At 50.7% G+C, this 56,500-nt stretch carries 56 protein-coding genes, 1 other RNA gene and 2 pseudogenes (1 of these 59 running past the window's edge); 29 read left to right on the top strand and 30 right to left on the bottom strand.

The window, feature by feature from the left end; translation table 11 throughout:
• Positions 1–106 precede the first annotated feature (106 nt).
• The 3 genes from KNV97_RS14530 to xni all read left to right on the top strand — a co-directional run bounded on the left by KNV97_RS14530 (position 107) and on the right by xni (position 4,259).
• On the top strand, positions 107–1,672 hold the full coding sequence (locus KNV97_RS14530) for a GGDEF domain-containing protein (RefSeq protein ID WP_218562199.1): 1,566 nt from the start codon (positions 107–109) through the stop codon (positions 1,670–1,672).
• A gap of 312 nt (positions 1,673–1,984) precedes the next feature.
• Positions 1,985–3,346 (top strand): nucleotide 5'-monophosphate nucleosidase PpnN, encoded by a 1,362-nt coding sequence (ppnN, locus tag KNV97_RS14535; RefSeq protein WP_136483569.1) that lies wholly within the window; start codon positions 1,985–1,987, stop codon positions 3,344–3,346.
• Between the two features lie 121 nt (positions 3,347–3,467).
• Positions 3,468–4,259, top strand: coding sequence for a flap endonuclease Xni (gene xni / locus KNV97_RS14540; RefSeq protein ID WP_218562200.1), 792 nt, complete (start codon positions 3,468–3,470; stop codon positions 4,257–4,259).
• 78 nt (positions 4,260–4,337) lie between these two features.
• Here xni and rlmM read toward each other — a convergent pair whose 3' ends face one another.
• The 7 genes from rlmM to pomA form a co-directional block, all read right to left on the bottom strand.
• A complete protein-coding gene (gene rlmM, locus KNV97_RS14545) occupies positions 4,338–5,429 on the bottom strand; it encodes a 23S rRNA (cytidine(2498)-2'-O)-methyltransferase RlmM (RefSeq protein WP_218562201.1) in 1,092 nt (363 codons plus the stop codon).
• Positions 5,426–5,824, bottom strand: coding sequence for a DUF423 domain-containing protein (locus KNV97_RS14550; RefSeq protein ID WP_136483605.1), 399 nt, complete (start codon positions 5,822–5,824; stop codon positions 5,426–5,428). Before KNV97_RS14550 ends, rlmM begins: the two co-directional genes overlap by 4 nt.
• The gene (locus KNV97_RS14555; protein WP_136483566.1) at positions 5,814–6,437 is read right to left on the bottom strand and encodes an alpha/beta fold hydrolase; all 624 of its coding nucleotides are present in this window, start codon (positions 6,435–6,437) and stop codon (positions 5,814–5,816) included. The genes KNV97_RS14550 and KNV97_RS14555 overlap by 11 nt, the downstream gene beginning before the upstream one ends.
• Positions 6,418–7,338: a transcriptional regulator GcvA gene (locus KNV97_RS14560; protein WP_218562202.1), complete on the bottom strand. Its 921-nt coding sequence runs from the start codon at positions 7,336–7,338 to the stop codon at positions 6,418–6,420. The genes KNV97_RS14555 and KNV97_RS14560 overlap by 20 nt, the downstream gene beginning before the upstream one ends.
• A gap of 521 nt (positions 7,339–7,859) precedes the next feature.
• Positions 7,860–9,308: a tRNA uracil 4-sulfurtransferase ThiI gene (gene thiI / locus KNV97_RS14565; protein WP_136483564.1), complete on the bottom strand. Its 1,449-nt coding sequence runs from the start codon at positions 9,306–9,308 to the stop codon at positions 7,860–7,862.
• A gap of 231 nt (positions 9,309–9,539) precedes the next feature.
• Complete coding sequence (locus KNV97_RS14570; protein ID WP_136483563.1) at positions 9,540–10,508, bottom strand: flagellar motor protein MotB; 969 nt, start codon at positions 10,506–10,508, stop codon at positions 9,540–9,542.
• A gap of 11 nt (positions 10,509–10,519) precedes the next feature.
• Positions 10,520–11,284, bottom strand: coding sequence for a flagellar motor protein PomA (gene pomA, locus KNV97_RS14575; RefSeq protein WP_136483562.1), 765 nt, complete (start codon positions 11,282–11,284; stop codon positions 10,520–10,522).
• Positions 11,285–11,700: 416 nt separating this feature from the next.
• Between pomA and xseB the strand changes: the two genes are divergently transcribed.
• The 3 genes and pseudogenes from xseB to dxs all read left to right on the top strand — a co-directional run bounded on the left by xseB (position 11,701) and on the right by dxs (position 14,776).
• Positions 11,701–11,943 carry an exodeoxyribonuclease VII small subunit gene (gene xseB / locus KNV97_RS14580; protein WP_136483561.1) on the top strand — a complete coding sequence of 81 codons (243 nt, stop codon included), beginning with the start codon at positions 11,701–11,703 and terminating at the stop codon, positions 11,941–11,943.
• 45 nt (positions 11,944–11,988) lie between these two features.
• Positions 11,989–12,873, top strand: a complete 885-nt coding sequence (gene ispA / locus KNV97_RS14585) for a (2E,6E)-farnesyl diphosphate synthase (RefSeq protein WP_136483560.1) — start codon at positions 11,989–11,991, stop codon at positions 12,871–12,873.
• Between the two features lie 20 nt (positions 12,874–12,893).
• Positions 12,894–14,776 (top strand): annotated as a pseudogene (gene dxs / locus KNV97_RS14590) (1-deoxy-D-xylulose-5-phosphate synthase).
• A gap of 136 nt (positions 14,777–14,912) precedes the next feature.
• Here the strand turns inward: dxs and truC are convergent.
• Positions 14,913–15,656, bottom strand: coding sequence for a tRNA pseudouridine(65) synthase TruC (truC, locus tag KNV97_RS14595; protein WP_218562203.1), 744 nt, complete (start codon positions 15,654–15,656; stop codon positions 14,913–14,915).
• A complete protein-coding gene (locus KNV97_RS14600; protein WP_136483557.1) occupies positions 15,656–15,967 on the bottom strand; it encodes a YqcC family protein in 312 nt (103 codons plus the stop codon). Before KNV97_RS14600 ends, truC begins: the two co-directional genes overlap by 1 nt.
• An 80-nt stretch (positions 15,968–16,047) precedes the next feature.
• On the opposite strand from KNV97_RS14600, the gene KNV97_RS14605 reads away from it, so the two are divergent.
• Both KNV97_RS14605 and KNV97_RS14610 read left to right on the top strand, forming a co-directional pair.
• Positions 16,048–17,085 carry a DUF3549 family protein gene (locus KNV97_RS14605; RefSeq protein ID WP_136483556.1) on the top strand — a complete coding sequence of 346 codons (1,038 nt, stop codon included), beginning with the start codon at positions 16,048–16,050 and terminating at the stop codon, positions 17,083–17,085.
• Positions 17,086–17,089: 4 nt separating this feature from the next.
• Positions 17,090–17,392 (top strand): DUF3301 domain-containing protein, encoded by a 303-nt coding sequence (locus KNV97_RS14610; RefSeq protein WP_136483555.1) that lies wholly within the window; start codon positions 17,090–17,092, stop codon positions 17,390–17,392.
• Here the strand turns inward: KNV97_RS14610 and KNV97_RS14615 are convergent.
• Positions 17,349–17,894 carry a GNAT family N-acetyltransferase gene (locus tag KNV97_RS14615; protein ID WP_136483554.1) on the bottom strand — a complete coding sequence of 182 codons (546 nt, stop codon included), beginning with the start codon at positions 17,892–17,894 and terminating at the stop codon, positions 17,349–17,351. The two genes, KNV97_RS14610 and KNV97_RS14615, sit on opposite strands and share 44 nt — an antisense overlap.
• A gap of 883 nt (positions 17,895–18,777) precedes the next feature.
• Between KNV97_RS14615 and KNV97_RS14620 the strand changes: the two genes are divergently transcribed.
• Together KNV97_RS14620 and KNV97_RS14625 are read left to right on the top strand one after the other, a co-directional pair.
• Positions 18,778–19,068 (top strand): hypothetical protein, encoded by a 291-nt coding sequence (locus tag KNV97_RS14620; protein ID WP_136483553.1) that lies wholly within the window; start codon positions 18,778–18,780, stop codon positions 19,066–19,068.
• Positions 19,068–19,517 (top strand): YaiI/YqxD family protein, encoded by a 450-nt coding sequence (locus KNV97_RS14625; RefSeq protein ID WP_136483604.1) that lies wholly within the window; start codon positions 19,068–19,070, stop codon positions 19,515–19,517. The genes KNV97_RS14620 and KNV97_RS14625 overlap by 1 nt, the downstream gene beginning before the upstream one ends.
• 117 nt (positions 19,518–19,634) lie before the next feature.
• Here KNV97_RS14625 and ykgO read toward each other — a convergent pair whose 3' ends face one another.
• The gene (ykgO, locus tag KNV97_RS14630) at positions 19,635–19,760 is read right to left on the bottom strand and encodes a type B 50S ribosomal protein L36 (protein ID WP_136483552.1); all 126 of its coding nucleotides are present in this window, start codon (positions 19,758–19,760) and stop codon (positions 19,635–19,637) included.
• A gap of 274 nt (positions 19,761–20,034) precedes the next feature.
• Here ykgO and tsaA point away from each other — a divergent pair, with 274 nt between their 5' ends.
• The 5 genes from tsaA (at position 20,035) to KNV97_RS14655 (ending at position 23,890) form a co-directional block, all read left to right on the top strand.
• The gene (gene tsaA / locus KNV97_RS14635) at positions 20,035–20,730 is read left to right on the top strand and encodes a tRNA (N6-threonylcarbamoyladenosine(37)-N6)-methyltransferase TrmO (protein ID WP_218563437.1); all 696 of its coding nucleotides are present in this window, start codon (positions 20,035–20,037) and stop codon (positions 20,728–20,730) included.
• A 141-nt stretch (positions 20,731–20,871) separates the two neighbouring features.
• Entirely contained in the window at positions 20,872–22,587 is a 1,716-nt protein-coding gene (locus KNV97_RS14640) for a proline--tRNA ligase (RefSeq protein ID WP_218562204.1), read from the top strand.
• Between the two features lie 154 nt (positions 22,588–22,741).
• A complete protein-coding gene (locus KNV97_RS14645) occupies positions 22,742–23,389 on the top strand; it encodes a tellurite resistance TerB family protein (protein ID WP_218562205.1) in 648 nt (215 codons plus the stop codon).
• Positions 23,390–23,493: 104 nt separating this feature from the next.
• A complete protein-coding gene (locus KNV97_RS14650) occupies positions 23,494–23,697 on the top strand; it encodes a YaeP family protein (RefSeq protein WP_218562206.1) in 204 nt (67 codons plus the stop codon).
• A 1-nt stretch (position 23,698) separates the two neighbouring features.
• Complete coding sequence (locus KNV97_RS14655; RefSeq protein WP_136483548.1) at positions 23,699–23,890, top strand: DUF4250 domain-containing protein; 192 nt, start codon at positions 23,699–23,701, stop codon at positions 23,888–23,890.
• A gap of 229 nt (positions 23,891–24,119) precedes the next feature.
• Here KNV97_RS14655 and purL read toward each other — a convergent pair whose 3' ends face one another.
• Positions 24,120–28,013: a phosphoribosylformylglycinamidine synthase gene (purL, locus tag KNV97_RS14660; RefSeq protein WP_218562207.1), complete on the bottom strand. Its 3,894-nt coding sequence runs from the start codon at positions 28,011–28,013 to the stop codon at positions 24,120–24,122.
• A gap of 309 nt (positions 28,014–28,322) precedes the next feature.
• Between purL and mltF the strand changes: the two are divergent.
• Positions 28,323–29,778: pseudogene (mltF, locus tag KNV97_RS14665) on the top strand (membrane-bound lytic murein transglycosylase MltF); the annotation flags it as partial.
• A 400-nt stretch (positions 29,779–30,178) separates the two neighbouring features.
• Positions 30,179–30,310, top strand: coding sequence for a hypothetical protein (locus KNV97_RS22040; RefSeq protein ID WP_256612022.1), 132 nt, complete (start codon positions 30,179–30,181; stop codon positions 30,308–30,310).
• Positions 30,311–30,494: 184 nt separating this feature from the next.
• Here KNV97_RS22040 and tadA read toward each other — a convergent pair whose 3' ends face one another.
• Together tadA and KNV97_RS14675 are read right to left on the bottom strand one after the other, a co-directional pair.
• On the bottom strand, positions 30,495–31,028 hold the full coding sequence (tadA, locus tag KNV97_RS14670; RefSeq protein WP_136483544.1) for a tRNA adenosine(34) deaminase TadA: 534 nt from the start codon (positions 31,026–31,028) through the stop codon (positions 30,495–30,497).
• Between the two features lie 127 nt (positions 31,029–31,155).
• The gene (locus tag KNV97_RS14675; RefSeq protein ID WP_136483543.1) at positions 31,156–32,028 is read right to left on the bottom strand and encodes a LysR family transcriptional regulator; all 873 of its coding nucleotides are present in this window, start codon (positions 32,026–32,028) and stop codon (positions 31,156–31,158) included.
• Between the two features lie 265 nt (positions 32,029–32,293).
• Here KNV97_RS14675 and KNV97_RS14680 point away from each other — a divergent pair, with 265 nt between their 5' ends.
• Positions 32,294–33,427, top strand: coding sequence for an S-(hydroxymethyl)glutathione dehydrogenase/class III alcohol dehydrogenase (locus tag KNV97_RS14680; protein ID WP_136483542.1), 1,134 nt, complete (start codon positions 32,294–32,296; stop codon positions 33,425–33,427).
• A gap of 128 nt (positions 33,428–33,555) precedes the next feature.
• On the top strand, positions 33,556–34,401 hold the full coding sequence (gene fghA, locus KNV97_RS14685) for an S-formylglutathione hydrolase (protein WP_136483541.1): 846 nt from the start codon (positions 33,556–33,558) through the stop codon (positions 34,399–34,401).
• Between the two features lie 137 nt (positions 34,402–34,538).
• On the opposite strand, the gene KNV97_RS14690 is transcribed toward fghA, so the two are convergent.
• Genes KNV97_RS14690 through KNV97_RS14705 form a run of 4 tightly spaced genes read right to left on the bottom strand, consistent with a single transcriptional unit; the run spans position 34,539 to position 36,614 of the window.
• Complete coding sequence (locus KNV97_RS14690; RefSeq protein ID WP_218562208.1) at positions 34,539–34,985, bottom strand: type IV pilus modification PilV family protein; 447 nt, start codon at positions 34,983–34,985, stop codon at positions 34,539–34,541.
• 48 nt (positions 34,986–35,033) lie between these two features.
• Positions 35,034–35,489 (bottom strand): hypothetical protein, encoded by a 456-nt coding sequence (locus KNV97_RS14695; RefSeq protein WP_218562209.1) that lies wholly within the window; start codon positions 35,487–35,489, stop codon positions 35,034–35,036.
• A complete protein-coding gene (locus KNV97_RS14700) occupies positions 35,486–36,133 on the bottom strand; it encodes a PilW family protein (RefSeq protein WP_218562210.1) in 648 nt (215 codons plus the stop codon). Before KNV97_RS14700 ends, KNV97_RS14695 begins: the two co-directional genes overlap by 4 nt.
• Positions 36,111–36,614, bottom strand: a complete 504-nt coding sequence (locus KNV97_RS14705; protein ID WP_218562211.1) for a GspH/FimT family pseudopilin — start codon at positions 36,612–36,614, stop codon at positions 36,111–36,113. Before KNV97_RS14705 ends, KNV97_RS14700 begins: the two co-directional genes overlap by 23 nt.
• Positions 36,615–36,711: 97 nt before the next feature.
• Here KNV97_RS14705 and KNV97_RS14710 point away from each other — a divergent pair, with 97 nt between their 5' ends.
• Entirely contained in the window at positions 36,712–37,149 is a 438-nt protein-coding gene (locus KNV97_RS14710) for a type IV pilin protein (RefSeq protein ID WP_218562212.1), read from the top strand.
• 130 nt (positions 37,150–37,279) lie between these two features.
• Here KNV97_RS14710 and dnaJ read toward each other — a convergent pair whose 3' ends face one another.
• From dnaJ to grpE, 4 genes are all read right to left on the bottom strand, one after another.
• Complete coding sequence (gene dnaJ / locus KNV97_RS14715; protein WP_136483535.1) at positions 37,280–38,431, bottom strand: molecular chaperone DnaJ; 1,152 nt, start codon at positions 38,429–38,431, stop codon at positions 37,280–37,282.
• 225 nt (positions 38,432–38,656) lie between these two features.
• Positions 38,657–40,570, bottom strand: a complete 1,914-nt coding sequence (gene dnaK, locus KNV97_RS14720) for a molecular chaperone DnaK (RefSeq protein WP_136483534.1) — start codon at positions 40,568–40,570, stop codon at positions 38,657–38,659.
• 282 nt (positions 40,571–40,852) lie between these two features.
• Positions 40,853–42,124, bottom strand: coding sequence for a dicarboxylate/amino acid:cation symporter (locus KNV97_RS14725; protein WP_218562213.1), 1,272 nt, complete (start codon positions 42,122–42,124; stop codon positions 40,853–40,855).
• Between the two features lie 342 nt (positions 42,125–42,466).
• Positions 42,467–43,078, bottom strand: coding sequence for a nucleotide exchange factor GrpE (gene grpE / locus KNV97_RS14730; RefSeq protein ID WP_218562214.1), 612 nt, complete (start codon positions 43,076–43,078; stop codon positions 42,467–42,469).
• 227 nt (positions 43,079–43,305) lie between these two features.
• Between grpE and nadK the strand changes: the two genes are divergently transcribed.
• The 3 genes from nadK (at position 43,306) to bamE (ending at position 46,502) form a co-directional block, all read left to right on the top strand.
• Positions 43,306–44,190: an NAD(+) kinase gene (gene nadK / locus KNV97_RS14735; RefSeq protein WP_136483531.1), complete on the top strand. Its 885-nt coding sequence runs from the start codon at positions 43,306–43,308 to the stop codon at positions 44,188–44,190.
• A gap of 134 nt (positions 44,191–44,324) precedes the next feature.
• Positions 44,325–45,989 (top strand): DNA repair protein RecN, encoded by a 1,665-nt coding sequence (recN, locus tag KNV97_RS14740; protein ID WP_218562215.1) that lies wholly within the window; start codon positions 44,325–44,327, stop codon positions 45,987–45,989.
• A gap of 153 nt (positions 45,990–46,142) precedes the next feature.
• Positions 46,143–46,502, top strand: coding sequence for an outer membrane protein assembly factor BamE (gene bamE / locus KNV97_RS14745; RefSeq protein ID WP_136483529.1), 360 nt, complete (start codon positions 46,143–46,145; stop codon positions 46,500–46,502).
• Positions 46,503–46,670: 168 nt separating this feature from the next.
• Here the strand turns inward: bamE and KNV97_RS14750 are convergent, their stop codons facing one another.
• On the bottom strand, positions 46,671–47,030 hold the full coding sequence (locus tag KNV97_RS14750; protein WP_136483528.1) for an RnfH family protein: 360 nt from the start codon (positions 47,028–47,030) through the stop codon (positions 46,671–46,673).
• Between the two features lie 59 nt (positions 47,031–47,089).
• Positions 47,090–47,521 (bottom strand): SRPBCC family protein, encoded by a 432-nt coding sequence (locus KNV97_RS14755; protein ID WP_136483527.1) that lies wholly within the window; start codon positions 47,519–47,521, stop codon positions 47,090–47,092.
• Positions 47,522–47,759: 238 nt separating this feature from the next.
• Between KNV97_RS14755 and smpB the strand changes: the two genes are divergently transcribed.
• The 3 genes from smpB to KNV97_RS14770 all read left to right on the top strand — a co-directional run bounded on the left by smpB (position 47,760) and on the right by KNV97_RS14770 (position 50,091).
• A complete protein-coding gene (gene smpB / locus KNV97_RS14760; RefSeq protein WP_218562216.1) occupies positions 47,760–48,248 on the top strand; it encodes an SsrA-binding protein SmpB in 489 nt (162 codons plus the stop codon).
• 68 nt (positions 48,249–48,316) lie between these two features.
• Positions 48,317–48,684, top strand: a transfer-messenger RNA (tmRNA) gene (gene ssrA, locus KNV97_RS14765).
• A 165-nt stretch (positions 48,685–48,849) separates the two neighbouring features.
• Positions 48,850–50,091, top strand: a complete 1,242-nt coding sequence (locus KNV97_RS14770) for an integrase domain-containing protein (protein ID WP_218562217.1) — start codon at positions 48,850–48,852, stop codon at positions 50,089–50,091.
• Positions 50,092–50,329: 238 nt separating this feature from the next.
• Here the strand turns inward: KNV97_RS14770 and KNV97_RS14775 are convergent, their stop codons facing one another.
• The 6 genes from KNV97_RS14775 to KNV97_RS14800 form a co-directional block, all read right to left on the bottom strand.
• Positions 50,330–50,863 (bottom strand): hypothetical protein, encoded by a 534-nt coding sequence (locus tag KNV97_RS14775; protein ID WP_218562218.1) that lies wholly within the window; start codon positions 50,861–50,863, stop codon positions 50,330–50,332.
• A gap of 8 nt (positions 50,864–50,871) precedes the next feature.
• Entirely contained in the window at positions 50,872–51,192 is a 321-nt protein-coding gene (locus KNV97_RS14780; RefSeq protein WP_032477057.1) for an STAS-like domain-containing protein, read from the bottom strand.
• Between the two features lies 1 nt (position 51,193).
• Complete coding sequence (locus KNV97_RS14785) at positions 51,194–52,213, bottom strand: ATP-binding protein (RefSeq protein ID WP_032477056.1); 1,020 nt, start codon at positions 52,211–52,213, stop codon at positions 51,194–51,196.
• Between the two features lie 383 nt (positions 52,214–52,596).
• A complete protein-coding gene (locus tag KNV97_RS14790; protein ID WP_218562219.1) occupies positions 52,597–53,754 on the bottom strand; it encodes a beta family protein in 1,158 nt (385 codons plus the stop codon).
• 12 nt (positions 53,755–53,766) lie between these two features.
• Positions 53,767–54,996, bottom strand: a complete 1,230-nt coding sequence (locus KNV97_RS14795; RefSeq protein WP_218562220.1) for an ImmA/IrrE family metallo-endopeptidase — start codon at positions 54,994–54,996, stop codon at positions 53,767–53,769.
• A complete protein-coding gene (locus KNV97_RS14800) occupies positions 54,993–55,256 on the bottom strand; it encodes a hypothetical protein (RefSeq protein ID WP_032477054.1) in 264 nt (87 codons plus the stop codon). Before KNV97_RS14800 ends, KNV97_RS14795 begins: the two co-directional genes overlap by 4 nt.
• Positions 55,257–55,527: 271 nt before the next feature.
• Between KNV97_RS14800 and radC the strand changes: the two genes are divergently transcribed.
• The 3 genes in view from radC to KNV97_RS14815 are tightly spaced (at most 49 nt apart) and all read left to right on the top strand, a layout consistent with a single transcriptional unit that may run on beyond the window.
• Complete coding sequence (gene radC / locus KNV97_RS14805) at positions 55,528–56,001, top strand: RadC family protein (protein ID WP_218562221.1); 474 nt, start codon at positions 55,528–55,530, stop codon at positions 55,999–56,001.
• Entirely contained in the window at positions 55,998–56,435 is a 438-nt protein-coding gene (locus KNV97_RS14810) for a DUF2787 domain-containing protein (RefSeq protein ID WP_218562222.1), read from the top strand. Before radC ends, KNV97_RS14810 begins: the two co-directional genes overlap by 4 nt.
• 49 nt (positions 56,436–56,484) lie before the next feature.
• Positions 56,485–56,500: the 5' end (the start) of a DUF2787 domain-containing protein gene (locus tag KNV97_RS14815; protein ID WP_218562223.1), read on the top strand. The gene runs 428 nt beyond the window's last position; 16 of the gene's 444 nt are visible here — the first part of the coding sequence; the start codon lies at positions 56,485–56,487; its stop codon lies off the right edge, out of view.

The following is a 56,500-nucleotide window of genomic DNA, read 5'->3' on the forward strand; positions in this document are numbered from 1 at the left end:
CTACGCGGTTAAGGCACTGAATTCGTGACGAATTCAAAATATTTGCTATTATCGACAAATCAGTAAATAGGATCATACTGATCCCCTTTTTATTAGTTTGTTGTCGATGGGCATTCTTGAACAAGATATCCAAAATCAGTTAGACCAATTGCGTAGTAAATTGGAACAAACACGTTTGACACATCGGGATACTTCGTTCAAATTTAACCGAGAACAAAAAGTCCTGAAGCGCATCGTCGCATCGTTAAGTCAGGCTTGTCAGGGCGAGAATATCCAGTTAAACGGGTACCTTTCTGAGCTGCGTCAAGCCATCGAACAACAAACCGATATAAGCTCAATCATACCCCGACTGGCCGTACTGGAGCGCATGTTGAAGCAACAAACGTTGAACATGGATAAACAGAGTCACCACCTTGATGCTCAGATCAAAAGCAGTGGTGAAATTCTGTTACGCGTTCCCGGTCTGCCGGCAAAAATCAAACGTGACCTGCGTGATCTGCTCAGTTTTTCCGCCGCTCAGCCCCCCTCCAAAGTGGAACAGGCGATGCGACTGCTGGCGCTGTACGAACGCTCCGTCAAGATCATCTCCGCGAACCCGCAAGCATTGAATGCTGATTTGGCTGGCGGAGCTGACCAAGAGCTGTTGGCAAGTTTGAGTGAGGAACTGCAAAACCTGATCACCGAACTCGACTTCGACGGCGAATATGGTGACCTGCTGACCGACATCCGTGCCAAGCTGCTAAGCGGGGTGACCACCCAGTCGCTGCTGGAACTGACCATGGACGTACTCAAACTGGTCATCGCCGGCACCCACGCGGAACGTAAAGGCTCCGAGAAGTTTCTTGACCAAGTCAACACCTCCCTGTGTAACAACATCAAAAGCGTCAATCAGAACCTCGAGCAAAGCCAGAGCTACCAGGTGCACCGCGCGGAAATGCACGTGGAACTCAGCTCCCTGGTCGGACGCAGTCAAAGCACCCTGAAAGAAGGCACCGAACTGGCAGCCACCAAAGCCAGACTGGGGCCTATGCTGGATGAACTGGCTTCATTATCAGAACGTCTGACCCATGCCGAACAGCGTGAACAGGTTCTGATTGAACGCATGCAGTACACCCGCAGCCAGATGGAAGCGCTGTACGAAATGACTCAGGATTATCGCCGCCGCCTTGATGATCAGGCCCGGCGTATGCAGCAGGATACCCTGACCAACGTCTATAACCGCAGTGCATTCAATGACCGGCTGGAACACGAATACCATCGTTGGATTCGTACCCAGAACAACCTGCGTCTGGTGATGCTGGACATTGATAAATTCAAAGCGATTAATGATAGTTTCGGCTTTATGGCCGGTGATAAAGCACTGCGTATTATCGCCCGCACTATCAGCAAAGAAGTCAACGAGACCGCGACCGTGGCAAGATTTTCCGGCGAAGAGTTTGTTATCCTGCTACCTGACCACAGTGATAATGACAGCTACCAAATCATTCAGCAGATTCAGCGCAATGTATCCAAACTGCCGTTTAAATTCCGCGATAAAAGCATCACCATTACCCTGACCGCGGCCAGTACCTGTTTTAAAGAATCGGACACGCCGGAAATCGTACTCGAACGCGCCTATCGAGCGATGAGCGATGCGAAGAAATACGGCCCGAATCAGATAGCCTGGAAGTAAAGCAGCGCCGTTCTCCAACCACATTCCCCATCATCAATACGGCCACTTTTTGTACAACTCCACACGATTTTAGTGACCGCCTTCACATCTGCTGCGGCATAATATTTCCCAAAACTGTAGATCCGAACAAGATTGAAAGCGTAATATCAATTAGTTAAGTTATTAACTGCGGCTCAGTTTTCCCCATAACCAAAGTCACAATAAAATGCGCCGTCAGTGTTCCCATCCGGTGTAACGAGCAAAGTAATCACTACGCATTCCAACCCGCTCGCCAGGTGGACTCTCATTAACCTCTCAGCAAAGGAGGTCAGCATGATCACCCAAGTCAGCCCTGCGGGCAGTATGGATCTGTTGTCGCAACTTGAAGTAGAACGACTCAAAAAAACCGCGTCGAGCGGCGACCTGTACCAGCTCTACCGCAACTGTACCCTGGCGGTACTCAACTCAGGCAGCCACACCGACAACTCGAAAGAGCTGCTGGATAAATACAGCAATTTCGACGTCAACGTCCTGCGCCGCGAGCGCGGGATTAAACTGGAACTGACCAACCCGCCTGAGCACGCGTTCGTCGATGGACACATCATCAAAGGGATTCAGGAACACCTGTTTTCAGTGCTGCGCGATATCGTGTATGTCAATATGCACCTCGCCGACAGCCAGCGCCTCAACCTGACCAATTCGACCCATATCACCAACCTGGTGTTTGGGATCCTGCGTAATGCCGGTACTCTGATCCCGGGTATCATTCCCAATCTGGTGGTGTGCTGGGGCGGACATTCAATTAACGCGACCGAGTATCAGTACACCCGTGAAGTCGGTAATGAACTCGGCCTGCGCGAATTAAACATCTGTACCGGTTGTGGTCCGGGTGCCATGGAAGGGCCGATGAAAGGTGCTGCAATTGGCCATGCCAAACAGCGCTACCAGGAAAAGCGCTATCTTGGCCTGACCGAGCCTTCAATCATCGCCGCCGAGCCGCCAAACCCGATTGTCAATGAACTGGTGATCATGCCGGACATTGAGAAACGTCTTGAAGCCTTTGTACGTCTGGCGCACGGCATCATCATCTTCCCGGGCGGCCCGGGTACAGCTGAAGAACTGCTGTATATCCTTGGCATCATGATGCATCCGGAAAACACTCATCAGCCGATGCCTATCGTGCTGACCGGTCCGAAAGAGAGTGAAGAGTATTTCCGTTCGATTGATGAGTTTATTGCCGAAACTCTCGGTGATGACGCGCGTAAACACTACCGCATCGTGATCGACGATCCGGCTGAAGCGGCGCGCATTATGCGCAATGCGATGCCGACCGTGCGCCAGCACCGCAAAGATCACGAAGATGCCTACAGCTTTAACTGGTCGTTGAAAATCGAGCCGGAGTTCCAGTTACCGTTTGAGCCCAATCACGACAACATGGCCAACCTGGATCTGCACCTCGATCAGGCACCGGAAGTGCTGGCCGCCAATCTGCGCCGCGCTTTCTCCGGCATTGTGGCCGGTAACGTCAAAGCGGAGGGAATTCGTGAAATCGAGCAGCATGGACCGTTTGAAATCCACGGCGACCCGATATTAATGAAGAAAATGGACAAACTGCTGAAAGATTTCGTGGCTCAGAACCGGATGAAACTCCCCGGCGGCAGTGCCTACGAGCCTTGTTACCGCATTGTCTCTTAAAGCACTGGCTACCCGCCCGTGCGGGTAGCAATCTCGAACAAACTCATTACAATAAGGGCCTTATCGCCCTTATTTTTTATCTTGTCCCACGCCGGGCAGACAACCCAGGTAATCAACCCTTATGTCTCTTCATCTTGTCATCATCGATGCGTTAAATCTGATCCGCCGCGTCCACTCCGTACAACCCGATGAAAGTGACATTGCCCGTACTATCGACACCACGACCCGCACCCTGCAGCGCATCATTAATGAAGCGCAGCCGACCCACATTATCGCGGTGTTTGATCACCACTTACAACACCGCGGCTGGCGGGCAGAGATCCTGCCGGAGTACAAAGCCAACCGTAAACCAATGCCGGAGCCTCTGGCACAAGGGCTGGACGCGATTCAGCAAGCCTGGTGGCAACTGGGCATCGATTCGCTGCTCTCTGACGGTGACGAAGCGGACGACCTGGTCGCGACGCTGGCGGTTAAAGTGGCCTCGCATCAGGAAAAAGTCACCATCATCTCCACCGACAAAGGCTATTGCCAGTTACTGTCACCGACGCTGCAGATCCGGGATTATTTCCAGCACCGCTGGCTGGATGCACCGTTTATCGCCAAAGAATTTGGCGTCAAACCCGAGCAACTGGCCGACTATTGGGGACTGGCGGGTGTCAGCTCAAGCCAGGTACCGGGCGTCCTGGGCGTCGGTCCGAAAGCCGCCAAAGAGATCCTGACCCAGTTTGCTGATATAGAAAGTGCCTACGCCAGTGAAGAACTGGCACCGAAGTACCGCAAAAAGCTCGACCAGCACATCGAACTGGCCCGGGTATGTAAACAGGTCGCCGGGCTCAAAACCGACATCGAACTGGGTTTTAATCTGCAGGACATCCGCTACGTTGTGCCGGGTAGTGAAGAATCTCAGAGCTAAAGCATCGCGCATAAGATCAGCCGATAAAAAACGCTCCCCGGGGAGCGTTTTTAGTCTGAGCAGCGAGCGATGAATGGATTAATACGGCGAAATCGTTTTCAGCACCTGAACATGCACCGTGATCTCTTCCCGGTCATGATAAAGATGTTTCGCCTGCAGGCGGAATTTCACCTCGTTATCACGCAGGAACAGCTTGAGGTTCTCAATATCTTCCAGCACCTCATCATAGCGCCCCTTCATCGGCAGCTTGAGGTTGAAAATCGCTTCTTTGGCCAATCCTCGGATCAGCCACTCGCCCATCAACTGTGCAACGCGTGACGGCTTTTCGATCATGTCACACACCAGCCAGGTAACGTTTTTACGCGGCGGTTCGAACTTAAAGCCATCCACCATGTGATGAGTCACCTGACCGGTTTCCATCAGACTGTCTGCCATCATGCCGTTATCAATCGCATGCACGAACATCGAACGCTTCACCAATTGGTAGGTCCAGCCACCCGGACAAGCACCGAGGTCAACCGCCCACATCCCAGAGGCCAGACGGGTCTCCCATTCTTCACGCGGAATAAAGACGTGAAACGCCTCTTCCAGCTTGAGGGTGGAACGGCTCGGAGCATCCGCCGGGAATTTCAGGCGCGGAATGCCCATAAAGAACTGCGAGTTGTTCGAGCTGTAAGAGAAACCGGCATAGCAATGGCCAGGCGCCACAAAACAGACATGCAGCACCGGCTTTTTCGGATGCTCTTTTGCCATCAGTAAGCCTTTGCCACGTAACGCCTGACGCAGCGGAACCGTAAACTTGCGGCAGAACTTGAGCAGTTCTTTGGCTTCATTGGTGTCCGGCGTTTCGACACGCAGATCGCCGCAACGCGGAAAATCTTCTAACTCACCCAACCGGGACAAAATCGGTGAAATACGGTCATCTTTCGGCAGATCTTCAAACTCGGCCGCCACAGCAAACATCTGGCGGGCAAAAATCAGCGTCTGGAAATCAATCTCTTTGATCAGTTTCTGCGCATCACCTTCCTGGTAACACTCAAACATCACGAAACCACTATTGGTTTTCATGCGCGGAAATCCATACACTTCCAGTTGCGTGGCCTTGTCCTGAATCTCGCCGGCGCACTCTTTTTCAAAGCCCGCACGGCAATAGAGCATGACTTGTTTCACTGCTTCACCTCTTTAATACTCATCGCTGCCAAGGCAAACAGTCCCCAGCCGATCATAAACAGCAGCCCGCCAAACGGTGTCACCGGACCAAACCACTTGATTCCGGTCAGTGCCAGTGCGTACAGACTGCCGCTAAAACAAAAGATGCCGATAATAAAGCAAATCGCCGCGCGGCTAAAACAGTTTCGCGCTTTTTGTGCCAGTGGCAACTGCAACAGGATGCCGCACGCAATCAGCGCCGCCGCATGGATGAACTGGTACTGCACGCCAGTTTGAAACACTTCCAGCAGATAAGGGCTCAGGATAGCTTTCAGACCGTGCGCCGCAAACGCCCCCAGGGCAACGGCAATGCCTGAAAACAGACCGCCAAATGTAAGTAAATACTTACTTTGCATCATACACCTCTTTAATAAACTGACTTAACCGCTCTACCGCCAGAGCAATATTGCCGGCTTCAGTGTGGCCGGACGCTTTGCGCGGTTTAAAGCTGTGGTCACCATCGGGCAAAAAACTGACCTCAATCTGGTCACTGAAGGTAAAATCGGCAAACTCATCCCGCGGACCAAAGGTATCGCGCTCACCCTGTAAAATCAGGCACGGTTTGGGCATGGTTGCCAGGTGGTCACCTTTGAACTTTTCCGGTTTACCGGGCGGATGGAACGGAAAGCCAAGACAGGCAATCCCGGCCACATGTGAGTGCTCACTCAGCAGCGAAGCCATACGCCCGCCCATCGACTTACCGCCAATCACCACGGGACCGGTGGCGTATTCGGCCAACACAGCTTGATAAGCATCGAGCAGCTTCGGTGCCCGATCCGGCGGACGGCGCTTGCCATCTTCACTGCGTTTGACCATATAAGGAAAGTTAAACCGCACCACCTTGATGCCGCGCTGCGCCAGTCCGGCTGCGACGGCAGCCATAAATTCATGATCCATATCTGCCCCGGCACCGTGGGCAAAAATAAATGTCAGTGGATGGCTGTCGCCATCAACGCGCACCTGCGTCATCGAGTAATTCCTCTTGTTCTCTGCGAGCTTTTTTCAGCATCCAGTCACGGAAAGTGGCGATACGCCCCATGTCCGCTTGTTTTTCATGGCACACCACATAGAAGGCGTTGTTGGTCATCAGCACCTGATCAAACGGAGCCACCAGCCGTCCGGCATCCAGCTCCGGCTGCGCCAGTACATTGTTACCCAGCGCGACCCCCTGCCCGTGTACGGCCGCCTGCAATACCATAGTCGAATGACTGAAAATCGGCCCGTGGTTGACGTTAACGCCATCCAGGTTGTTCTCTTTGGCGAACTGCTTCCACTCTTTGCGTGACGTATCATGCAGCAGGGTGTGCTGACCAAGGTCACTCAGGTTAGCGAGCGGCTTACTGCCAATCAACAGGGACGGCGCACAAAGCGGGATCAGAAACTCCTGATACAACTTATCGGCGCGTAATCCCGCCCAATGGCCGCGGCCGTAATAGATCGCGACATCAACATCGTCGGTCAGCGATCCCTCTTCCATATCGACCGCTTTGATCCGCACATCGATATCCGGCTCCTGCTGATTAAAGTCCGCCAGACGTGGCACCAGCCACTGAATGGCAAAACTTGGCGGCAGACTGATGGTCAGCGCGCCTTTCTCGCTGCGTTCCAGCAGTTTGTCTGTTGCCTCTTGCAGGGAGACAAAGATGTCTTTGATATCAAGAAAGTAACCCTGGCCCTCTTCCGTCAGCAACAGCGAACGGTTGCGGCGCCGGAACAGCTTAAGACCGAGAAATTCTTCCAGCGCTTTAATCTGATGACTAACCGCTGCCTGGGTGACAAACAGCTCTTCCGCCGCGCGAGTAAAACTCAGATGGCGGGCCGCTGCTTCAAACACTTTCAGCGAGTTTAATGGTGGTAATCTTCTCGACATGAGTACACTCTGTAACAGATTAGTTTTTTTAATCTGAAACATTATAAATTGTCCGTTGCTAACCAGCCAGAGAAAATCTATATTGCACCCCGCAACGCTGACCTGAACGGCTTGATTCTGTTTAGAATCAATGGGCTTAGTTGTTGCGATGTTGTGTTTGCAAACTCGGTTTTCGAGTTCGGTAGGTTTCTACCACCCTGTTTTGTGCAGTTATCCCCTGCTACAAAATATACTTCCTGTATTTATTTTTTGACCTGTCTGTCAAATTTTTAGCACCGCCTATATGGCGGTGTTTTTTTATCTGCCCCGCACAATAACCTGCTGATACTTACCTCAACAACTGTAACAATTCGTTAATAATACTAATTCGAAACTGTGATTTTGTGTCCGAAACGGCGCGCTTTTAGCCACGATTGAACCATTAACCAGCGGCCAAAAAAAAACGCAAACCCGGCTGAGTTTACGCTTTTCATTATTCCAAACTGTTGCGGCTATGCCGCTGTCTGGTCGTCAGGCCAACCTTATGGGCGGTAGACCTTGATATTTTTAAAGCCCTGCTCTTGCAGATACAGCGCCTGCAGACGGCTCATCACACCACGTTCACAGTACAGCAGATAAGTCTTCGACTGATCCAGATCACCGAACTGAGTCGCCAGTTTGTAGAACGGCAGGTGCTGAACTTCAACCCCATCCAGTTCCAGCGGCTTATCATCTTCTTCATCCGGGCTGCGGATATCCAGTACCACGGCGTGCTCCTGCACGGCGGTGACCAGTTCCACTTCCGGAGCCTGCTGCTGCGACTCTTTCTCAATGTCACGAATGTCCATCTGGCGGGCATCGTAAACCACTTTTTCCAGAATAGAGAAGTCGAATTTGGCTTCTTCCGCTTCCAGCTTACCCTTCACCGCTTTCACTGTCGGGCTCTTCGAGATCACACCACAATATTCCGGCATGGTCTTGGCAAAATCTTCGGTACCGATCTCGCGCGCCAGAGTAATGATGTCATCTTTATCCCAGTTGATCAGCGGGCGCAGAATCAGGGTATCCGTCACGTTATCGATATGACGCAGGTTGGTCAGGGTCTGGCTTGATACCTGCCCCAGCGCTTCACCGGTCACCAGAGCCTGGATACCGAACTTCTCAGCCACCATACCAGCAGCACGCATAAACATCCGCTTAAGGATCACGCCCATCTGGCCGTCATCAACTTTTTCCAGGATTTCAGCCACCACCGGCTCAAAATCAATCGAGATAAAGCGCACTTTGGCCGATGAGCCGTACTTATTCCACAAGTAGTGAGCGACCTGTTTAACACCAATCTCGTGCGCCGGACCACCCAGGTTGAAGAAACAGTAGTGAACTTTAGAGCCACGTTTGATGTGCAGGTAGCTCGAAACACCAGAATCGAAACCACCGGAAATCAGGCTCAGTACGTCTTCCTGCGTGCCCAGCGGGAAACCGCCCAGACCTTTGTGGCGGGCAATGATTTGGTTCAGCAGACCATCAACCACTTCAATACGAATGGTCACATCCGGTTTTTGCAGCTTAACGCGCGCGCTTTCCACCGCCTGATTCAAGCCGCCGCCAACATAGCGCTCAAGCTCAATTGATTTAAATTCGTGCTTACCACGACGTTTGGCACGCACTACGAACGTTTTGCCTTCGATCAGATCGCGGCTCTGTTCCAGTACCTGCTCATAAATATTGTGCAGGTCGGTAAACTCACTCTGCTTCACTTCCAGTACTTGCTGGATGCCAGGTGTGGTGGTCAGAATTTCCAGTGTCTCGGCGAAAAATTCATCGCTGTTGCCCGACACTTCAATATGATCACGACGGTTAAATACCGCGACACCTGTGGTACGGTTCTTGACGATATTGCGAATATTACCCTCAAGAATTTTAGTGAAACGCTTACGTACTGATTCACTTTTAACAAAAATTTCCGGATGTGGTTTAACTATAAATTTCATAAGGCTATTCGCAATTTAATGTGGACATTCTCTGGCTGACACTTCGGGTGGCGCTCAGTACTTCCGGGTCTGGCCGTTCATCATCGTGCTCTCACCAAACATAGTGATGATATCACCAAGCATTCGGCAGACTCTAAGGGGGCCGGATTATACACGATCTCGGCCAAGAGAGGAAAGGTTAGAAAAAGGCAAGCCGCCTGGCTTGCCTTTGTGACTAATACTACAGAGTTTTTACTGGTTCTGAGTCTGACCGTCGCCCTGAGGGGCGGAAGGCACCTCATCGCTGTAGAGCGGTTCGCCCTGCATGATACTGATTTCAACCCGGCGGTTGCGCGCGCGCTGCGCTTCGGTATCGTTCGGGCCCAGTGGATCGGTATCGGCCATACCACGTACTTGCAGACGTTGGTGGTCAAAGCCTTTGACACTTTCCATCTCCTGTGCCACCGAGACGGCACGCTGGGCAGACAAGTCCCAGTTAGAGCGATACAGCTCTGAATCTAGACGCTGGTTGTCGGTATGGCCAGAAACACGCACGATGCCCGGTACATCTTTCACCAGTTCCGCTATCTGGCGCACCAGAGGCCGGAACTTAGGCTGCAAGAAAGCGGATCCTTCCGGAAATGCCCCTTTCTCACGAATACGAATCACGATTTGCTGACCGAGGTTTTCCACTTCAATCGCACCCTGATCAATCTCTCGCTCCAGGGCCTTTTTAATGCTTTCGAGTATGGTTTCCATCTCTTCCGACATCGCCTGCGACTGCTGTTGCTGCATTTCAGATTCAGTGTTCTGATTGGTCTGAGTCGATGTCTCCGGTGACTGACCACCGGTCATCTGGCCCGCATCACGCTGGGTACCGCCGGCGCGATCCGATTCACCTTCGTGGAATTCGAGTGTCTGCTGCGTGACATCAATCGTCTGCTGCATAATGACATCGATTGGCGTCGGTTCCGGGCGGCCGGGACGAAACTCCTGAGCGATAATACTGGTCCCTTTCGGGATATCTTTAACCTCCAGGCGGTTTTGTACCCCGAAGGCAAACTTCATCGAACCGGCGATCTGCTTAAACTTGAGTACGTCCATCTCTGAAAACGACAACAAAAGTACGAAGAAGCACATCAGCAGCGACATCAGGTCAGCAAAGGTCCCCATCCACAGCGGCAGACCGGGTGGCGGGCAATTTGGCTTTTCCTCATCCATTATAAGCTCCGCTATTCGTTATCCACATCAAGGGCGCGCTTACCTTCGTTGAGATAGTTTTTCAGGTAGCTGTCGATGACACGTGGGTTCTGACCATCCTGAATCGCCAGCACGCCATCCATAATCAGGCGACGGTTAAGCGTTTCCTGTTCGCGGCGCAGTGAAAGTTTGTCGGCAATCGGGAAAAACACCATGTTGGACAACACCGCACCATACAGCGTCGTCAACAGGGCGACCGCCATCGCAGGGCCGATTGACTTCGGGTCATCCATGTTGGACAGCATGGCAACCAGACCAACCAGAGTACCGATCATGCCCATCGCCGGAGACACATCACCAAATGCGCGGAACACGCTGGTGCCGGCCTGGTGGCGTTCATCGGTCAGAACAATATCTTTTTGCAGCGTGGCACGGACTACGTCGGCATCGTGACCGTCCACTAACAGGTCGATCCCTTTTTGCATAAATGAGTTGGAAATTTCCATCTCTTCCAGAGCCAGAAAGCCGCCTTTACGCGCAGCGTCGGCCATTTCAACCACCTTAGCAATCAGGTCTTCCGGCTCATCGGCTTTGAACATGAAGGCTTTACCGGCAATTTTGGCCGCTCCGAAGAACTGACCCATGGTAAATTTCATCAGCACAACAAACAGTGAACCACCGACTACGATTAGAATCGAGGTGACATCGACGAACATCATCAGGCTGCCGCCCAAGATCATCGCCATAATAACGAAAGCTAAGCCACCAATCAGACCTATTAGCGTTGCTAAATCCACGAAGCGCTCCTCATGCTATTCATTCGCGTCTAAGACATTACTCTCGTTATCGGCAAGAGAATGCATTCTTTAACTTTTTTATCAGCTTGCGCTGCTCGATATGCTAGCTGGCGCGCTTCGCGACCAGATGACACTGAGCGCAAAAAGAAAAACGGGGCCAAGTGAATAAGCGCCAGCCTATGCAACACATCCCCCTGCGGCGAACCACGTGTCTCAGTGTATACTTAAACCCAAAGAATATGCACCCGCCAGCGGCACAGAAATGCAGGATAACGATAAGACTTTGGTGCCAATATGATCTTTCTTTCGACTGCCGGGTAAAAAACGTTGTATTTCTGACAAAATTGCTTGGTTAAATTTGACCATCACCACGCCCTGCGGTAACGTTCGTGCATCTTTCCAAAGGCAATATAATTATGGCGAGCAAGAAACCTGAAAACATGTCCTTCGAAGCGACCATTCAAGAGCTGGATCAACTGGTCGACCAACTGGAGAACGGGGATTTGGCATTAGACGACGCCCTGAAAAAATTTGAGCGTGGTATTGCCCTTGCCCGGTCCGGACAGAGTAAACTGGATGAAGCGGAACAACGCGTGAGCATTCTGCTCAGCAACAGTGATGACGCGCCGCTGACCGAATTTACCGATTTGCCTGAATAATTCTGAATTATTCTAAAATAACACTGAATTGCTAATGAGTGCCCTATGATTGAGGCCCTATCCTCTTTCCAACAAAGAAATAACCAACAACTTGATGTGTGGTTAAACCGTCTGCCTTATCAGAACCTGTCGCTGACTCAGGCGATGCGTTATGGCCTGCTGCTGGGCGGCAAACGCGCGCGCCCTTACCTGGTCTACATCACCGGCCAGATGCTGGGCTGTGAACTGGCAGCGCTTGATACTCCGGCCTCTGCGATCGAGTGTATTCACGCCTACTCGCTGATACACGATGATCTGCCGGCGATGGACGATGACGAACTGCGTCGCGGTCAGGCAACCTGTCACATCAAGTTTGATGAAGCCACCGCCATCCTGACCGGCGATGCGCTGCAGACGCTGGCCTTTACCATTCTGGCCGAAGGTGAGCTGTCGGCTGACGGAGAGTCCAACCGGATAAAAATGGTCCAGGCACTGGCTGAAGCCTCTGGCGCGCAGGGCATGTGTCTGGGGCAATCCCTTGATCTGGCGGCCGAGAACCGCCTGGTCACGCTGGAAGAACTGGAAAATATCCACCGCAATAAAACCGGCGCCCTGATGCGCTGTGCGATTCGGATGGGCGCGATGGCGGCCGGCCAGGCTGGTCTGGATATTCTTCCGCAACTTAACCGCTATGCTGACGCCATCGGCCTCGCATTTCAGGTTCAGGATGATATTTTAGATATCATCAGCGATACAGAAACCTTAGGCAAACCTCAGGGCTCTGACCAACTCTTACACAAAAGCACCTACCCGGCTCTGCTTGGGCTCGAAGGTGCGATGAAAAAAGCTCAGTCACTGCTTAGCGAAGCGCTGCAGGCACTGGAAGATATTCCGTATAACACTGAGCATTTAGAACAGTTCGCCCGATATGTCATCGAGCGCAAAAATTAACACTATAAGCGCGCATTACTATGACTCTTGATATTTCAAAATATCCAACACTGGCTCTGGCAAGCAAACCAGATGAATTACGCAGCATGCCAAAAGAGGTGCTGCCTAAGCTTTGTGACGAACTGAGAACCTACCTGCTCAACTCCGTCAGTCAGTCAAGCGGCCACCTGGCCTCAGGTCTGGGTGCCGTAGAACTGACTGTAGCTTTGCATTACGTCTATAACACACCGTTTGATCACCTGATCTGGGACGTGGGCCATCAGGCCTACCCGCATAAGATTCTGACCGGCCGCCGTGAGCAGCTGCCGACCATTCGTCAGAAAGGCGGTCTGCACCCATTCCCGTGGCGTGGCGAAAGCAAATACGACACCTTATCCGTCGGTCACTCATCGACTTCCATCAGCGCCGCACTGGGCATGGCTATCTGTGCCGGTAAAGAAGGCCAGGATCGTAAAGTGGTCAGCGTGATTGGCGATGGTGCCATCACCGCGGGTATGGCGTTTGAAGCCATGAACCACGCCGGTGATGTCAAACCGGACATGCTGGTGATTCTCAACGACAACGAAATGTCGATTTCCGAAAACGTCGGTGCACTGAACAATCACCTGGCGCAGCTGCTGTCAGGCAACCTGTACACCTCCATTCGCGAGGGCGGGAAAAAAGTCCTGTCCGGCGTGCCGCCAATCAAGGAACTGGTGCGCCGCACCGAAGAGCACCTCAAAGGCATGGTGGTACCGGGCACTCTGTTTGAAGAGTTTGGTTTTAACTACATCGGTCCGATTGACGGCCATGATGTACTGGAACTTATCAAAACCCTGAAGAATATGCGTGAGCTGAAAGGCCCGCAATTTCTGCATGTGATGACCAAAAAGGCAAAGGCTACGAGCCGGCAGAGAAAGATCCGATCGGTTATCACGGCGTGCCTAAGTTTGACCCGTCCCATAGTAGCCTGCCAAAGAGCACCAACAACAAACCGACCTTCTCCAAGATCTTCGGTGATTTTCTGTGTGACATGGCCGCTCAGGATCCTAAACTGATGGCGATTACTCCGGCGATGCGTGAAGGCTCAGGCATGGTGCGCTTTTCCAAACAGTATCCAGATCAGTATTTTGATGTGGCGATTGCCGAGCAACACGCGGTGACACTGGCGACCGGTATGGCGATTGGTGGTTATCATCCGATTGTGGCGATTTACTCCACTTTCTTGCAACGTGGCTACGACCAGCTCATTCACGATGTTGCCATCATGGATTTGCCGGTGATGTTTGCCATTGACCGCGCAGGCTTAGTCGGTGCCGATGGTCAGACCCACCAGGGTGCGTTTGATCTCAGCTTTATGCGCTGCATCCCGAACATGGTGATTATGGCGCCGGCCGATGAAAACGAATGCCGTCAGATGCTCTACACCGGCCACCAGCATCAGGGACCCAGTGCCGTGCGCTACCCGCGTGGTAACGGTATGGGCACCGAACTGGCAGCGACATTCAGCGCGCTGCAAATCGGTAAAGGCCGCATTGTGCGTCAGGCACAACCTGCGGGCGAAGACGCCAAAGTGGCGATTCTCAGCTTTGGTACTCTGCTACCGGGCGCTTTGCAGGCAGCCGAAGCACTCAATGCGACGGTGGCCGATATGCGCTTTGTGAAACCGCTTGATGAAGCCCTCATCACAGAGCTGGCTAACAGCCATGATGTGCTGGTCACGCTGGAAGAAAACGTAGTCGCCGGTGGCGCTGGTGCCGGAGTGGTGGAATTCATGATGAGCAACAAACTGATTAAACCTGTGCTCAATCTGGGTCTGCCGGATCAGTTTGTCGCCCAGGGTACGCAGGAAGAAATGCACGCCGAGCTTGGCCTGGACGGTGCAGGAATTGAGCGCGCTATTCGCGCTTATCTGGCCAAATAATCCGCGCATCGCTTAGCCGATAAGCGTCTGAGAGCAGACAAAAAAAGCCTTCTCATTGAGAAGGCTTTTTACTAGGCAATGCTCGACGAAGTAATGCTTTACTTGGCAATATTTGCCGCGCTGTTGCGGGCAGATGCTATTTGGCCACTGTCTCGCACGGCTGAGGATTGTCCCAGCCAAAAGTGGCAAACAGACGCTGCCAGGTGTGGTCAAACCCGGCACGCAGCACCAAAGGCTGCTTAGTATACGGGTGAATAAAACTCAGCTCGCTGGCATGCAGCATCAGACGATGGCTGTCATACACCTCGCGATACAGACGGTTATGCTTGCCATCACCATGCGTCGTATCACCGACAATCGGGTGGCGCAGGTGTGCCATATGGCGACGCAGCTGATGTTTACGCCCGGTTTTCGGCTGCATTTCCATCAGACAGTAACGTGTGGTGGGAAATTGACCGGTTGAATGCGGCACTTCCACCTTGGCCAGCGGCTGATAGGCCGTCACGGCATCCTGAGCTTCTTTGTCCTGACGGGCAAACTTATCCGCAATCTTATCCAGCTCTTCTTTAAGCGGATAATCCAGCACATCAGCCTGCTCAATCCAGCCACGTACAATCGCATGATACGTCTTTTGCATCTCATGCTGCGCGAACATCGGCATCATATTCGCGGCGATCTCACTCGACAGGGCAAACACCAACACACCGGACGTCGGCCGGTCGAGACGATGGAGCGGAAACACATGCTGACCAATCTGATCACGCAGGGTCTGCATCACAAACTGAGTTTCGTGCTTATCAAGCCAGGAGCGGTGCACCAGCATACCGGCTGGCTTGTTCACCGCCACCATGTACTCGTCCTGATAAATAATTTCCAGCATTAGCGGCATGCCTCATCAATCTGGTAAAGAATCGTCATTACAGGGCCGAACTGTGTCTGTTCCAGCCAGACCTGCTCAAAATAAGGCGTGATGGCAAAACCACGCGGCAGCGATTGCCCGGATGCGATCATCTGCTGCAAACGCGGCACAAAGATCCACTGTAGCCATTCGTGCGGCGCCAGGCTATCCAGCGCAAACGGTTGGCTGCTCTGCAGTGCCATCTCGTCTGGCGCCTGGCTCTGCCATACACCGCATGCTCTGAGTTCGGCTTCCAGCTGCTGCAATAAGGAAAAAAGTGTCGGAGCGGTCATTAATCTATACACTCTGGCCTTGAATTAGCCGCGAATGATACCATCTATTCAACACAGAAAGTTAGGACCAATTTGATCCCATGCAATCCATTCATACTCTGAGCGAACTGCTCAACAACAGTGGCTGCCAGTACCAGGTATTTGACCTGGGTCGTCGCATTCAGCCCATCGATAACGCGCAATTTGCCCAAGTCGAAAAAGGCGCGCAGCCGTACCCTTTTCCGCTGCAGCGTAAAGCTCATCTGGCGATTGCCTACTGGAACGAGAGTCAGCAACCCTGGATCTGGTTTCTGAAGTTCAGCCTCGACGAGCGCGGCCTGTTGGCCCAGGCCGATATCGGCCAGTTTATCAAGTATGTGATTGAAGCTATGGGCACACGCCTGAATCAGGAACTGAGCGAAGAGCAGCAACAGAAACTGGCCAATAACCCTTACACCTTCAAACCATCCGATGACAAAATGGCGGTGTTCCACAGCCAGATCCGTGCCCGCCTTAATCTGTCGTGCAGCCAGTATTACGAACATGCCCAGCATTATTTCGATGGTGGCCTGGGTTGGGATAACTGGCAGACCGTCGGCCTGCAGGGGATTACCGATATCTGTGCCCGCCTTGGCAAACAACAAAACGGGGTGCTAGTGCGTAAAGCCATCGCCCATCTGCCAGCGCAACCGCTGTATGCTCTGCTTGGGGCGCTGGAACACACGGCTCTGCCGGATAAACTGGCCCAGCGCCTGGTTGAATTTGCCGACAGTGAAATCCACAGCCAGGATCCGGATTTGTTCCTGCTGTCAGCGTTAGTACGTGCCTTGTCCGGCGCTCCGGCTGAGCACCAGGTCACGGTAATCGATGCGATTCTTGCCAGTGCGCGTTTAAGCCATCAGGAAATATTGATTGCTATCGCCGGACGCAACTGGTCAATGTTGAACGACAGCGGCCGCGCGCAGCGCTTTTTAGTGCGCCTGGCTCAGACCGGTAACCAGACCCTGTTTAACCAGCTGTTTGCCGATCTGGTGATGCTGCCTGAACTGCGTATGGTGTTATTGCCATTGATCCACACCAGCCCGTCGCCGGAGCTGGCGGACGCGCTGCTTAAATTGCAGCAGTCAGCAAAAGGATAACGTGATGATCGGTGACCTGCTCAGCATCTTGCTGTTTTGTCTGGCCTGTTTTGCGTTCTGGCAGCAGCGTCGCCAATCCGAAATCGCCAAGACTCGCATCAGCCGCAAGTGTGATGAACTGGAACTGCAGTTACTCAGTGTCTCGTTCGGCCAGCACAAATGGAAAACGCCAGACAATCGCTGGCGTTGGCATACGGTGTATTATTTTGAATTTTCAGCCCTGGGTGATGATTGTTACCAGGGCCATCTGGTGATGCAGGGTTTCAGGCCGCAGGCATTCCACCTGCCGCCGCACCGAATGCTATAAAGTCGTGCTCTGCCCCTGAAGGCTCGGTCTGTTGCCATTCAAACGCATAGTAAGAGCCGAAGGCATCCTGGCGGGTAGCACTAAGCTGAAAGCCCAGTTTGTGTAAGATAGCGATGGCGGCATAATTGCTCAGACTGGTACGTGCCGTTACCGCCGTCAGATTAAGCCGTGCGCACGCCTTAGCAAAGAACGCCTGCAGAGCTTCGCTCGCCAGTCCCTGTCCCCAGTAGGCTTTATCAAAAATAAAACCCAGTTCTGCCCGGCCGTCTTCGGCCTGCACAAACACATGGCCCATAAACTCACGGTTATAGTTATCGAGCACTGCCATCGCGTACAGACTGTCATCATGCAGCACACGTTTAAACTGCTCTCGGGCGGCAGAGACCGTTTGCGGACCGTTAAGTTGGGCGCGGTTTTTCGCACAGCAATTGAGGATGAGAAATTCAGACTCAAACGATTCTGTGTAAGGAATAACAAGCGTTCTGCGAGTTACTATCGTCACGGACAATCCTTGTTAGCAGCAATTCCGAATAGACAAACCGATCCTTCTCCGCCACCAAGCGCATGCTCGCGGGCGGGAAAATCGAAAAAGAGAACCAAATAAGACGAAGTAATATTGATTTAGGTGGCGACCTTAGTTGTTTTAGAGCTGAGCCAATTTATGTTTTTGATTTTGTGCTCAATGATTGATCGCGCCACGCGAATGTCATCGTCATCAGGATCAGACGACAGTGGTTGAAAAAATATTAAGAAAAGCCCCGACACACTAGGTATCGGGGCTTAAGTCTTACTCGCAGCATTCCGGCTACTGATGTTGCTCCATGCATCATCCATAATAGCGACAGAATCCTTCTGCCTTGTCCTCGCATCGCCGTCCTAGCGGTGTCCTTAAATCCTTTATGCTGATAATCCCATCAGCGCACTTCACTTGTTCCCTGAGCGGTGTCCTTGCCATCGTCTTGATGGTATTCCGACCTCGTCCCGAGGTGTCCTTCGCATTCCGTGCCAGTTTACTCCGTGTAAACTGTCGAATCCGTTCGAAGTCCTGTCTTCCGTGCTGGCGACTATCCGTCATCGCCAATTTCATCCTGAAGCCACCGTCCAGTGGTGAATCCAAATCCGTGTCAGTTCCCTTCCGACAGGGTTCAATTTACCCCTTTGGACTTTTTGTGCAATGCCCGCAGAACGTTTTTTTTATACCAAAAACACCACAAACAACAAAACCAGTTTAATATCAACAATTTAAATCAATTACAGCGCATATTTCTCTGCTGAAAAATCCAATATCCTACACTGTTTGTAAGCGATCTCGCACAAGCCCCTCCCTCTTTTGCTCGTGGGGAATTCGCAGTATGATCGGGCTAACTCAAGCATAAGGACAAATCATGCTCACAAAAGATGTATCACAGGAGCTGGAAGCTATTCTGACCAGCCTGCAGCAAGAAGGAAAAGAGCCCACTGTCGCTCTGGTTAAATCCCGTCTCTCCACCCCGGTTCCTATGCCGGCGCTGATCACTACCATAAAAAGCTGGAAGAGTGCCAACCGGGTACCGAAAGTCGAAGTGGCCGCACCGGTCGCGAGCGAAACGGATCGTATCACGCAGCTTGAGCAGCAAGTCGCCGACCTGACCTCGCGCCTGCAGGCCCTGGAGCAGAAGCTGGCGGGTGAAGAATGATGAAACTATGGGTGGATGCGGACGCCTGTCCGAAAGTGATTCGTGAAACCCTGTTTCGCGCCGCGGAACGCACTGGCATTGAATGTACTTTTGTCGCCAACCACCAAATTCCGCTGCCCAAGCGCGACAATATCCGCAGCCTGCAGGTCGCCAGTGGTTTCGATGTCGCCGACAACGAAATCGTGCAAAGAGTCGAGAGCGGCGATCTGGTGATTACCGCCGATATTCCGCTCGCCGATGAAGTGATCAGCAAAGGTGGCCAGGCACTGAGTCCGCGTGGCGAGTTGTACACCCTGGAAACCATCAAAGCACGCCTCAATATCCGTGACTTTATGGATACCATGCGCGCCAGCGGTATTCAGACCGGCGGCCCGGCCGCTCTTTCCCAGACTGAGCGACGTGAATTTGCCAATCATCTGGACCGCATTCTCGCCAAAGCCAAGCGCTGATCGAAACGCGGTTCCCGGCAGCAAAAAACCTGCGTCTGTCGCAGGTTTTTTAGTGAGCGCTCAACACCGCCCGGAGTAAGCAGCGGTTGTCAGCGCTGATCAGTCCGCCTTTGTCTGCTAGCGCTGCACCGCTTTAAATCTCGGATTGGTTTTACAAATCACATACAGGCGTCCGCGACGTTTAACGATCTGGCAGTCCGGGTGACGTTGTTTGGCGCTTTTCAGCGAGCTGAGCACTTTCATCGATAATTCCTGTTCGTTACTGCACGGTTCTTAATGGCTGTATCAGCATTCATCACCGGGCAGAGGTTGATTAAATGAATCTGAATCAATAACAACAATTGTTATGTTATAACATAAACAAATAATAATCCGATTGCGCCGCTTTGCAAGTACTATTGCATCCAACCACGATAAATGACGCGATTGAGCGCAGATGACTGAGCGCGCGCCCGACAGCGCTTTGTCGGCCAAAATGTGTTATTTTGCCGCCATGTTCTCTACTTTGACTCCTGCCATGCATTCGATTGAACCGATAGCGATTATAGAAAGCCCGTATAAAGAGAAGTTTGCCGTTCCACGTCAGCCACGCCTGGTGCCCAGCGCCACTGCACGTGCCCGCTTAACTGGTGAGATTAACTGCCAGGAAGCGGTACGCGGCATCGAGCAGTTCAGCCATTTATGGCTGCTGTTTCTGTTTGACCAGAATCTGGCAGCTGGCTGGAAGCCGACCGTACGCCCGCCGCGCCTTGGCGGCAATGAGCGGATTGGCGTGCTGGCCTCACGTTCCACCTTCCGCCCCAACGGCATTGGTATGTCGGCGGTCGAACTGCGCGGCGTCAGCAAACAGGACGAGCAGATCTATCTCGATCTCGGCAGTGTCGATCTGGTCGATGGCACCCCGATCATCGACATCAAACCCTACATCCCCTACTCGGATGCGATCAGCGATGCTACCGGCGGTTATGCCGATGCTGAACCTGAACGAGCCGAAGTACAGTTTGCGCCCGCTGCCGCTGCCTGCCTGGTTGGCCTGCCCGACGCCACAAGCAAACAGGCCGTGATCGAAGAAGTGCTGAGCCAGGATCCACGTCCGGCGTACAAGAAAAACAAGCCAGACAACAAAGAGTACGCGGTGAATTTGTACGATATGAACGTAAAATTCATCGTCAATGACAACTTAGTGACCGTCACCGCAATAGAACGCTTTTGACGAGAGCATTTGGCTGATATTATTAGCGGCTAAATAAATTTATCACCGGTCAGCACTTACCAATACTGCGCCAGCGATAGCGGCAGCAGAGTGAATGACACGAGCGGTGATCCCATCAACTTTTGATAAACGGATACATAAATGCGTACCAGTAAATATCTTCTTTCTACGCTGAAGGAGACTCCAAACGACGCAGAAGTTGTGAGCCACCAGCTCATGCTACGTGCGGGCATGATCCGTAAGCTAGCTTCAGGTCTGTACACCTGGCTACCTACCGGTCTGCGCGTAATGCGTAAAGTAGAAAACATCGTTCGTCAAGAAATCGATAATGCAGGTGCAATCGAAACTTTGATGCCCGTTGTTCAGCCGTTTGAACTTTGGGAAGAGACAGGACGCAGCGAAAAAATGGGTCCTGAGCTACTGCGCTTTACTGACCGACACGAGCGTCCGTTTGTCCTGAGCCCGACTGCAGAAGAAGTGATCACCAGTCTGGTGCGTAACGAAGTCAACTCTTACAAGCAACTGCCACTCAACCTGTATCAGATCCAGACTAAATTCCGTGACGAACGTCGCCCGCGTTTTGGTGTCATGCGTGCACGTGAGTTTTCGATGATGGACGCGTACAGCTTCGACATCGACAAAGACGGCCTGCAAAAAACGTACGATGCCATGCACGATGCGTACTGCAAAGCATTTGACCGTATGGGCCTGGACTACCGTCCTGTGCTGGCAGACAGTGGTGCTATCGGTGGTAACGGCTCTCAAGAGTTCCACGTACTGGCAGAAAGCGGCGAAGACCTGATTGCGTTCTCAACCGAATCTGACTACGCAGCGAACCTGGAAAAAGCTGAAGCGCTGGCGCCTGCGGATGCGGCGGATGCACCCACTTTGGAAATGACTCTGGTTGACACCCCGAACGCAAAAACCATCGCGGAGCTGGTGAACCAGCACGGTCTGCCAATCGAAAAAACCATCAAGACGCTGTTCTTCAAAGCATCCGATGTTGTTGATGCGCCAATCGTTGCCCTTCTGGTTCGTGGTGACCATGAGCTGAACGAAATCAAAGCGGAAAATCTGCCAGAAGTGGCTGCGCCGCTGGAAATGGCGACCGAAGAAGAGATCCGTGCCCTGGTTGGCGCAGGTCCTGGCTCACTGGGTCCGGTTGGCCTGAAACTGCCATGCATCGTTGACCGCAGCGTGGCTGTGATGAGTGACTTCGCCGGTGGTGCCAACATCGACGGTAAACACTACTTCGGTATTAACTGGGGTCGTGACGTAGAACTGGGTCGTGTAGAAGACCTGCGTAACGTGGTAGAAGGTGATCCAAGCCCATGTGGTAAGGGGACCATCCAGCTGAAACGCGGTATCGAAGTAGGTCACATCTTCCAGCTTGGCACCAACTATTCAGAGAAAATGAACTGTAACGTGCTGGGTCCTGACGGCAAAGCTGTGACTCTGGAAATGGGCTGTTACGGTATCGGTGTATCACGTGTGGTCGCTGCAGCTATCGAGCAGAACAACGACAAATACGGCATCATCTGGCCGGATGCGATTGCGCCATTCCAGGTTGCTATCGTGCCAATGAACATGCACAAGTCTGAGCGTGTTCAGGAAGCGGCTGAGAAACTGTACGCTGAGCTGACTGCAGCTGGCATTGAAGTATTGTTTGATGACCGTAAAGAGCGTCCGGGCGTGATGTTCTCTGATATGGAACTGATCGGCATACCACACACAGTGATCATCGGCGATCGCAGCATGGACGAAGGCAACTTCGAATACAAAAATCGTCGCAGCGGTGAGAAATCTCCGGTTGCGATGGAACAAATCATCGAGCACATCAAAGCGAAACTGGCCTAACACCAGACGGTTGATGGCAACATCGATGACGGAAAAGCTGCCTGTGGGCAGCTTTTTTTTATGCCCATTAATCTGCCATTCATCTTGCCTGTCTTACACTAATCCGCAATCTGGTGAGTTAATGCCAGCCCTGAGACAAGCAAGGAGAACAGGAATGGATCTGAAATCACTACTTAATCAGGCACTCAATTCTGATCTGGTGCGCAAAGGCACACAGCAGGCTAAAGCCGCGACGCAAAATAAAAGCCAGCTCGCCACCTTTGGTGCTGGTGCACTCGGCGGCGGTCTGCTTGGTGTACTGATGGGCTCGAAAAAGAGCAAGAAGATGGGTAAAACTGCGCTCAAAGTCGGTGGGGCGGCCGCACTCGGAGCCCTGGCCTATAAAGTGTATAACGACTGGCAGGCCAATCAGCCCGCTTCCGCTCCGCCGGCAGACAGTTTCGATGAAAACAACCCGCGCCATGAGCTCTTGATCGTCAAAGCCATGATTGCGGCCGCCAAAGCCGACGGGCATGTTGATAACGCCGAAATGGACAAGATCAACCAGGCCGTCACTGAACTCGGCGCCGATGCCGGTGTGGCGCAGCTGATTGATCAAGAGCTGAAAAAACCGCTCGATCCGGCCGAAATCGCTCTGCTGGCCCAGACACCGGCCCAGGCCTCCGAGATCTACCTTGCCTCTCTGCTAGTGGCCGATGAACAGAATTTTATGGAAAAAGCCTATCTGGATGAGCTGGCCAAACAGCTGCGCCTTGACGACGAACTGGTCGCACGCCTGAATCAGCAGGTCAGTGGTGAATAAACCACCACTTTCACCTAAGCCTTGCGCCAGAACAAACCTCAGGTTTTGTCTTCATACCCGGCTCTGTGTATATTGAGAACAGATACCATTTAGAGGGCAAAACCATGCAAGTGTATACCTGTTGTGACCTGGTGCGAGAGCTCTATGCCCAGATTGGCAGTGGCGATCAGGCTTATGTGCCAAAAGCCATTTCCTGCGCGGTACGGGCGTTGAACGACGTGGCGGCAGATACCTCCCTGCCACTGGCAACGCGCGAGAACGCGGCCTTTGCAGCGGCGAACTTACTGATTTCAGACTTTGAGGACTAACATGAACCTGGCCAATTTCGAAACCATGGATCCTGTCATGCTGATGAGCATTGTCAACATGAAACTGCGCGATGATTTCTCCGGCGATCTGGACCAACTGGTGGCGTATTTTGATATCGATCGCGCGGCGCTGGAAGCTCGTCTGGCAAGCGCCGGCTTTGATTACCTGCCTGAAGCGGGCCAGTTCCGTTAACAACAGCGCTTTATCAACCACCCGACACTCACAATCAGCGGCCGGCCACGGCCGCTTTTTTATGCTCGTTAACCAAATATGTCGCAAAAACCAACCGACCGTAAACGCAAAACCGTAGCAAACCGCCTGCTCATACGGCGGTTTGGGTTTCACAATGACAATAAAAAAGCGCAGACCGAAGTCTGCGCTTTTCATCAATCCGTCAGGCGTTTGCCTGCACAGACAGGGATTAACCCAGGTTCTTACGCGCGTTCTGGAACATACGCATCCAGGCGCCGTTTTCACCCCAGCTGTCCGGGTGCCATGAGTTCGCTACGGTACGGAATACACGTTCCGGGTGCGGCATCATGATGGTCACACGGCCGTCTGCTGTTGTCAGGCCGGTAATCGCGTTTGGCGAGCCGTTCGGGTTGTTCGGGTACTGCTGCGTCGGGTTACCGAAGTTGTCCACGAAGCGCACCGCTACCGTACCAGACTGTTCAAGCGCATTCAGGTGTGCTTCATCGCGCACTTCAACACGACCTTCACCGTGCGATACTGCGATAGGCATACGAGATCCCGCCATGCCATCGAAGAATACAGAATCCGATTTCTGTACTTCAACCAGGCTGAAGCGAGCTTCAAAACGCTCAGATTCGTTACGCACGAAACGTGGCCACAGGTCAGCGCCCGGGATCAGCTCTTTCAGGTTAGACAGCATCTGACAGCCGTTACACACACCCAGAGAGAAAGTGTCCTGACGGTTGAAGAACTGCTGGAACTGTTCACGTGCCTGAGCATTAAACAACACTGACTTGGCCCAACCTTCACCGGCACCCAGTACGTCACCGTATGAGAAGCCGCCACAAGCAACCAGACCCTGGTACTCGTCCAGTGCCGCCTGACCAGTCAGGATGTCGCTCATGTGAACATCGACCGCATCGAAACCGGCACGGTCAAACGCCGCGGCCATTTCAACGTGTGAGTTTACGCCCTGCTCGCGCAGAATTGCCATCTTAGGCTTAGCCCCTTTCGCAATGTAAGGCGCTGCCACATCCTGGTTGACATCGAAGCTCAGTGCCACGTTCAGACCCGGGTCAGTGTTGTCTTGCTTAGCAACAAATTCCTGATCAGCACATGCCGGGTTATCGCGCATCGCCTGCATCTTATGCGTGGTTTCTGCCCAGATAGTACGCAGTTCGGTACGCGAGCGATCCAGCAGTACGTCTGCACCAGAAGCCACCACAAAGCGGTCTGACGCTTGTACCGAACCGATAACGTGTGAACACTGTGCCAGACCATTGTCTGCCAGCGTTGCCAGTACAGCGTCCAGTTCAGCGTTCTTAACCTGAACCACAGCACCCAGCTCTTCGTTAAACAGCGCCGCCAGAGCGTCGTCGCCCAGTGCTGCGATATCGGCCTGCACACCACAGTGGCCGGCAAACGCCATTTCCGCCAGAGTCACCAGCAGACCGCCGTCACCTTTATCGTGGTAAGCCACCAGCTTGTCTGCGCGAACCAGAGTCTGCATCGCATCAAAGAAGCCTTTCAGCTGCTGTGCGTTGTCAACGTCAGCAGGCTTGTCGCCCAGCTGCTTGTAAACCTGAGTCAGTGCGGTTGCACCCAGACGGTTCTGACCGTTACCCAGGTCAACCAGTACCAGAGACGTATCGCCCTGGTCAGTGCGCAGTTGAGGTGTCACTGTCTTGCGTACATCTTCAACACGGCCAAATGCAGTGATAACCAGTGACAGTGGCGAAGTCACTTCTTTGCTTTCGCCGTTCTCTTCCCACTTGGTCTTCATCGACATTGAGTCTTTACCCACCGGAATGGTCAGGCCCAGCGCAGGACACAGCTCTTCGCCGACTGCTTTCACTGCTTCGTACAGACCCGCATCTTCACCCGGGTGACCGGCCGGAGACATCCAGTTTGCGGACAGTTTAATGTGTTTGATATCGCCGATATCGGTCGCCGCGATGTTAGTCAGAGACTCACCGACTGCCAGACGCGCTGACGCGCCGAAGTCAAGCAGAGCAACCGGAGTACGCTCACCCATCGACATCGCTTCGCCGTGGTAAGTATCGTAGCTCGCTGCTGTTACCGCACAGTTCGCCACTGGCACCTGCCAAGGACCAACCATCTGGTCACGCGCAACCAGACCCGTTACGGTACGGTCACCAATGGTGATCAGGAAGGTTTTTTCAGCGACAGCTGGCAGACGCAGTACGCGCTCTAGCGCATCATTCAGTTCGATGCCGTTGCGATCCAGCGCCGGGCTGTTGACTTTCAGTGTCGTCGCTTCGCGGTGCATCTTCGGCGCCTTACCAAGCAGGATATCCATTGGCATATCGATTGGCGTGTTATCGAAGTGGCTGTCTTCCAGCGTCAGGTGACGCTCTTCAGTCGCTTCGCCCACAACGGCGTAAGGTGCACGTTCACGCTTACAAATCGCGTCGAACTGGGCCATGTTTTCTGCCGCTACCGCCAGAACATAACGCTCTTGCGATTCGTTACACCAGATTTCCAGCGGGCTCATGCCCGGTTCATCGTTTGGTACGTCACGCAGCTGGAATTTACCGCCGCGGTTACCGTCATCCACCAGCTCAGGCAATGCGTTCGAGATACCGCCCGCGCCCACATCGTGGATAAACGCGATTGGGTTGGCATCGCCCAACTGCCAGCAGCGGTCGATCACTTCCTGACAACGGCGTTCCATCTCCGGGTTTTCACGCTGTACCGAAGCGAAATCCAGATCTTCAGCCGACTGACCAGACGCCATAGAAGAAGCGGCACCGCCACCCAGGCCTATGTTCATCGCCGGGCCACCCAGTACAATCAGCTTAGCGCCGACCGGGATCTCTTTCTTCTGCACGTGCTCGTCACGGATGTTACCCATACCGCCGGCAATCATAATTGGCTTGTGGTAACCACGAATTTCTTCACCCGCGTGAGAAGTGACTTTTTCTTCGTAAGTACGGAAGTAACCCAGCAGGTTCGGACGACCGAATTCGTTGTTGAATGCCGCGCCACCCAGAGGGCCTTCCAGCATGATATCCAGCGCGCTGACGATACGGCCAGGTTTGCCGAAATCGCTTTCCCATGGCTGGACAAATTCAGGAATACGCAGGTTAGAGACGGTAAAACCAACCAGACCCGCTTTTGGCTTACCACCGATACCGGTTGCGCCTTCGTCACGGATTTCGCCACCGCTGCCGGTTGACGCGCCTGGCCAAGGTGAAATCGCGGTTGGGTGGTTGTGAGTTTCCACCTTCATCAGGATGTGCGCATCTTCGTGATGGTAGCCATACTGACGAGAATCCGGGTTCGGGAAGAAACGACCGACTTTAGAACCTGTCATTACCGCCGCGTTGTCTTTATAAGCAGACAGCACGTGATCCGGCGTGGTTTCAAAGGTGTTTTTGATCATCTTGAACAGAGATTTATCCTGCGCAACACCATCGATGGTCCAGTCTGCGTTGAAAATCTTGTGACGACAGTGCTCTGAGTTAGCCTGAGCAAACATCATCAGTTCGATGTCGTTTGGATTGCGACCCAGTTTGGTGAAGTTTTCCACCAGGTAATCAATTTCATCTTCTGCGAGAGCCAGACCCAGAGCAACGTTCGCCTCTTCCAGAGCTTTACGGCCACCCGCCAGAATATCCACTTCAGTGTGAGGAGCGGGTTCTGCCACGGTAAACAGCGCCTGTGCCGCTTCCAGTTCGCTGAACGTCACTTCCATCATGCGGTCATGCAGCAGCGCTTTCAGCGCCGCAACCTGCTCTTCGCTCAGAGCCTGTTCGCTTTCGATGTAGTAAGCCGTGCCACGCTCAAGACGCTTCACCTGAGACAGACCACAGTTTTGCGCGATGTCGGTCGCCTTTGAAGACCAAGGCGAAATCGTACCCGGACGAGGGGTGACTAACAGCAGTAATCCCTGCGGTTCATGTTCTTGAATGGTTGGACCGTAAGTCAGCAGCTTCTCTAACTTTTCGAGTTCCGCACCATCGAGATCGGCTTTGAGATCAGCAAAGTGCATAAACTCAGCATAGATGCCGGTCACTGGCAGGTTTTGTTCACGACAAGTTTCCAGTAGTTTGTTAACTCGAAACTCGGAAAGCGCTGGGGAGCCACGCAAAATTCTCATGTGCTTAGGTCTCTTATATGCAAGTGATTAAGATGTAATTGGAATGAATTCATATAAATAACAGCAGATTAGGCCATTTTTCACTGAACTCATACCGATTTCATCTGTCGTTTGCGTGCGCATTATAGAGGATTTTTTTTTGTGACGTAACATCAAAAGCAACCGTTTGCGTCATTTTTTTTCTTAAATTTGAATTTCCACTCATTTGCTCAAATGTTAGACGCAAATTCCAGCCATCACCTGCAAAACTTTGCCAAGTGGATGGGGTTTGGTATAAAGGCAACACTAGACGTAAGAGATTTCGAATTCATGACCAAGCTTTCCTTCGCCTCACTGAGTCGCATCGTATTGCTGGCCGCCTTTACTTTACTGGCCTCCGGCTGCCAGATAGACTCCGAACCTAAAAGTGAGCTCGACCATATTCTGGAACGCGGCGTATTGCGTGTCGGGACCCTCAACAATCAGCTCTCCTACTATATCGGTCCCGATGGTCCGGCTGGTCTGGATTACGAACTGGCGCGTGAGTTTGCCCGCGAACTGGGCGTGAAGCTGGAAATGAAACCGGCTTACCGCCTGGCGAGCCTGTTTCCGGCCCTGAAAAATGGTGAGATAGACATCATCGCCGCCGGTTTGAGTCAGTCCGAGCAACGGCTGAAAAATTACCGGGCCGGCCCTGCTTATTACTACGTTTCGCAACAGATCGTGTATAAGAAAGGCGAATGGCGGCCACGTAATATTGAGCAGTTGCTGGCAAAACAGAACGAACTGTACGAAAACAACGGCGAACAGCCCATTCTGAGTGTGGTGGATGATTCACACTTCGAAAGCACCCTCAACAGCCTCAGAGCGACCTATCCGGAATTTCACTATCACGTCGATAATAACGCCGACGTGAATGATCTGCTCAAGCAGGTTTCTGTGGGGGATCTGCCATTTACCATGGCCGATTCGGTCGAGATTTCACTGTCCCAACGTATCTATCCCGATATTGCGACGGCATTTGAGCTGACCGAAGATCAACCAATTTCCTGGTTTATGCGCCGCTCGGATGACGAAAGCCTGTACGCCATGATGATTGAGTTCTTCGGTAACCTGAAACAGTCCGGTAGTCTGGCCTCTCTGGAAGAGAAATACATCGGTCATATCGGCAGCTTTGACTATGTCGATACCCGTGCCTTTATCCGTGCTCTGGATAGCCGCTTGCCGAAATGGATGCCGCTGTTCCAGAAATATTCGGAAGAGTTCGACTGGCGTCTGATTGCCGCGCTGGCCTATCAGGAATCACACTGGAACCCGAATGCCAAATCACCGACCGGGGTACGCGGCATGATGATGCTGACCCTGCCGACCGCGCGTAGTGTCGACGTCACCAACCGCCTCAATCCGGAACAGTCGGTACGTGGCGGGGTGGAATACCTGCGCCGGATGATAGAGCGGGTGCCGGATTCAATTCCCGATCATGAGAAAATCTGGTTTGCCCTTGCCTCGTACAACGTTGGCTACGGCCACATGATGGACGCGCGTCGCCTGACCAAACTGCAGGGCGGTTCACCGGATTCCTGGGCGGATGTGAAAGATCGCCTGCCGCAACTGCGTCAGAAACGTTACTTTACCCAGACTCGTTATGGTTATGCGCGCGGGGACGAAGCACTGAGTTATGTGGAGAACATCCGCCGTTACTACCAGAGCATCATCGGCCACGTCGAGCAGAAACAGCTTGAGAACGATGACTCAGGTACCGACGACCTGGCAGTCATCAGCGTTGAAGAGCCTGACGATACCGAAGATGACATGCTGGAAGAGAGTGAGGACGAGCTGGCACCGATCCAGAGCGCAGCCACGCCTGCGCAGCCAACCAGCGCCGCGCCAACAGCCGGTTCGCAATAATTACTTGATTTTTGTCCTTAAAAACCATACATAGGAAAGGGTCAGCACACGCAATGCCGTTGGCTGACCCTTGGTGTGATCCCGGATGATAACGCCGCTGCAAACGCGGGGTAGCATGACATGGCGGTGTCACACCAACACATTAAGCTGTTATTTTTGGGTTTCCTGCTCACCTCTCCCCTTGTTCTCAGCCCCCAGCGGTGTTAAGCCGCGGACTTTGCTGCGCGGATGAGAGTGGCAGGGTTTCTTGTTTATAGTCAGTTGTAGGAGGGTGTTTTATGCTGCGACGTAAACGTCACACAAAACTCCTGAATAAAGCCAGTTCGGCCAGCCGCCGACGCCGCATGATGGCCAACAGCAAACGCAAAGTGCTGGCCCGTCATCGCGCGTATGTTCAGTTATCAGGATAGTGCTCAGTTTCCGGACAAGGTCACGTTCTGCAGATAAGATAACCTTGTCCGGATGAGCTCCGGAATGCAAACATCTGCTGCCAGTGGATGTTTGCCAATAGCCCGTCCTCTGCCATTGAACCCAAGCTTCCGGTCATTAAACCCATTCTGCCAGCTCGCAAACCAGTTCTTGGTGTGACACCACTTATTCATTACCCGCTTGCTGCTGCGCTTGTTTCTCCGCCTCTTTACGAGCTTTAATTTCCTTACGACGACGTTGAAAAAATGCCTGCAACTGAGCGCGGCACTCCTGCTCCAGTAAGCCTTTTTCGACTGTGGCGTAATGATAGGCCGCCTGACTGCTGAACAGATCCAGTACGGTACCGGCGGCGCCCGCTTTGAGATCCGGCGCGCCAAACACAATCCGTTTTACCCGGCTGTGCAGCAAAGCGCCGGCGCACATCGGGCAGGGCTCGAGCGTGACATACAAGGTGGTATCAAGCAGACGATAGTTGCCCAACACCGCTCCCGCTTTGCGCAGCACCTGAATTTCCGCATGCGCGGTCGCATCACAGGCAGTGATCGAACGGTTCCAGCCTTCAGCGATCACCGCGCCGTCTTTAACCAGTACCGCACCGACCGGCACTTCACCTTGCGCTTCCGCCGCCGCAGCCAGTTCCATCGCGCGGCGCATAAAGAGTTCATCCTGGGGAGTAAAAGAGAATGTGCTGTCTGTCATGAGGGCCTCAATAGTCAGTGAAGCGCGATTATAGCAAGCTCACAGGCCGGATATTCAAATTAAATTTCCTGTGCCGCTTAATTCACTGTACCGGCGACGTCGCTGCGCGGTGAAATTCCCGACGGCTTCAGCCCGGCAAATGCTGGGCGAGATAATCCACCAGCAAACGTACTTTAGGCGACAAATGACGGTTTTGTGGATACAGCGCCCATACCCCTTCGCGGTCATCCCGATAGCTGGGCAGTACTTCAACCAGACGCCCGGATTCCAGATGCTCGGAGACGTAATAATCTGGCAACTGCGCCAGACCCATACTTTTCAACACCGCATCGAGTAACACCACTCCGCTGCTGCAACTGATGCGTCCTTTGACCCGGATCGAGCGCGACTGATGATTTTCTTTAAAACGCCAGTGATCATACGTCCCAATCAGACAATAGTGCTGGTTGAGCTCCGACAAGGTATGTGGCGTGCCATACTGAGCGAGATATTCCGGCGTGGCACACACGTACAGATGGCGGTTACTCAGACGACGGGCAATAAAACTCGAATCATCAAGCTGGCCGAGCCGCACCGCAACGTCAACACCCTGTTCAATCAAGTCCAGCTTCTGGTTGCTGAGCACCAGATCCAACTCCAGCTGCGGGTAGAGCTGCAAAAAATCGTGCAGCAGCGGCGCGATTTTCTGCTCGCCGTAAGTGACCGGTGCGGTCACTTTGACCTTACCTTTCGGTGTCTGCTGCATCTGGGTCACGGCCAGCTCGGCCTGTTCCAGCCCCTCAAGCAATGCGCGGCACTGCAGATAATACACCTGCCCGGCTTCGGTCAGTGACACTTTACGCGTGGTGCGCAGCAGCAGCTTGACGCCCAGACGCTCTTCCAGCACCGCCACCCGGCGGCTGACGTTGGCAACCGAGGTCGTCATACGCAGCGCGGCCTGAGTAAAACTGCCGGTTTCGGCCACCGCAACAAATTCATTGACCCCTTCCCAGCTTGCCATAGCCCCTCACTTAGCCTGATGATCTCGATAAGCTTATCGTAATTACAATTACTTACCGTTTGATTATTACAAATTCGTAAAAGTCATTCTCACTTTACCCCGATTATAACAAGCTGAGAAGCGTCTATACTGATTATCTTAGTTCGCGCTCCGGCGTCGCTTTCCCGAGCGATAACGCTCTGACCCGGATGCAGACAATTGAATCAGTTTGATGGTGTCACGCACTCCGTCTTTCACCTTTAATGTTATGAAAAGGAATCACTCCATGTCACAAGACAAATTTATCAAATCTCGTGCAGCGGTAGCCTGGGGACCAAAAGAGCCACTGAAAATCGAAGAAGTGGACGTAATGCTGCCGCGTAAAGGCGAAGTACTCGTGCGTATCGTGGCAACCGGTGTTTGTCACACTGACGCATTCACTCTGTCTGGTGACGATCCGGAAGGCGTGTTCCCGTCAATCCTGGGTCACGAAGGTGGCGGTATTGTGGAAATGGTCGGCGAAGGCGTAACCAGCGTAGAAGTCGGCGATCACGTTATCCCGCTTTACACTGCAGAGTGTGGCGAGTGTAAATTCTGTAAATCTGGCAAAACCAACCTGTGTAGCGCGGTGCGTGAAACCCAGGGTAAAGGTCTGATGCCAGACGGCACTACCCGTTTCTACAAAGACGGTCAGCCAATCTACCACTACATGGGTTGCTCCACTTTCTCTGAATACACTGTACTGCCAGAAATTTCACTGGCGAAAGTGAACAAAGAAGCACCACTGGAAGAAGTGTGTCTGCTGGGCTGTGGGGTAACCACAGGTATGGGCGCCGTAATGAACACTGCGAAAGTGAAAGAAGGCGACACTGTGGCTATCTTCGGCCTGGGCGGTATCGGTCTGTCTGCGATCATCGGTGCACGTATGGCTGGCGCCAGCCGCATCATCGGTATCGATATCAACGAGCGTAAATTCGACCTGGCCAAGCAACTGGGTGCGACCGACTGCATCAACCCGCAAAACTTCGACAAGCCTATCCAGGAAGTGATCGTTGAGATGACCGACGGCGGTGTAGACTTCTCGTTCGAATGTATCGGTAACGTAAACGTGATGCGTCAGGCACTGGAGTGCTGTCACAAAGGTTGGGGTGAGTCTGTCATCATCGGTGTTGCCGGTGCAGGTCAGGAAATCTCAACGCGTCCGTTCCAGCTGGTAACCGGTCGTGTATGGCGTGGTAGCGCATTCGGTGGCGTAAAAGGCCGTTCACAACTGCCTGGCATCGTAGACCAGTACCTGGCGGGCGAATTCGGCCTGCAAGAGTTCATCACTCACACCATGTCACTGGACAAGATCAACGAAGCGTTTGACCTGATGCACTCAGGTGAAAGCATCCGCTCTGTAATTCACTACGACAAATAATCGCGTAATCACTTACGTCGATTGCAAATAATCCCGACTTAGGATTATCCCGCACATTAATCAGGTTGCAGCACTGCCAACGGCGCTGCAACCTTGTGCTATCGGAATACTCTGTCCAAGGAGCAAGAATGAGTCTCACCAATCTCAGTCAGGCTAAGGTGTTTGAAGGCTGGCACAAACAATATCAACACCGCTCAGACGTGCTGAGCTGCGACATGCGTTTCGCGATTTACCTGCCACCGGAAGCGTCTTCGACCAATCCGGTTCCGGTTCTTTACTGGCTGTCAGGCCTGACCTGCACTGACGAAAACTTCATGCAAAAAGCCGCGGCGTTCCAGAAAGCCGCTGAGCTGGGTATCGCGATCGTTGCCCCGGACACCAGTCCGCGCGGCGAAGGCGTACCGGATGATGCTGAAGGCGCCTATGACTTTGGCCTCGGCGCGGGTTTTTACCTCAACGCGACGCAAGAACCTTGGAAGCAGCACTACCAGATGTACAGCTACATTGTCGATGAGCTGCCACAACTGATTGAAGCCCACTTCCCGGTCAACAAACAGAAAGCGATTTCCGGCCACAGTATGGGCGGTCACGGTGCCCTGACCATCGGGATGAAAAACCAGGATCAGTACACCTCTATTTCAGCCTTCAGCCCGATTTGCCATCCGATGACAGTGCCATGGGGCCAGAAAGCGTTCCGTCACTACCTGGGGGAAGATAAATCGACCTGGGAACAGTACGACGCGGTCGAGCTGATGAAAGCGCTGCCGGTCAAAACGCCGATTCTGGTCGACCAGGGTGAAGCCGACAACTTCCTCAACGACCAGCTGAAACCGGAAACCCTGCAAGCCGTAGCAGAGGCCAAGCAGCTAGACGTGCAGATTCGTCTGCATCCGGGTTACGACCACAGCTACTTCTTCATCCAGAGCTTTATTTCAGAACATCTGGCGTTCCACGCCCAGTTCCTGAAAGCGTAAGGCGAGTCAGCATTTCACCATCGCCCTGCGTTACCCCGGATACCCCCTAAGCCCGCAGCTGCGGGCTTTTTGTGACTCACAACAACATGATCCCCGCGGCAATCCATCGGTTTCGCCACAAGCGGTTTCGCCACTTATCATTCATCATCAGCCTGATATTGCGCATAGCGTGACAGCAGGGTACTTAGCTCTATGCTGCGTTCGACACCGAGTCGATCGCGCCAGATCACTTCGATCCGAATCGATTTCAGTACCGGGCTGAGTAGAGTCACACTCCAGACCAAGCGATAATCCGAACCCGCAACCTCTTCGCCGCTGACCACATCGCGCGCAAAATCCGCGACCGTCAGCTCAGACAACGAAGATTGCGCGCCCCGGGTATAAAACCAGGTCAGCTTTTGCTCTGCCAGAGCAAGCGCCTGCCCGCTGCGCTGTGCATAATCGCTGCGCTGCTCAATAAACAGTTGCCAGCTCATCAGCCCCAGCAATCCAACACTGACCAGGATAAAGGCGATCATGACTTCTATCAGGCTGAATCCGTTCGCCCCGGCAGCTATACGCCGCCTAACGCGGCTCGCTGCCATTATCTCTTTCTCCGTCTGATAGCTGCTCTTACCATCGTAATATCCATCTCAGCGTGCGCTCCAAGATCCCGGCTGCCAGACGATGCTCTGCTGTTGCTCCGGCTCGCTTTCTGCCTCTTCACTGCTAGCAGTATCGGCCTCGACGACATAGGCCAGAGTCCGTTGTATACGCCGATAGCCGTAACTGGCCCCGACCGTCACTAATCCCGGCTGACCGGATTCGCTCGGTTGTACCATCTGGTAATCAAACCGCACTAAACCATGCTGATTACACAGCGCAATACTGGCCTTGTCCGGCAGTCGCCCCGATTGATGAGTGATACTGAACAGGCACTCCAGGCCGCCTTCCGCTATCCAGAACTGCTGGCGTGAAATCAGCTCATTGTGGGCCCGTTTGATTTGATAAAACAGAGCCTGATGCAGCCCTAGCGTCATCACTAACGCCAGCATCAACAGCAGTGACACCACCAGCAGGGTGACCATGCCCTTGGCGTTCGTGCTCATTTTCCGTTACGGGTTAAAAGCTGAAAGGAAAGGCTGTGACTGAACTGTGGCTGCCTGGTCAGCCGCGCGCTGAGCCTGACCTCGGTGAGCAGAGCGGTAGCCTGCCCGCCAGCCACACGCCAAGTCATGACCCGAAACTCTGAAACCCGGATTTGGCGCGGTTCAAACAGCGAATAACAATTCCCGCCCCAGCCGGAGTCCGACGCCTGAAGAAAAGTGAGCGGTGCAGGCTGGGCTTTCTCGCAAAGACGCAGTACTCCCTCTTCACGGTCAAAGCGATACACTACGTTGCGATAAGCCTGCTCACCATTTTCGGCAACTCGGTACACATAGCCCAGTGATGCCGCATCCGGCCCCGACTGGATGACATGACCGCCATCCAGCAGAGTCACGGATCCGCCGCGGTCAAACCCGGCCTGATAGAGATCCTCTTTCAGCACCTGCATAACACTGCTCATAGTCTGCACCAGCAGCAGTTGCTGGCTGCGCTCTGCGACATAAGCCTGGCCTTTAATCATGACCTGGCTGGTCACGGACAATGCCATCAGCCCGAGTAAAGAGGCCACCATCATTTCGATCAGCGTTACACCACGTTGACGTTGCAGGCCGCGATGAAACGGATTAATCACATTTTGGATAGCCATAGCTCTCTCCATCCGGCGCACAGACCATCACCCGGCTGGCACCAAATGACGTGGTAAGACGCAGCTCCGGAGCCCCTGCACCATCGGGATGAAAATAGAAACTGCCGTTACTGACTTTGCCGCGCACACCATCAAACTGAATCCGGTCGCGCGCGAAGGTCGCTCTCAGCTTGAGCGCGTGGAACTCGCGGCCATCGAGTACCATTAATCGTTCTCCGCTACCGGGTTCGCTGCTGTCACTCAAAATCAGACGCCAGTGACTGTCGTTGTCAGCCTCCCAGACAATATGCCCCCATAAATCGCGGTTACGCAGTACAGCCTCGGATTTGGCGTGCTGGATGAAGCCCTGTAACTGCCCCGCCAGAGAACGTATTGTTTCCCGGCCGGTCACCTGGCTGAAATCGGGTATCGCTGCCGCCAGTAAAATGCTCAGCATCACTACCGTTATCAGCAGTTCTAGCAAACTAAATCCGCGAACCATTTCCAAGAACCTCATGCAATCAGAGAGAGAACCCATAACCCGTCTTGCTATCAGGCTAACAAGTTTCACAATGGGCTGAATATAGACAGGAAAAGCGATGGAAATGATTCGAATAAATAACTGCAACAGAGGACAAAGCAACATTCAGGGTATGACGCTGATCGAATTGATCCTGGCGATGGCACTGCTGCTGATACTCTCAGCCCTGACCTATCCGCTCTATGCTGACCATATGCAGCGCGCGCACCGCGGCCTGGCTCTGAGTGACATGACCCGGATTCAGTTGCAGCTTGAGACCAGTTACCGCAACGGCTATCACCGCCAGGAGATATTTAACGCCGGCCACTGCCTGCTGTGCGAATCAGACCCAAACCGGTATCAGATAGGACTGGAGCTGTCTGAAGGTGGTTATCTGATTTATGCCACACCGCAAACACAAACTGAGCAGAACAGCGACAGGTGCGACGGACAGCTCTATACCCGGCTGACACTCAGCAGCCAGGGCGAACGTGAGCCCGTTGCCTGCTGGCGCTGATCACCAGGCACAAAAAAGGCCTGCAATGCAGGCCTTGTTAATTCTCGCTTTAAGCTAATCACTATCATTTTACTTAATCACGATCGGTTTAACAGGTTACCGGATTAACTTAACGAATAATATGTTCAGCTTAGCTGGTCAGATCGTCGAAGAATTTCTTCACACCGTTGAAGAAGCCTTCCGATTTTGGCTTATGCTTATTAGCCGCTTCGCCACCGCAAGACTCTTCCAGCTCACGCAGCAGCTCTTTCTGACGCGCGCTCAGTTTCACCGGAGTTTCGACAACCAGCTTGACGATCAGGTCACCAACCGCACCACCGCGCACACTCTTCACGCCTTTACCGCGCATGCGGAACATACGACCGGTCTGAGTCTCTTCCGGCACTTTGAGGTTCACACGGCCATCCAGTGTTGGCACTTCGACTTCACCGCCCAAGGCTGCCATCGCAAAGCTGACCGGTACTTCACAGTACAGGTTATTGCCTTCACGTTCGAAAATATTGTGCTCTTTAACGTGCACCTGTACGTACAGATCGCCCGCCGGAGCGCCCATTTCCCCGGCTTCACCTTCACCGGCCAGACGGATACGGTCACCGGTATCCACACCTGCCGGGATCTTCACATTCAGCGTCTTGGTCTGCTGCTTACGGCCCTGGCCATGGCAAGAATCACAAGGATCTTTGATGATTTTGCCTTTACCGTGACAGGTCGGACAGGTTTGCTGCACAGCAAAGAAGCCCTGACGCATCTGTACCTGGCCGTGGCCATGACAGGTGCCACAGGTCTGAGCCGAGGTGCCTTTCTTCGCTCCAGAACCGTCACAGCTGTCACAGTGCACCAGAGTCGGAACCTGGATCTCTTTCGAAACGCCACGCACGGCCTCTTCCAGAGTCAGTTCCATGTTGTAACGCAGGTCAGCGCCACGCTGCGGACGCGGAGAACCGCCGCCGCGACGGCCACCGCCGAAAATATCACCGAAGACGTCACCGAAAATGTCGCCAAAGTCAGCAGAACCACCGCCGCCGAAACCGCCGCCGCCAAAGCCGCCACCGCCCTGTTCAAAGGCAGCATGACCATACTGGTCGTACGCCGCTTTCTTCTGTGGATCAGTCAGAATCTCATACGCTTCTTTTACTTCTTTAAACTTATCCGCAGAGCTGGCCTCACCCTGGTTACGGTCCGGGTGGTATTTCATCGCCAGGCGTTTGTACGCCTTCTTAATATCGCGCTCAGAGGCATCACGGCTAACGCCTAATACTTCGTAAAAATCACGTTTTGACATGTTCTAGGTCACCAATCTGTTACTGCAAACGACGTGGTTACGCCGCTTGGTGTTTGTATCGACATAGTTAAAGAATCTAGGCCCTAGGATCCTTAACTAAGTCGACAAATTTACGGGCGTAAGAGTTTCCCCCAACGCCCGCATCGAACTTCGTGTTTCCCGTGAGGGAAGAGTCGAAGATGAAGGGCCTGAATTGTACAAATTCAAGCCCCTTCAGACAAAGAATTATTTCTTGTCGTCTTTCACTTCTTCAAACTCGGCGTCAACCACGTCGTCATCTTGCGATGCTGACTGCTGACCAGCATCAGCGCCTTGCTGTGCCTGAGCTTTCTGCTGAGCAATTTCCATCAGTTTCTGAGAAGCCGTCATCAGCGCTTGAACTTTCGCGTCGATTTCTGCTTTATCTTCACCGCGTTTCGCTGTTTCCAGCTCGTTCAGTGCAGCTTCGATTTTCTCTTTCTCGTCTGCTGGCAGAGCGTCACCCGCTTCTTCGATTTGCTTACGAGTACCGTGGATCAGTTGGTCAGCCTGGTTGCGTGCAGTGGCCAACTCTTCGAACTTTTTGTCCGCTTCTTTGTTAGCTTCTGCTTCCTGAACCATTTTCTCGATGTCTTCATCGCTCAGACCACCAGATGCCTGGATAGTGATGTTCTGCTCTTTACCCGTTTGCTTATCTTTCGCTGATACATGCAGGATACCGTCCGCATCCAGGTCGAAGGTTACTTCGATCTGTGGCATACCACGTGGTGCAGCTTGGATGCCTTCCAGGTTGAACTGACCCAGAGACTTGTTGTAAGTCGCCTGTTTGCGCTCACCTTGCAGTACGTGGATAGTTACTGCGTTCTGGTTATCTTCTGCCGTTGAGAACACCTGGTTCGCTTTAGTAGGAATCGTGGTGTTTTTCTCAATCAGCTTAGTCATTACACCACCCATCGTCTCGATACCCAGAGACAGTGGCGTTACGTCCAGCAGCAGTACGTCTTTCACGTCACCCGCCAGTACGCCACCTTGAACTGCAGCACCAACCGCTACGGCTTCATCAGGGTTCACGTCACGACGTGCTTCTTTACCAAAGAAGTCAGCCACTTTCTTCTGAACCATAGGCATACGAGTCTGACCACCCACCAGGATAACGTCAGTGATGTCTTTCACAGACAGGTCAGCATCCGCCAGTGCCACTTTCAGTGGTTCCAGAGAACGTTGTACCAGGTCTTCAACCAGAGATTCCAGTTTCGCACGCGTCACTTTAACGTTCATGTGCTTAGGACCCGTCGCGTCTGCAGTGATGTACGGCAGGTTCACGTCGGTTTGCTGTGCAGAAGACAGTTCGATCTTCGCTTTCTCTGCCGCTTCTTTCAGACGCTGCATCGCTAGCGGATCGTTTTTCAGGTTGATGCCTTGTTCTTTGTTGAACTCTTCAACCAGGTAGTTGATCATGCGGTTGTCGAAGTCTTCACCACCCAGGTGAGTGTCACCGTTGGTTGCCAGAACTTCGAACGTTTTCTCGCCTTCAACTTCATCGATCTCGATGATTGAAATATCGAATGTACCACCACCCAGGTCGTATACCGCGATAGTGCGGTCGCCGCCTTGTTTGTCCAGACCGTAAGCCAGAGCAGCTGCAGTCGGTTCGTTGATGATACGTTTTACTTCAAGACCTGCGATACGGCCAGCATCTTTGGTTGCCTGACGCTGTGCATCGTTGAAGTAAGCTGGAACTGTGATAACCGCGCCGGTTACTTTCTCGCCCAGGTAATCTTCAGCCGTTTTCTTCATTTTTTTCAGAACTTCAGCTGAAACCTGTGGCGCTGCCATTTTCTGGCCTTTCGCTTCGACCCAAGCGTCACCGTTGTCTGCCTTGACGATTTTGTAAGGCATGATAGAGATGTCACGTTGTACTTCTTCGTCTTCATAACGACGACCAATCAGACGTTTGATTGCGAACAGCGTGTTTTCTGGGTTGGTTACAGCTTGACGTTTCGCTGGTTGACCAACTAGCGTTTCACCATCTGTGTACGCAATAATAGAAGGTGTTGTACGCTCACCCTCAGCATTTTCAATTACGCGAGGTTTGTCGCCGTCAAGCACAGCAACACATGAGTTAGTAGTACCTAAGTCAATACCAATGATCTTACCCATCAGGCTATCTCCGAATAAATTCTATGTTCGTTTTGCTATACCCCTTATGTGGGGGTAGAGAATCGGGTTTCAACCCTGCTCACCAACAAAAACGTTGATGTTTGTTTCTCGTATGCCCCATAGATAAGGGCGGCAAGAGCCTTTTCAAGGGCCAAAATAAAAAAAGTTTTAATTTTTCTCGCTCTGACGTGGCAAATCGCCGTTTCTGGCCAATAAAAAAGCGAAGCCGCTAGGCTTCGCTCTGAAATATAAACAGATTATATCGCTCTGCAGCACGCTGTTTTAGCGTGATTCTGTTGCCAGTTCACCGTCCGCTTGTTGTGCAGCCAGCGCGCCTTCACTTTTGGCCACGATGGTGTTAACCGCCGTATCACCCACCACGTTAGATGAGGTACAGAACATATCGTTGATCCGGTCGACCGCAGCGATGATCGCCAGACCTTCTGGTGGCAGGCCCAGTTGGTGCAGCAATACACCGACCATCACCACACCGCCGCCCGGAACACCGCCGGCACCAATCGACAGCAGCAGAATCGTCAAACCCAGAGTAAAGATATCGGCCAAGTTAATCGGCTGGCCAAACGCGTTGGCAACAAAAATGGTCGCCAGCGCAATATAAATAGACACACCGGACATGTTCATGGTCGCGCCAAGCGGCACACCGAAACCGGCTACCGATTTTGACACTTGCAGCTTTTCAGTCAGGGTACGCATCGTCACCGGGATGGTGGCATTTGAGCTGGCGGTCGAAAGCGAGAACAGTACCTGCTCACGGGTCGCGCGCAAAAATTGCTTCGGTGAAACGCTGGTTGTCATGCCGACGACCACCGGATAGAAGACAAAAATCCAGAACACCAGCATCACTACCACCAGGGCCACATAACCGGCGACCGAGAACAAGGTATGCGCATCCAGCGTCGCACCCAGTTGAGTCATCAGGGCAAATACACCGTATGGTGCCAGGCTCATCACCAGACCGACCAGCTTCATCATGATTTCATTGGCCATTTTAAAAGTACGGATCGCAGGGCCACCACGAGAGTCCAGGGCCTGAATGGCCAGACCGGTCAGAATCGCCATAAAAATAATTTGCAGCATGTCACCGTTAGCAAACGCCTGTACCGGGTTACTCGGTACAATGTTTACCACCAGCGAGAAAATGTCCGGCGTTTCTGTTGTGGTCAGCTTAACAGCCTGCGCAACCGTCCCGGCCAGATTCGCATCCGCCCCCGGCTGGAAAATCATGCCAACGGTCAGTGCCGCCGTAATCGCAATAATGGTGTTAACCAGGTAAAGCGCGAAAGTTTTGGTTCCCAGACGTCCAAAAGCCGAGATGTCTTTCAGGTCAACAATACCGCATACGATCGATACGTAAACCAGTGGCACCACCAGCAATTTGATCAGAGAAACAAACATCCCGCCTGCGCCTTCTGCAGCGCCAAGCAGATATACATCAAACAGGGCAACGCCCGAAAAAAGATACTGAATACCGGTGCCGAGCACCAAACCAGCAAATAAACCTAAAAAGATTTTTGTTGAGAGCGATTTATCCATCGTTCCACTCCAGATTGTTGTGTTGAGTATTTCTAGTTATACAGCCGTTTATGTCACACATTGTGCAAAACGTGCGCGCATCATACACAGCAAACCAACAATCCAAAGCATTTGTTTACAAAAATGTTACATTGAGCAAGTTAGAATAATGGCCATTTTTTAGCCATCAATCCCGTATTAAACTCTAATCGGTTGTTTTTAGTGTTATTTCTATTATTAATTAGCAATTAATAATAGAAAGCCATACGCAACAGTGAGTTACTGCACTGTTAGGCATAAAAAAGAGAGACATTCGTCTCTCTTTCTTTACTTGATTGTCATAGCCGTTATGGCAGATGATGCTTATTTAGCAACCATTACCATCGCCGGACGTACAACACGACCATTCAGCTCATAACCTTTTTGCATTACAAACATCACTGTATTTGATGCATGGTCAGGGCTTTCCTGAATCGACATCGCCTGGTGCAGCTCCGGATTGAACACTTCACCTTCCGGGTTGATCTCTTTCAGACCAAATTTAGCAATCGTGTCGACGAACGTTTTATGAGTAAGCTCAACGCCTTCCAGAATCGGTTTAATCGCTTCTACTTCACTATCAGCCGACTGAATTGCGCGCTCCAGGTTATCAATCACCGGCAGCAGCTCTTCAGCAAAACGGCTCAGCGCGAATTTACGTGCTTTGTCGATTTCCTGCTCGCTGCGGCGGCGCATGTTTTCCACTTCAGCACGGGCACGCAGCACGGCATCCTGCTGCTCTTTAACACGCTCTTCGCTGGTCAGCAAAGCGGCTTCCAGTTGAGCGATCTTTGCTTCTTTCTCATCAAGTTCGTCTGCAGAGTCAGCGCCTTGATTCCAATCGATATCAGCATCAGTGCCTACGGCTTCCGCTTCAGTTTGTACCGCGTCTTGCTGCAGCTCTTCGTCTTTCATCTTGTTTTCTTCGTTGCTCATGATATCTCCAGAACTCTTATCACTTATGTGCTAAGGAGTTGAAATGCTTATGAGATTATTACTGTTTTCCTCAGTAAGTCGCTGATAATGACGACCTGGTCTAATATTTGACCGGAAAACCGCAATAAGCCCTCGTTTCCTGACACAAAAATTCGCATAAAAGCGTAACTTGCCTTTATTATGGGGATGAAGAATTCTGATTCAAGCCTAATTCGGTTGGAAAACTTATGAAAAACCCATTTGAAGTGATCGCCATCATTGGTAAACCCCGGGATCAACAAGCAATTCAGACACATAAAGATCTCTACCATTGGTTAACTTCTTTAGGTAAGTCCGTGTTTATCGATGATCGGTTGCGTGACATCCTGACCGATATCCCCGGAGACCACTTTGCCAGTCTGATTGAACTGGGCAAGCATGCTGACCTCGGCATCGTTGTCGGTGGTGACGGCAACATGCTCGGAGCCGCACGTGTCCTTTCGCGCTTCGATATTTCGGTTATCGGCGTCAACCGCGGTAACCTTGGCTTTTTAACCGACCTCAATCCGGAAGATTTTCAGGATCGTCTGATTGATGTCCTCGCCGGCAACTATCTGGAAGAAGAACGTTTTCTGCTAGAAGCAGAAATTCACCGCCACGGCCAGGTGAAAAGCCAGAATGCAGCCCTCAACGAAGCGGTGCTGCACCCGGGAAAAATCGCTCATATGATTGAATTTGAAGTCTACATCGACAACAATTTTGCGTTTTCCCAGCGCTCAGACGGCCTGATCATTTCGACTCCGACCGGATCTACCGCCTATTCACTCTCCGGCGGAGGCCCAATTTTGTCGCCGAGCCTGAATGCCATCACTCTGGTCCCTATGTTCCCGCATACCCTCTCATCCCGCCCATTGGTCGTTGACGGCAAGCGCCATATCAAGCTGATTGTCTCGCCAGATAATCGGGGCACGCAGGAAATCAGCTGTGACGGCCAGGTATCCCTACCAGTGTCACCTGGAGATGAAATCCATATTTATCAGAGCCCTAACGTGCTGAAACTGATTCATCCGCAAGACTACAGCTATTACCATGTATTGCGAAATAAGCTCGGCTGGTCGAGTAAATTGTTCTAAAACCAAGATACGCGACCCAGATCACATTTTCTCTCTGGTTAAGCAAAAGATTTCACCTGACCAACTTTACTGTATAAAGAAACAGTATATACTGTTTTCTTATACAGTATTGTTCAATTATACAGGTGCACAAAATGCTGGCTCATCTAAGTGTAAATAATTTTGCGATTGTTAAAGCTCTGCAACTGGAGCTGTCAAAGGGAATGACCACCATCACCGGTGAAACCGGTGCCGGTAAATCGATTGCCATTGATGCGCTTAGCCTCTGTTTAGGCGGCCGCGCGGAAGCCAGCATGGTGCGACAAGGTGAAGAAAAAACCGAAGTCAGCGCCGCTTTTGTCCTCGACAATAATATTCACGCCACCCGATGGCTGGAAGATAACGAACTGCTGGATGGCAAAGACTGCATTCTGCGTCGCACCATCAGCAAAGACGGCCGTTCACGCGCCTTTATTAACGGCAGTCCGGTACCACTTTCTCAGCTAAAATCCCTGGGTCAATTGCTGATCAACATCCATGGTCAGCATGCTCACCAGCAACTGATGAAGCCGGAACAACAGCTGGCGATGCTGGATCAATACGCCGGCCACGGTGAACTGATGAAAAAGACCCGTCTTGCCTACCAAAACTGGCGTCAGGCCAACAATCAGTTAAAACAGCTGCAAGAGAACAGCCAGCAGAATCTGGCTCAGCTGCAACTGCTCGAATACCAAATCAAAGAACTGAATGAACTGGCGATCGGCGAAGACGAATACGCTGAGCTGGAGCAGGAGCACAAACGTCTGTCCAACAGCGGTGAACTGGCGATGAACTGCCAGCAAGCAATTGAACTGCTCTACGAAGGTGAAGATGTCAACGCGCTTGGCATGCTGCAAAGCGTCAGCCATACCCTGATTGAACTGGCTGAAATGGACACAAAACTGGCCGCATTGCCAAATATGATCAGTGAAGCCATGATTCAGCTCGAAGAAGCCAACAATGAACTGCGTTCCTATCTGGATAATATCGATGTCGATCCGGAGCGCATGGCGTATGTCGAAGAGCGCTACTCACGCATTATGTCCTTGTCACGCAAGCACCATGTCCTGCCGGAAGAGCTGTATCAGCATCATCAGGATCTGCTGCAGCAAATCGAACAACTCGACTGCTCGGAAGAAAAAATGTCGGAGCTGAAAGAAGAAGTCGGCAACAAATACCAGTTACTGGTCAACGTGGCAGAGAAACTGCACAAATCACGCAGCCGCTATGCCAAAGAGCTGGATAAGCTCATCAGCCAGAGCATGCATGAACTGAGCATGGAAAAAGCCGAATTCAAAATTGATGTGTGTAATCAGGGCGGCCACCCATCGCCGCTTGGTTTTGACTCAGTGACCTTTCTGGTTTCCACCAACCCGGGCCAACCGTTGCAGCCAATCGCCAAAGTTGCGTCCGGCGGTGAACTGTCGCGGATTTCGCTCGCCATCCAGGTGATTACCGCGCAGAAAGTCGATACTCCGAGCCTGATTTTCGATGAAGTGGATGTGGGTATCTCAGGCCCGACGGCAGCCGTAGTCGGCAAAATGCTGCGTACCCTGGGCGAGTCCACCCAGGTCATGTGTGTCACCCACTTACCTCAGGTTGCCGGCTGCGGTCATAACCAGCTGTTTGTCGCTAAACACACCAAAGGCGGCACTACGGAAACCCAGATGGTTAAGCTTGATAATGAACAACGAGTAGCAGAGCTGGCTCGCCTGCTGGGTGGTAGCCAGATCACAGAATCGACGCTGGCCAATGCCAAAGAGCTGCTCATCGCGGCTTAATCGACAAAATTTGCTAATTTTTGTTCACGCTTTGCAACCTAATTCAAAATTCGCAGTCATAAAAAGCTCAGGGAGAGTGTGAAGTTTTTACTTCTGCCCTGAGCTTGTTTATTATCACCCCAGTTTTGAGTTTGATCAGCAGTAGAATTGAATATGCAGTTAACCAAGTGGCTTGTTGCCCTACCCCTTGCCGTGACCATGTTGTCAGGCTGTTCTGTCGTTGAGCGTCTGGTTTATCGTATCGATATCAACCAAGGTAACTACGTTGAGCAACAGTCGGTTGATCAACTGAAGTTTGGTATGTCTAAAGATCAGGTACGCTACGTATTAGGCTCGCCAATGCTGGTAGAAAACGGCTATCCGGATACCTGGTATTACATCTACCATCACACACCAGGACACGGCGACACCGAGCAGAAAAATCTGGTCGTCAATTTTAATAATGACGGCAACCTGATGGATATCGCCGGTGATTTTAAAACCAGTGATGACTTCTTTGAAAGCCTGAACTAAATCGTGAGTCGGCGCTTTCAAGCTATCTTGGATAGGTAAAAATCACAGATAGTCAAAGCATCACAGAAGATGAAACAACACCAAATAGCGGATAGCAAAAGAGCTCGCCTAAGCGAGCTCTTTTTTATTGCGCCGTGTTAACTCGGGTTGTTTAAAATTAACACATCATCAGGCTTCTTCTGCTTTGCGCTGCGCACTCGGCTTGCCACCGGTGGCCGGGGCTGCTTTAGCAGCCGCTTTAGCTTGTTCAGCGCGCTTGCGGCGGATTTCTTTCGGATCAGCCAGCAGCGGACGGTAGATCTCAATCCGGTCACGATCACGCACGGTCGCATTCAGCTTCACATTACGGCTGAACACACCGACTTTGTTTTTGCTCAGATCAATCTCCGGATACATCTTCAGTACACCCGAAGTCTGAATGATCTCTTCCACCGTCATGTCTTTATTGACGACCAGAGTCAGCACACGCTGCTCATGCGGCAAAGCATACACCACTTCAACATGGATCATGTCTGATTCAATACTCATTGCGCGTTAACTCTCTTCGCTTAAAACGTGTATACACAAGCTTGCTAATCACAAGCCGGTTATACATAAACCTGTTTGGCACGCGCGGTAAACGCATTCACCATATTACTGGTCAGCTCGTTAAACACCTTACCAAACGCCAGCTCAATCATTTTACTTGAGAACTCAAATTCTAGTTTCAGCTCAACTTTACACGCCGATTCATCCAGTGGAGTGAAAAACCAGCCGCCACGGAGAGTACGGAACGGGCCATCCACCAAGTTCATAATGATCGACTGACCATGGCTCAGCTCATTAGAGGTCGTGAAGGTTTTGCTGATGCCAGCCTTGGACACATCCACAGACGCCACCATCTTATCTGAGGTTGTCTCCAGCACGCGGCTGCCCGAACATCCGGGTAAAAATTCCGGATAGCTCGCCACATCATTGACTAAATGAAACATCTGATCCGCACTGAACGAGACCAACGCGGAACGACTGACTTGCTTCATCTTTTCTCCTCACCTTCGCGTGAACTGCACCAAAAATTCGTGCCTACATAACTATTTATACCTATATTCCGCTCAGTTGAGTTCAGTTCGGAATATTGCACCCACTCTGATTGTACTTTTATCCCTTAGCGAGCTCAAGTTACTGCATAATGCCTCTTGAGCTATGATTCGGTTAACCTTATGCTACACAAAGAAAACCATTCCCTAACTTTCCACCAATCCGTATAATGCGCCCACTATGGTAAAGAAAAATTCAAAGACAAAAGCGGGTAGCAACACTATCGCGCTGAACAAAAAAGCCCGCCACGAGTATTTCATTGAAGATGAAATCGAAGCTGGTCTGGAGCTACAGGGCTGGGAAGTCAAATCACTTCGCCAGGGTAAAGCCAACATCGCAGAAAGTTATGTATACATGCGTGACGGAGAAGCGTTTATCTCCGGCATGACCATCACGCCACTGCAGCAAGCCTCCACTCACGTGGTCGCGAACCCGACCCGCGTGCGCAAACTGCTGTTATCGCGTCGTGAACTGGATAACCTGTTCGGTCGTATAAACCGTGAAGGGATGACGTTAACCGCGCTATCGCTGTACTGGTCACGTTCTTGGGTCAAGCTGAAAATCGGCGTCTCGAAAGGTAAAAAACTGCACGATAAACGTGATGACCTGAAAGACAAAGACTGGCAACGCCAGAAAGCACGCGTCATGAAGAGCAATAACCTGCGTTAATAGTAACCAGTTAATCGTATACCACTGGACACACAATACTTTTCTGGTAGTATGCGAGTTACAACCTTGGGGCTGATTCAGGATTCGACGGGAATTTTGCAGTCTGAGGTGCATGCCGAGGTGCGGTAGGCCTCGTTAACAAACCGCAAAAAAATAGTCGCAAACGACGAAAACTACGCACTAGCAGCTTAATACCCTGCTGAGAGCTCTCTCGCCCTAGCTTCCGCACGTAAGACGGGGACCAACGAGGGATCAAAACCAAACGCGCTAGCCCGGATTTTCCCACCTGAGAGATGAACGGCGAATTATAATTCAGGTTAGTCATTCATTAGCGTGTCGGTTCGCAGGTGGATGGCGAAATTAAAGATCGACTAAGCATGTAGTACCAAAGATGAATGATTTTCGGACGCGGGTTCAACTCCCGCCAGCTCCACCAATTCATAGTTTAAAGACGTCCTAGGGCGTCTTTTTTCTTGCCTGCAATAACCAAAAATCAATAACTTAGTATCCATTAGCATCCAAGGACGTCTCACTACTTCTTTGATCTTTGGGTACACAACAGGGTACACTGGTTTTAATGAGTTAATCTGGTGTACCCAACATGGCAAAAATAACTACTCGTCTAACAGACAAAGATATCAAATCAGCGAAGCCCAAGGATAAAGAATACAACTTGTTTGATGGTGATGGCCTTCGATTACGTATCAAGCCTAACGGTTCAAAACAGTGGATCTTTAACTACTACAAACCCATTACAGGAAAACGAGCAAACCTTAGCCTAGGTAGATATCCAGATTTATCTCTTGCCAATGCTCGTAAAAATGCAATGGCAGCCAGAGAGCTACTAGCTCAGGGGATTGATCCTCAAGAAGAAAGAAAACGCCAAGAACTCGTTCACAAAGAAATCTACGAACATACCTTTGCTAAAGTCTCTGAAGATTGGTTCAACCTCAAAAAGCACGAAGTCACTCCAGACTATGCTGTCGATATCTGGCGCTCACTAGAACTTCATGTATTTCCGCAAATAGCGAATACACCAGTAAAAGATATCGATGCCCCACTTGTTATTGATCTACTTAGACCTATCGAAGCAAAAGGCAGCCTAGAGACGGTTAAACGCTTATCTCAACGCTTAAATGAAATAATGAATTACGCGGCAAACTGTGGTCTTGTAAAAGCGAATCCATTAACAGGTATTCGAGCCGCTTTCAAAAAGCCCAAAAAAGAAAACATGGCGGCACTAGCACCAGATGAACTACCAGAGCTAATGGGAGCTATCGCCAATGCCAGTATAAAGCGTACTACTCGTTGTTTAATTGAGTGGCAACTTCACACCATGACACGCCCCTCTGAAGCCTCAGGCGCTAGATGGGATGAGATTGAGTGGGAAGAAAAGATATGGACCATTCCAGCAGACAGAATGAAAAAAAGAAGAGAGCACCGCATCCCTCTCACAGAGCAGATGCTGGCGCTACTAGAAGTAATGAAGCCGATAAGCGGCCACCGTGAATACATCTTTCCTTCAGATCGAGATCCGAAGAAACCATGTAACAGCCAAACAGCAAATATGGCTCTGAAACGTATGGGGTTTGCGGGAAGATTGGTTAGCCACGGTCTGCGGTCTCTCGCAAGTACTACACTCAATGAACAAGGTTTTGACCGTGACTTGATCGAAGCGTCACTGGCACACGTTGATGATAACCAGGTTCGTAGTGCTTATAACCGCACTGATTACCTTGAACGCCGCCGCCCTATGATGAGCTGGTGGAGCGATCATATCACCGCTTCTGCTGAGGGAAATGTATCACTCGCGAGACGAAAAGGGCTTAAATTGGCAGGGTAATTCAGTTGGAAGTGTGTTGCTTGAGCGTATTAAGTGAGAGATTCAGAATAGATAACACAGTTATTGAACAGGTTAGGTCAATCACGCTCTAGTTAAAGATTAAAAAATCCACAAAGGAGGACAAATCCTCCTTTGTTGTAATCTGGCAATTAGTGAACCTAATCATTAACAAATAAGTCGTGAACGTCGTATAGTTTCTCAACTAAAGACGATGAAATGAAACTAATAGAGTGTTGTTCTAACGATCAGAAGGGCTACCAATAAAGTATCCTCCAATACTAAAATAAATGAGGCACCACACAGCGACAAGCAAAGTGATCCTTATCCAGTATGGTACGAACTGATACCATTTAGCGCTAAAGCGATTACAAAAAGTTTCCTCTAAAGATTCCATCAGATCCATTGCTACCTCAATCCCCTCCTCCATAACAGCATTTGATTCGTTGGGATTAAGTTTGGTGCGCAATGACACCAAAGTATCGGCAACAATAAACTCTTTGTGAGTCCGTTTTAGCAAGTATGCTTTCTTCGTTTCAAGGCTACTCGTCAGAGCTGCAACCTTCCCTTCATACTGGTATTTTTTACTAGAAGTTTTATCAGCTTCATGCATAAACTCTTGAGTTAACGTAATTAACTCTTCAAGCTTTTTTATACAACCATCTATTGAGGATCTACTTTCATTTCTCAGAGCGATACGATCCGCATTGTACAAAACGATACCCCAACCTAAGATAGTGAGAAACGGCGCAAGGTACCCTTTAATCAATTCCATGACCACTTTTACTCCTCTTGAGCAGCTTTCTCTATTTCTTCCCAGCATGTACCTGCAAAGCTAGGTAGCTTGTCATGAACTATTGTCAGTTTGTTTCTCAGCTCCTCGAGACTAAAACGCTCATCTCTAATTAGCCCGCCGAATGCCTCTGAAACGAACGAAGGGCCATAGCGGTTGTAACCCGTCAAATCGACAGTAACATGACTATGATCTCTTAAGGCGGGTGCAAGCAGCTCTTCTCTAAAAGCTTCACCACTACCATCTCCTTCCCTACGATATCGCCATTTTGGCCTTGGGTGGAATTGTTCAACTACTACAATTGTCTTCATTTTACTGATTCTTTAATTTAATGTTCCACTGAACAAGAGTTCCTGAAATACTACGGCTAAAGTCCTTTAGCTCTACACTATGGTCTTCACGGTAGTATACCCCTCGATTGCTAAACACCCAAAGAGCCCCATCTGGGTTTTCATCTACTAATGCTTGAATACTTTTACTACCTAGGCCATGTTTATCTTTTTTTGTAGATGTCTCGCCAAGCATCATGGACAACTCAATAGAATCTGAATCTGCTTCAGAAAGTAATCTTTTAACTAAGGCTGGTGACTTATCCACTATACTTCGAATCCAACCTTGCTCTTTAATCGTGTTTGGTATGCCAACGCCTCGATCGCAAATCGCCAAATATAGATTGTCATCTATGACACTGCATATAATCCACCAAGGCTTATCACTTGCGTCTTCATAAGCATGGAGCTTGACATTACTTACAGTTTCCATAACTGCAGCTGCCCAAATATTCTCCTCTTCGGGCGTCATATCATTTTCAAAGATACGATGCTGAACATAATCAATTACAGCTTCAAACTCTTCACCTCTCGCAGTACCTTTTATAACGGGTAGTGGCCCTGTTTGCTCATCGACTACTGATGGTTCTTTATTCAGAGTAATTCCTTTTAAGCCAGATCTTTCGATAGCAAACTTAAATTTACCTTTTAAATTTTGGAATCTTACTAACTTAGATTTGTCATTACTCTTTAGAGAATCAATAGTGGCGTATAGTAATAGCAACGCAGCAGCAGATACCGATTCAGCGTGACTACAATCTAAAGCCACCCTTCTTTCCAAAGCGAATTTCTCAACAAGGCCCAAGAACTCCAGAGTAGACTCTCGAGTTTCCTCATTATACAAATCTAAATGAGATGGTACTGATATCTGCTCCCAACCTAAAACTCTATGAACTTTGATCTCGTCACTTCTCGGATTGTATTTCTTATCCTTGCGGCTTTCATTATGTTGAGTTCTTCGTCTCCACGTCCTGTATTCAGATTCTCTGCTAACTTGTCTCATCTCAAATCACGTACTAGCACCAACACTAAAGCATCATATCATGTCGACTGATTAGTGCACATAACGCCACCGACAACATAAAAATAGTGTGCTGATGTTACTAAGAATTATAAATTTCAAACCTTCTCTAGATGGTTTTACTCGTACCAAGCTCAAGGGCGGGTTGGTCCACGTTTTAACAAGCTGGATTAGGTACAGTACAAGGCTCAATGATCACAAAAGAGGTTCATATTTCGCTTCCACTGGACTAGATTAAGGGGAGCAGGTCACCACCGGAAAGCATTGCGTTTTCAATAATAAAAAAAGAGGATGCATAGTCGCATCCTCTTCTTACTGTAGCTTATCTACTAAGGCTAATTCAGAACATGTAATCCTAAACGTTCCTAATGTTCACTCTTAATAGACCGGAGATAAGTGGCTGTAGACACTGTTTTTTCAAACTCCACCACTTCTTGAGTCACATAAGTCATATGGTGCACGGTATCAATCGCAACCCAACTAGTGGGGTTACCAACAAAAACTTTCCCTTTTACCGTTCCATAATTTGCACATTTTTCGATCATCATATCTCCCCAGCTGAATTCTGAACCACAGAAATAGCCAGAACCAACTAGAGATTTACATAGCCCATGCATTTGTGCGCCTTTCTCACCTTGTCTTCTAGAATAACCTCGAACGACAAAGTAACTATCCTCTATGGTGTATCTGATTTTCCCATTGGCATCTGGTGCAATAGTCTCATCACCAACATTTGGATTGGCTATTCCATAATCACCAAACACAAACTTCACACTTGGGTTAAATGATCGTACTGACTTCCACACTTTGAATTCTTTTCTTACAACGATACCTGTAGAATTTTTCTTAGGCACCATTCCGTTAATATCAGAAGTAATTGAACAACCAGCGATAGATACAAAGCTAAACTGATAGTCTTCAAGAAGTGATAATGCAGTATCTACCTGCTCTTGAATATCAACTATTGTATCTTTTGAAACATCTCCAAAGTCTAGAATCACAGAGCACTTACTGGTGTCTAGCCCCATAGACGAGACGATATCTTCGATAGTGTCTAAAAACGGCTCTTCCTCAACCATATCTTCAAAGGCATATGAATCCAAACGAAGAATAAAACGATCCTTTGACTGAGCAAGAAGCTGTAATACTGTAGAGTATTCAGCATCTTCCCACCGGTCATACCCGATTACAGGTAAAACTTCACATCCTTCGTTAGAAAGGCAACTAGTGAAGACTGACAGTACGTGCTCGCCATTCTCAATTGTGGAATCTGGTGCCCACGAATGGATATCGATACCAATAGTAGGCACCGAAATAGATGAACTTAAGCCTACAGCACACTTGTTTATAAACTGCTCTCTAGGATTACTAACCCCTAAGTACGTTGTTTCTAACATTTTGCTTGTTAGCGTCGGAAGTTCAAATACAGGTAGCGTGTGTAGTTGAACTGTGCGAGGCAAGTTCTTATATGCATCAAACTCGCCTTTTTTCGCTTTTAAAATAGGGACGTACTTAGGAGTCATAACTCGCCTCACTTACCAATATTTAGAAGGGAAGTGCTTTCTAACCTCCCCGTAACCAACCAATTCAGAGAACTGATTATATTTACCAGATTCTCGTCTTAACCTTCCAGCGATGATGGCTGGATGAATATTCAACTCTCTAGACAAAGCATCGATAGTTGTACTACTCGGATTTAGGTATGCTTTACTCCGCTTCCAAACAACTCTCGGAATGAAAGTATCTCTGGCATATCTATTCGCCTCAGCTTCGAGCTTATCCTTACTCTCAGTATGATTTTCTAAATCATCTACAAATGTTTTATCTAGGTCGACATGCTTCCAGATATGTACAACTTCGTGAAGCAAGGTAAACCAAAAGTTATCTAGCCTATCTTGTCGTAGTGACAGAGCAATTATAGGTCTGCCATCAGCATCTTTTAGTGCTGCACCATCCACAGAAGTACCTTTTAAAGCCGGCTCAATAACAACACAAATACCATTCTTCTCTAGATATTCTACCGCGAGTAATGGACCATATTCAGACCAGCTTAAATGCGCTAAATCCTTTAAAAATTCTTTTCCTAAAACGCTAGCATCGAATGGATACTCTAGGTTTCGAGTTCGAGCTTTCTGTATAACTCTAGCTACCCAAGCATAAAGCTTATATTGGCTCAAAGGTGAATAAGCATCACCTGACAGAGTTCTTTTGAAGGATGCGCTCGCGGTCGATCCCCCAAGGCTACTGATAAAGTCTTTTACCTGTTCTTCAACATTCTTCTTTACCTTAGCACCTGTATCCTCAATCCAGCCTCTTGACAGCATTTCTTTAATCGGAAATTTTGACCAATTAAATTCAGCTTTAGACGGATTTTCCGTAACAGCTCTATCATCAGTATCTAGTCCCAACAATGTTTGAGGAGCTATACCCAAGCCTACAGATAACGCTTTGATCATCGGAACCGTTAACGGCCGTTTACCTGATAGCACCTCTGATACTCTGCTTTTTGTTCCAAAATACGGTGCTAAATCAATTTGCTTTAGCCCTTTCTCAGCCATTCTAAATTTAATAGCATCAATAGGATCTACTGGCTCGATTGCATAGTTGGAAGACTCATAGCTTTCAATCAAAACTGTTAGCAATTCCAATCTCTCAGCGTCATCGGAACCAGGTGTTAATTTTTGTACAATTAGTGACTCAACTTCAGACATATACTCTTGATATTGGTCCTGAGTTCTAATCACTCTTGGTTGAGACTTACTCATTTGCTTATCACTTCATGAATCACAGCAATACCTCCGTTAAAACAGAAAGTGACTTTGATGCTTATATGGTCATAACCAAAAATAGGAAACATATAAGAAAAACCTTCTACATGCTCAACTCTTGGAAACGCATCGATCAATTCCATATCACTTCTCCAACTCGCATGGTTCATCTCTGCCACCCAAGCTGAAATCCAGATATCAATTTCGTTACTGATACCTTTAATGGCGTTGAGCCTTTCTATACCTATCAAACGCATCAAGGTTCTCCATTTGGGAACATTATTGCACTAGCAAAAATAAAAATCAACAAAGTTCCACATATGGGAACAACAAACAAGAAACTATATCCATAAATAGAATGGGGGGTAAGAGAGCAAAATTCAACCAACATCATGTTTTTATTGATATTGAACTACTTAAATTTTTCACATACACACTAGGTATTAACGCTGTCACCCTCAATCCAAAAATATTCAGGTATATGTCATCAAGGTGAATACTCACCATTGATTCCGACAGGAGCCTGAAATGAATCCCAAAACTTCCGATTACCAAAAGCAGCAACGCTATCAGGAAAATGAAATTCTAGAGCATGCGGCTGAAATACTGGCTAACCGCTACGTACGTGGAGATGCACTAACTAACCCTGATGCAACTAAAGAGTATGTGCGCTGTAAGCTAGGCAGCCATGAGCGTGAAGTGTTTGCCTTATTGCTGCTGGATAACCAAAACCGACTGATTGAGTTTAAAGAGCTGTTTCAGGGGACGGTGGATGCGGCCAGCGTCTACCCACGTGAAGTAGTGAAAGTGGTGTTAGAAGTGAATGCCGCAGCGGTGATATTCGTACATAACCATCCATCTGGAGACTCAACACCCTCCCAAGCCGATAGACGCATAACCGAAAGACTTAAAGACGCGCTCGCGCTGGTGGATGTTCGCGTTCTCGACCATATCGTGACAGGCGATACCTGCACCTCGTTTGCTGAAAGGGGATGGTTATGATTGAACAACATTATGGCGATCTGTGCATTGATGATGCATTACATGCGTTACTAGAAGCACTTCTTAATCGGTATACTCTCCCAGAGAACGCAGAGAGACTCGTGCTGAACTGCCGCCAAATGAGTTACTACCGACATAGACAAGGTTTGCATCCGATTGAGGTACAGCTTAAACGAGAGTCAGCCTCAAGCCCTTGGCTGGTAGTGTTCTTTGCCAGCTTCTCTTATCCCGATGACAACAGTACAACCGTTGAGCCTGAGCTGTACTTTCACCTTGCTAATCGCTGGTGCTATCAACCCGATGTGGGAAGCACGGATTTATCTCATCCAGAAGTACAAGAGCTGCTCTCGGTCTGGATGAAAGCCTTTGCTCGTCACCTTTCCAGAAACGTCTTTGATGACGTGCAACTGACGATGGTCGGCACGTTTCACTAAATCCTAATCTCCATTTCTTATTTGAATCCTGAAACAAGGAGGACTCACTATGTCCAAATTAACCT

This window comes from Vibrio ostreae, assembly GCF_019226825.1.
Lineage (GTDB): Bacteria > Pseudomonadota > Gammaproteobacteria > Enterobacterales > Vibrionaceae > Vibrio > Vibrio ostreae.

What these genes read in the sequence shown, in the direction of transcription:
- KNV97_RS14700 (WP_218562210.1), bottom strand. Translation starts at nt 36,133, where the DNA reads ATGGCTATCCAAAATGTGATTAATCCGTTTCATCGCGGCCTGCAACGT.
- KNV97_RS14800 (WP_032477054.1), bottom strand. Translation starts at nt 55,256, where the DNA reads ATGCGTTTGATAGGTATAGAAAGGCTCAACGCCATTAAAGGTATCAGT.
- KNV97_RS14675 (WP_136483543.1), bottom strand. Translation starts at nt 32,028, where the DNA reads ATGGCAAGCTGGGAAGGGGTCAATGAATTTGTTGCGGTGGCCGAAACC.
- KNV97_RS14550 (WP_136483605.1), bottom strand. Translation starts at nt 5,824, where the DNA reads ATGCAAAGTAAGTATTTACTTACATTTGGCGGTCTGTTTTCAGGCATT.
- KNV97_RS14810 (WP_218562222.1), top strand. Translation starts at nt 55,998, where the DNA reads ATGATTGAACAACATTATGGCGATCTGTGCATTGATGATGCATTACAT.
- radC (WP_218562221.1), top strand. Translation starts at nt 55,528, where the DNA reads ATGAATCCCAAAACTTCCGATTACCAAAAGCAGCAACGCTATCAGGAA.
- dnaK (WP_136483534.1), bottom strand. Translation starts at nt 40,570, where the DNA reads ATGGGTAAGATCATTGGTATTGACTTAGGTACTACTAACTCATGTGTT.
- ykgO (WP_136483552.1), bottom strand. Translation starts at nt 19,760, where the DNA reads ATGAAAGTGCTCAGCTCGCTGAAAAGCGCCAAACAACGTCACCCGGAC.
- KNV97_RS14645 (WP_218562205.1), top strand. Translation starts at nt 22,742, where the DNA reads ATGGATCTGAAATCACTACTTAATCAGGCACTCAATTCTGATCTGGTG.
- tadA (WP_136483544.1), bottom strand. Translation starts at nt 31,028, where the DNA reads ATGACAGACAGCACATTCTCTTTTACTCCCCAGGATGAACTCTTTATG.
- KNV97_RS14725 (WP_218562213.1), bottom strand. Translation starts at nt 42,124, where the DNA reads ATGGATAAATCGCTCTCAACAAAAATCTTTTTAGGTTTATTTGCTGGT.
- KNV97_RS14570 (WP_136483563.1), bottom strand. Translation starts at nt 10,508, where the DNA reads ATGGATGAGGAAAAGCCAAATTGCCCGCCACCCGGTCTGCCGCTGTGG.
- grpE (WP_218562214.1), bottom strand. Translation starts at nt 43,078, where the DNA reads ATGAGCAACGAAGAAAACAAGATGAAAGACGAAGAGCTGCAGCAAGAC.
- KNV97_RS14530 (WP_218562199.1), top strand. Translation starts at nt 107, where the DNA reads ATGGGCATTCTTGAACAAGATATCCAAAATCAGTTAGACCAATTGCGT.
- nadK (WP_136483531.1), top strand. Translation starts at nt 43,306, where the DNA reads ATGAAAAACCCATTTGAAGTGATCGCCATCATTGGTAAACCCCGGGAT.
- KNV97_RS14770 (WP_218562217.1), top strand. Translation starts at nt 48,850, where the DNA reads ATGGCAAAAATAACTACTCGTCTAACAGACAAAGATATCAAATCAGCG.
- xseB (WP_136483561.1), top strand. Translation starts at nt 11,701, where the DNA reads ATGGCGAGCAAGAAACCTGAAAACATGTCCTTCGAAGCGACCATTCAA.
- KNV97_RS14785 (WP_032477056.1), bottom strand. Translation starts at nt 52,213, where the DNA reads ATGAGACAAGTTAGCAGAGAATCTGAATACAGGACGTGGAGACGAAGA.
- dnaJ (WP_136483535.1), bottom strand. Translation starts at nt 38,431, where the DNA reads ATGTCAAAACGTGATTTTTACGAAGTATTAGGCGTTAGCCGTGATGCC.
- tsaA (WP_218563437.1), top strand. Translation starts at nt 20,035, where the DNA reads ATGCATTCGATTGAACCGATAGCGATTATAGAAAGCCCGTATAAAGAG.
- KNV97_RS14605 (WP_136483556.1), top strand. Translation starts at nt 16,048, where the DNA reads ATGCAATCCATTCATACTCTGAGCGAACTGCTCAACAACAGTGGCTGC.
- fghA (WP_136483541.1), top strand. Translation starts at nt 33,556, where the DNA reads ATGAGTCTCACCAATCTCAGTCAGGCTAAGGTGTTTGAAGGCTGGCAC.
- KNV97_RS14600 (WP_136483557.1), bottom strand. Translation starts at nt 15,967, where the DNA reads ATGACCGCTCCGACACTTTTTTCCTTATTGCAGCAGCTGGAAGCCGAA.
- KNV97_RS14695 (WP_218562209.1), bottom strand. Translation starts at nt 35,489, where the DNA reads ATGAGCACGAACGCCAAGGGCATGGTCACCCTGCTGGTGGTGTCACTG.
- truC (WP_218562203.1), bottom strand. Translation starts at nt 15,656, where the DNA reads ATGCTGGAAATTATTTATCAGGACGAGTACATGGTGGCGGTGAACAAG.
- recN (WP_218562215.1), top strand. Translation starts at nt 44,325, where the DNA reads ATGCTGGCTCATCTAAGTGTAAATAATTTTGCGATTGTTAAAGCTCTG.
- thiI (WP_136483564.1), bottom strand. Translation starts at nt 9,308, where the DNA reads ATGAAATTTATAGTTAAACCACATCCGGAAATTTTTGTTAAAAGTGAA.
- KNV97_RS14560 (WP_218562202.1), bottom strand. Translation starts at nt 7,338, where the DNA reads ATGTCGAGAAGATTACCACCATTAAACTCGCTGAAAGTGTTTGAAGCA.
- KNV97_RS14755 (WP_136483527.1), bottom strand. Translation starts at nt 47,521, where the DNA reads ATGAAGCAAGTCAGTCGTTCCGCGTTGGTCTCGTTCAGTGCGGATCAG.
- KNV97_RS14555 (WP_136483566.1), bottom strand. Translation starts at nt 6,437, where the DNA reads ATGACGCAGGTGCGCGTTGATGGCGACAGCCATCCACTGACATTTATT.
- KNV97_RS22040 (WP_256612022.1), top strand. Translation starts at nt 30,179, where the DNA reads ATGCTGCGACGTAAACGTCACACAAAACTCCTGAATAAAGCCAGTTCG.
- KNV97_RS14640 (WP_218562204.1), top strand. Translation starts at nt 20,872, where the DNA reads ATGCGTACCAGTAAATATCTTCTTTCTACGCTGAAGGAGACTCCAAAC.
- KNV97_RS14750 (WP_136483528.1), bottom strand. Translation starts at nt 47,030, where the DNA reads ATGAGTATTGAATCAGACATGATCCATGTTGAAGTGGTGTATGCTTTG.
- KNV97_RS14790 (WP_218562219.1), bottom strand. Translation starts at nt 53,754, where the DNA reads ATGACTCCTAAGTACGTCCCTATTTTAAAAGCGAAAAAAGGCGAGTTT.
- KNV97_RS14625 (WP_136483604.1), top strand. Translation starts at nt 19,068, where the DNA reads ATGAAACTATGGGTGGATGCGGACGCCTGTCCGAAAGTGATTCGTGAA.
- KNV97_RS14655 (WP_136483548.1), top strand. Translation starts at nt 23,699, where the DNA reads ATGAACCTGGCCAATTTCGAAACCATGGATCCTGTCATGCTGATGAGC.
- ispA (WP_136483560.1), top strand. Translation starts at nt 11,989, where the DNA reads ATGATTGAGGCCCTATCCTCTTTCCAACAAAGAAATAACCAACAACTT.
- smpB (WP_218562216.1), top strand. Translation starts at nt 47,760, where the DNA reads ATGGTAAAGAAAAATTCAAAGACAAAAGCGGGTAGCAACACTATCGCG.
- KNV97_RS14680 (WP_136483542.1), top strand. Translation starts at nt 32,294, where the DNA reads ATGTCACAAGACAAATTTATCAAATCTCGTGCAGCGGTAGCCTGGGGA.
- KNV97_RS14610 (WP_136483555.1), top strand. Translation starts at nt 17,090, where the DNA reads ATGATCGGTGACCTGCTCAGCATCTTGCTGTTTTGTCTGGCCTGTTTT.
- KNV97_RS14795 (WP_218562220.1), bottom strand. Translation starts at nt 54,996, where the DNA reads ATGAGTAAGTCTCAACCAAGAGTGATTAGAACTCAGGACCAATATCAA.
- bamE (WP_136483529.1), top strand. Translation starts at nt 46,143, where the DNA reads ATGCAGTTAACCAAGTGGCTTGTTGCCCTACCCCTTGCCGTGACCATG.
- ppnN (WP_136483569.1), top strand. Translation starts at nt 1,985, where the DNA reads ATGATCACCCAAGTCAGCCCTGCGGGCAGTATGGATCTGTTGTCGCAA.
- KNV97_RS14650 (WP_218562206.1), top strand. Translation starts at nt 23,494, where the DNA reads ATGCAAGTGTATACCTGTTGTGACCTGGTGCGAGAGCTCTATGCCCAG.
- KNV97_RS14705 (WP_218562211.1), bottom strand. Translation starts at nt 36,614, where the DNA reads ATGGTTCGCGGATTTAGTTTGCTAGAACTGCTGATAACGGTAGTGATG.
- KNV97_RS14710 (WP_218562212.1), top strand. Translation starts at nt 36,712, where the DNA reads ATGGAAATGATTCGAATAAATAACTGCAACAGAGGACAAAGCAACATT.
- KNV97_RS14690 (WP_218562208.1), bottom strand. Translation starts at nt 34,985, where the DNA reads ATGGCAGCGAGCCGCGTTAGGCGGCGTATAGCTGCCGGGGCGAACGGA.
- KNV97_RS14775 (WP_218562218.1), bottom strand. Translation starts at nt 50,863, where the DNA reads ATGGAATTGATTAAAGGGTACCTTGCGCCGTTTCTCACTATCTTAGGT.
- KNV97_RS14620 (WP_136483553.1), top strand. Translation starts at nt 18,778, where the DNA reads ATGCTCACAAAAGATGTATCACAGGAGCTGGAAGCTATTCTGACCAGC.
- purL (WP_218562207.1), bottom strand. Translation starts at nt 28,013, where the DNA reads ATGAGAATTTTGCGTGGCTCCCCAGCGCTTTCCGAGTTTCGAGTTAAC.
- KNV97_RS14780 (WP_032477057.1), bottom strand. Translation starts at nt 51,192, where the DNA reads ATGAAGACAATTGTAGTAGTTGAACAATTCCACCCAAGGCCAAAATGG.
- xni (WP_218562200.1), top strand. Translation starts at nt 3,468, where the DNA reads ATGTCTCTTCATCTTGTCATCATCGATGCGTTAAATCTGATCCGCCGC.